Raw genomic sequence first — 56,833 nt, forward strand, 5'->3', positions numbered from 1 at the left:
GATCCGGGTCGGCGTTGTAGCGTGCCGGTGTATCCGCCTCCACATCGCGCACGCGGGTGACATAATCCTGATCGTGCCCGTGACGCCCATCGTGGCGCACATCGGCGTCGGTCACCCGTTCGTCATCAAGTTTACTTAAGATTTGCTCCGGCGTACTGCCAAGCTCAATGCCTAAGTGGTTAACCAACTGGAGTCTGCCGGTTTCGTCAATTCGCGCATACAGCGACATTTCGGTGTATGCCGGGCCGCGCTGCACCAGCGCGCCGCCGGAGTTATTGCAAATCCCGCCGATCACCGATGCCCCGATACAGGATGAACCGATGACGGAATGCGGCTCGCGGCCAAGCGGTTTTAGCGCTTTTTCCAGCGAATAAAGGGTTGTACCCGGATAAGCCAGTACCTGCTCACCGTTATCGATAAGATGCAGTTTATCGAGTCGCAAGGTGCTGATGATAATAATGTCGCGGTCGTAGTCATTACCGTTTGGCGTTGAGCCTTCGGTCAGGCCGGTATTTGCCGCCTGCATCAGGATGATCTTATCGGCGCTCACACAGGCGCTGAGCACACGCCATAATTCAAGCAGTGTGCCGGGAAAGACGACGGCGAGCGCATCACCCTGCCCGGAACGAAACCCCTTACGGTAGCGTGCAGTTTTGGCCGGGTCGGTCAGGACATGTGAAGCTCCAGTGAGGCGTTCGAGTTCACGGATAAAAGCGATATGGTGTTGGGAAGTTGTAGAAGACATTTTCCTCTCCCTGGTGGTGGAACAGCGTTCTCGCTTTAAAGCATAGTGTCTGAAAGTGAGGAATTCTCAGAAAAATCAGAGAATAACTCTGCAAGCCGGACTACGATTATGGCACACTGCGTTTTTTTCATGGTCAGGCCCGTGAGTGGCTGTATAAACGAGAGAGTGAACGACATGAAATGGCTATGTTCGGTAGGTGTCGCCGTAAGCCTTGCGCTGCAACCGGTGATGGCAGAAGAGATGTTTGGTAACCATCCTCTGACGCCGCAAGCAAGGGATGCGTTTGTCACTGAATTACTAAAAAAAATGACGGTGGATGAAAAAATTGGGCAACTGCGACTGATTAGCGTCGGGCCGGACAATCCGAAAGAAGCCATCCGTGACATGATTGCCAAAAACCAGGTCGGCGCCATCTTTAATACCGTGACCCGCCCGGATATCCGCGCGATGCAGGATCAGGTCATGCAGCTTAGCCGCCTGAAAATTCCTCTGTTTTTTGCCTACGATGTGGTCCACGGTCAACGGACCGTGTTCCCGATTAGCCTGGGTCTGGCCTCCAGCTTCAATCTTGATGCGGTGAAAACCGTCGGGCGCGTTTCCGCTTATGAAGCGGCGGATGATGGGCTGAACATGACCTGGGCGCCAATGGTGGATGTATCCCGCGATCCGCGCTGGGGCCGTGGCTCTGAAGGCTTTGGTGAAGATACCTACCTGACCACGGAAATGGGCCGCGCGATGGTGAAATCCATGCAGGGCAAAAGCCCGGCGGATCGCTATTCGGTTATGACCAGCGTCAAGCACTTCGCCGCCTATGGCGCGGTTGAAGGGGGCAAGGAATACAATACCGTTGATATGAGCCCACAGCGTCTGTTCAACGACTATTTGCCGCCGTACAAAGCTGGGCTCGAGGCAGGCAGCGGTGCGGTCATGGTGGCGCTGAACTCTCTCAACGGCACGCCGGCAACTTCCGATTCCTGGCTGCTTAAAGATGTCCTGCGCGATGAGTGGGGCTTTAAAGGCATCACCGTTTCGGACCATGGCGCAATCAAAGAATTGATCAAACACGGCGTGGCCGCCGACCCGGAAGATGCGGTACGCGTGGCGCTCAAAGCCGGTATTAACATGAGCATGAGCGACGAGTACTACAGCAAGTACCTGCCGGGGCTTATCAAATCCGGTAAGGTCACCATGGCGGAACTCGACGATGCGACCCGCCACGTGCTGAACGTGAAATATGACATGGGCCTGTTCAACGACCCGTACAGTCACCTGGGGCCGAAAGATTCGGACCCGAAGGACACCAATGCGGAAAGTCGTCTGCATCGTAAAGAAGCACGAGAAGTGGCGCGCGAAAGTCTGGTCCTGCTGAAAAACCGTCTTGACACACTGCCGCTGAAAAAAGACGCGACCATCGCGGTGGTCGGTGCGCTGGCGGACAGCAAGCGTGACATGATGGGAAGCTGGTCGGCAGCCGGCGTGGCGGGGCAATCCGTAACCGTGCTGACAGGTATCCGCAACGCAGTGGGGCCTAAAGGCACTATCCTCTACGCTCGCGGTTCGAATATCACTGACGATAAAGGCATTGTCGATTTCCTCAATCTGTATGAGCCAGCCGTAGTGCAGGACAAACGCAGCCCGCAGGAGATGATTGATGAAGCCGTGACCGTGGCGAAGAAATCGGATGTCGTCGTAGCGGTCGTCGGTGAGGCCCAGGGGATGGCACACGAAGCGTCAAGCCGTACGGATCTGACCATCCCGCAAAGCCAGCGTGATTTGATTGCCGCGCTAAAAGCAACCGGTAAACCGCTGGTGCTGGTGCTGATGAACGGTCGTCCGCTGGCGCTGGTGAAAGAAAATCAGCAGGCCGATGCGATCCTGGAAACCTGGTTTGCCGGTACCGAAGGCGGTAATGCCATCGCTGATGTGCTGTTTGGTGATTACAACCCGTCCGGCAAGCTGCCGATGTCTTTCCCGCGCTCCGTCGGGCAGATCCCGGTCTATTACAGTCACCTGAACACCGGGCGTCCGTATAATGCCGATAAACCGAACAAGTACACGTCACGCTACTTCGACGAGGCCAATGGTCCGCTTTATCCGTTCGGTTACGGCCTGAGTTACACCACGTTTAACGTCTCCGATGTGAAAATGTCGGCGCCGACCATGACCCGTGACGGCAAAGTGACGGCCAGCGTCGATGTTACCAATACCGGTAAACGCGACGGCGCGACGGTTGTCCAGATGTACCTGCAGGATGTGACGGCGTCCATGAGTCGTCCGGTAGAACAACTGCGTGGTTTCGAAAAAGTGGATCTCAAAGCCGGGGAAACCAAAACCGTCAGCTTCCCGATTGATATCGAGGCGCTTAAGTTCTGGAATCAACGCATGAAATACGACGCAGAACCCGGCAAATTCAATGTCTTTATCGGCCTGGATTCAGCCCGTGTTAAACAGGGTGAATTTACCCTCCAGTAACCCCGCAAAGGCCGCTTTTTAGCGGCCTTTCATCTTTAAACCCCTTGCGTTATAACCGCTTCGTCTAATCAGAAACATCAAAATCTGAACGACTGATTTATTCCAGGTCGATTCTCTACTACGCTTTTTGCACAGCCGGAAATCCAGGCACCACAAAAAAAGAGGTAAGAGCATGAAATCATTTTCGCAATGGAGCGCTGCAGGGTTATTGATGCTGGCCGCAGGCGCACAGGCGGCTGAGCCGGTTAAAGTGGGTTCCAAGATTGATACCGAAGGCGCGCTGCTGGGCAATATCATTTTGCAGGTCCTGGAAAGCCATGGCGTAAAAACCGTCAATAAAGTCCAGTTGGGTACCACCCCGGTGGTGCGCGGGGCAATCACCTCGGGTGAACTGGATATCTACCCGGAATATACCGGCAATGGCGCGTTTTTCTTTAAGGAGGAGAACGATCCGGCGTGGAAAAATGCGCAGCAAGGCTATGACAAAGTCAAAAAGCTGGATGCGGAGAAAAACAAACTGGTCTGGCTGACGCCAGCGCCTGCCAATAATACCTGGACTATCGCGGTACGCCAGGATGTTGCGCAGAAAAACAAGCTGGTCTCCCTTGACGATCTCAGTCGCTATCTGAAAGAGGGCGGTACCTTTAAACTTGCTGCTTCCGCCGAGTTTATCGAGCGTACCGATGCCTTACCGGCCTTCGAAAAAGCCTATAACTTCAAGCTCAACCAGCAGCAGTTGCTGTCGCTGGCGGGGGGCGATACGGCAGTGACCATCAAAGCCGCCGCACAGCAAACATCAGGCGTGAATGCGGCGATGGCCTACGGCACAGATGGGCCGGTTGCGGCGCTGGGGCTGCAAACCCTGACCGACCCGAAAGGCGTTCAGCCCATTTATGCGCCTGCCCCGGTTGTGCGCGAAGCGGTGCTGAAAGCTTACCCGCAACTGGATGAGTGGCTGAAACCGGTATTTGCCAGCCTGGATGAAAAAACGCTGCAGAAACTGAATGCCAGTATTGCAGTGGAAGGTCTCGACGCCAAAAAAGTGGCCGCCGATTACCTGAAAGGAAAGGGACTGATTAAATAAACGTGGAGCGACGTTGTCATAACCGCGTGTTGTTGCTGCTGGTGTTACTGGCGCTGGCGGCAATAACACTGCCCTTCGTGAGTTACGCCCCTAACCGCCTGGTCTCCGGGGAAAGTCGTGCAATCTGGCAGGTCTGGCCGGCATTTGCCGCCTGGGGACTGCTTGTACCGGCAGGGCTACTGCTTTTGAGCTTTCTCCCGCATCGCATTGCCAGTCTGGCAACGTTACTGCTTACCGAAGCGTCATTTTGCGCCTTAGTCTGGTGCGCGGGCAGGGCGGCCACCGATCTGGCTCAGTCTGGCAGCGCACTTGCCCGCACCTCCCCCGGCAGCGGCTTATGGCTGTGGCTGGCGCTGTCGTTACTGGCCAGTAGTGATGCAATCCGACGGCTAACGGTCAACCCGGTCTGGCGCTGGCTGCTGCATGCGCAAATCTGGATCCTGCCCCTGTGGCTGCTGCTCAGTGGGCAACTGGATTCGCTCTCTTTGCTTAAGGAGTACGCGAATCGGCAGGACGTCTTTAACGATGCGCTGGCGCAACATCTCAAACTGCTGTTTGGTACGCTGCTACCGGCGCTGGCGCTGGGGGTAGGTATCGGCCTGTGGTGTTATCGCCATCCGTCGCGTCAACAACCGGTGTTTGCCGTATTGAATGTGATTCAGACCGTGCCGTCCGTTGCGCTATTTGGTCTGCTGATCGCACCACTGGCAGGGCTGGTGGCGCAGTTCCCCTGGCTGGGTTCGCTCGGCGTGGCGGGGACCGGTATCACACCAGCGCTGATTGCGCTGGTTCTCTACGCGTTGTTACCGCTGGTTCGCGGTGTGGTGGCGGGCTTAAACCAGGTGCCGGTAGATGTACTGGAAAGCGCCAAAGGGATGGGCATGAGCGCCCGTCAGCGGTTTTTGCATATACGTCTGCCGCTGGCGTTACCCATTTTGCTGCGTAGCCTGCGGGTGGTCACGGTACAGACGGTGGGCATGGCGGTGATTGCGGCGCTGATTGGCGCAGGTGGCTTTGGCGCACTGGTGTTTCAGGGGCTTTTAAGTAGCGCACTGGATCTTGTGTTATTGGGTGTGATCCCGGTTATTGCTCTGGCAGTGGTCGTGGACGCACTGTTTGCGCTGGGTATCGCGCTGTTGGAGGTAAAACAGCCATGATTGAATTCAGGCATGTCAGCAAATCTTTCGCCGGACAACAGGCGGTGAGCGATCTGAATCTTGAATGTAAAACCGGCGCGTTTTCTGTGTTGATTGGTACATCAGGATCCGGGAAGTCCACCACCCTGAAAATGATCAACCGCCTGGTGGAACATGATGAAGGCACCATTTTGTTTGCTGGTGAAGAGATCCGCAGCCTGCCGGTACTGGAACTGCGTCGGCGGATGGGTTACGCCATTCAGTCGATAGGCCTGTTTCCGCACTGGACGGTGGCCCACAACATCGCCACCGTGTTGCAATTGCAAAAATGGTCGCGAGGGAAAATCGCCGCGCGAGTAGATGAACTGATGGCTTTACTGGGGCTGGATGAGAGCCTGCGCGACCGTTTTCCCCATCAACTTTCCGGCGGTCAGCAGCAGCGTGTCGGCGTGGCCCGCGCGCTGGCGGCAGACCCGGAGGTGTTGCTGATGGATGAGCCCTTCGGTGCGCTGGATCCGGTCACGCGCGGTGCGCTCCAGCAGGAGATGATTCGTATCCACCGTCTGCTGGGCCGCACCATTGTGCTGGTCACCCATGATATTGATGAAGCGCTACAGTTAGCGGATCACCTGGTCTTAATGGACAGTGGGGCGATTGTGCAGCAGGGGACACCGCTGGAGATGTTAACCCGCCCGGCAACCCCGTTTGTCCGCGACTTTTTTGGTCGCAGCGAGTTGGGGGTTCGTCTGCTTTCATTGCGCCATGTCAGCGCCTGGATGCGGCCGGGCGAAACGGTGGCGGGGGAACCACTGCGAGAGGATATGACCTTGCGCGAAGCCTTATCGCTGTTTGTCGCTCGCCAGTGTGATGTGCTCCCCGTCGCTGATGCGCAAGGCGTGCCCTGCGGTACGCTGCATTTTCGCGACCTGCTCAGAACGGAGGCGCTCAGTGAGACTTCTGCGTGACCCGCTACTCTGGCTTATCGCCGTGTTTGTCGCACTGCTGGTGGCGATGCCCTACAGCGGCACACTCTTTGGCACGCTATTTCCCCAGTTGCCGCGACCGGTTTATCAGCAGGAAAGTTTTGTCTCCCTGACGCTTGCCCATTTCTGGCTGGTGGGAGTGTCGAGTCTGCTGGCGATTGTCATTGGGCTGGGGGCGGGAATTGCAGTGACGCGCCCGTGGGGCCGCGAATTTCGCCCGCTGGTGGAGACCATTGCCGCAGTAGGACAGACCTTTCCACCGGTGGCGGTACTGGCTATTGCGGTACCGGTTATGGGATTTGGCCGCGAGCCTGCCATTATTGCGCTGATCCTCTATGGGGTCTTGCCGATATTACAGGGCACGCTGGCGGGGATTGCCGCCGTGCCGGAGAGCGTACACAGCGTGGCAAAAGGGATGGGGATGAGTAGTATGCAGCAACTTTTCAGGGTTGAACTGCCGCTGGCGGCGCCGGTCATTATCGCCGGGATCCGCACGTCCGTGATTATTAACATCGGTACGGCGACCATTGCGTCTACGGTCGGCGCCAGCACACTGGGAACGCCGATCATTATCGGTCTGAGCGGGTTTAATACGGCTTACGTCGTGCAAGGGGCCGTTCTGGTTGCTCTGGCCGCTATCATTGTTGATAGAGGATTTGAGCGACTTGCCCGCTTATTCAGCCTGCACCGCCGCGAACAATAAAAGAGTAGCCAGCGAGCATCACGCCACCGATGCCGCCGATCGCCATCAGCAGAAAAATCGCAATGACGGTAAGTTTGGACAGGTTCATTTTTCGCTCCTTTGTTAAGAAAAGTATTATACGAGGAAGCGGGGCTGTTAATGAACCATTAAATGCCCAGCGGAAAAATGGCATGTCCGTTTTGCTGCCAGTCATGCATCTGTTTTTGCTGTGACGAGGAGGGGGCCTCGCCGCACCACACCAGTAATGTCTGGCCTTCAAACATCTCCGGGCGCAGATAACTCAACGAGTGCGCCAGCACGTCGACCCGCCAGCCTTGCTGGCTTGCCATCCAGCCCTCCAGCCAGATTCGGGTGGTATCCTGCACATTCCAGCCGACAACCAGCGCGTCACGCCCGTTTTTCTTGCGCGCGGTATTCAGGCAACCGCAAATATAGTTAATCAACACCCCGTCGAGCAGACTGAGCATCACCGTGAGGGCAGGCTGCTGGGATTGCAGACGGCGACGAAGAGGGATAAACAGGTGGGTTATCAGCGTTTCTGCCGGGTAGTCGTGGCTGCGCTCTTTGATCCACAGACGCAGTCGTTGCAGGTTGCCGCTTTGCAGAATTTGCAATACTGCTTCCTGCTGGGCGCGCCAGCCATTGCGTTCATTTTCGGGTTCATTATTGAGCAGGGTCTGTACCTTACTGACCTGGACCCCGGTATCGATCCAGCGTTTTATTTCACGAATTCGGTCGATGTCGGCATCGGTAAACAACCGATGACCGCCTTCCGTGCGCTGTGGTTTGAACAATCCGTAGCGTCGCTGCCATGCCCGCAAAGTCACGGGATTGATATCGCATAACATCGCCACTTCACCAATCGTGTAAAGCGCCATGGTTTCACCTTTGCAAGAAATCCCCCACTTTAACTTTAGCCGTTCTTACTTAAACCAGGTTGAATTGTTTGTTTAATGTTCGATATGTATCCATTTCGTATCATTATGCTTTCAGGATTGTGATAATGAGCACGAATTAACATTTTTTTGGAAACCCTCAAAGAATCTCTGCGCGACTCCATGTAAGGTACGCGCTTTCAGTCAACGCGGTGCTGCGGGTATGTACGAATTTAATCTGGTGTTGCTGCTGCTCCAGCAAATGTGTGTGTTTTTGGTTATCGCCTGGCTGATGAGCAAAACACGTCTTTTTATTCCGCTGATGCAAGTCACGGTACGTCTGCCGCATAAACTGCTCTGTTATGTCACCTTTTCAATTTTCTGCATTCTGGGTACCTATTTCGGTTTGCATATTGAAGATTCTATTGCCAATACACGGGCGATTGGTGCGGTGATGGGTGGGTTGCTCGGCGGCCCACTGGTGGGCGGGCTGGTGGGGTTAACGGGTGGATTACACCGTTACTCAATGGGCGGCATGACCGCGCTGAGCTGTATGATTTCCACCATTGTGGAAGGGCTGCTCGGTGGGCTGGTACACAGTATTTTGATCAAGCGTGGCCGCACCGACAGGGTCTTTAATCCGCTCACCGCCGGGGCCATTACCTGCGTAGCGGAGCTGACACAGATGCTGATCATCCTGCTTATCGCCCGACCGTATGAGAGCGCGCTGCATCTGGTGCAAAGTATCGTTGCCCCAATGATGGTGACCAATACCGTGGGCGCGGCGCTGTTTATGCGCATCCTGCTCGACAAGCGCGCCATGTTTGAAAAATACACCTCGGCGTTTTCTGCCACAGCCCTCAAAGTCGCCGCATCGACCGAAGGGATCTTGCGTCAGGGCTTCAACGAAGAAAACAGCATGAAAGTCGCCCAGGTCCTCTATAAAGAGCTGGATATCGGCGCGGTGGCGATTACCGATCGCGAGAAGCTGCTGGCGTTTACCGGCACGGGGGACGACCATCATCTTCCCGGCAGGCCTATCTCGTCCGTCTGGACGCAAAAAGCCATCGAAAGTGGCGAAGTGGTGTATGCCGATGGCAATGAGGTACCGTACCGCTGCTCGCTGCATCCACAGTGCAAACTGGGTTCAACGCTGGTCATTCCATTGCGCGGTGAAAACCAGCGCGTTGTGGGCACCATCAAACTGTATGAAGCAAAAAACCGGCTCTTTAGCTCCATCAACCGCACCCTGGGAGAGGGGATTGCGCAGTTGCTGTCGGCGCAAATCCTCGCCGGACAGTATGAGCGGCAAAAAGCGTTGCTGACCCAGTCGGAAATCAAATTACTGCATGCGCAGGTCAATCCCCATTTTCTGTTCAATGCCCTGAATACGCTGATGGCGGTGATCCGCCGCGACAGCGATCAGGCCGGTCTGCTGGTGCAATATCTGTCGACATTCTTTCGCAAAAACCTTAAGCGACCATCGGAAATCGTCACCCTGGCCGATGAGCTTGAACACGTTAATGCGTATCTGCAAATTGAAAAGGCACGCTTTCAGGCCCGCCTACAGGTACAACTGCACGTACCGGACGCGCTTTCTCATCTCCATCTGCCCGCTTTTACCCTGCAACCGATTGTGGAAAATGCCATTAAACATGGCACCTCACAACTGCTTGGCGTAGGGGAAATCACCATTAATGCCAGCCAGGACGGTGACCATCTGGTGTTGGATATTGAAGATAATGCCGGGCTGTATCAGCCCAAAACAGATGCCAGTGGTTTAGGGATGAGTCTGGTGGATAAGCGCCTGCGGGCGCGCTTTGGTGATGGATGCGGCATTTCGGTTGCCTGCGAGCCTGATATCTTTACCCGAATTACCCTACGACTCCCGCTGGAGGAAAGCGCATGTTAAAAGTGCTGATTGTTGATGATGAACCGTTGGCGCGTGAAAATCTGCGTATTTTACTGCAGGAAGAGAGCGATATTGAGATTGTGGGCGAATGCGCCAACGCGGTTGAGGGCATCGGCGCGGTGCATAAATTGCGCCCGGACGTGCTGTTTCTTGATATCCAGATGCCGCGCATTAGCGGGCTGGAAATGGTGGGGATGCTCGACCCGGAACACCGACCCTATGTGGTTTTTCTCACCGCTTTTGATGAATACGCGGTGAAGGCGTTTGAGGAACATGCCTTTGACTATCTGCTAAAACCGATAGAGGCGCGCCGCCTGGAGAAGACCCTCACCCGGCTGCGCCAGGAGCGCAATGTCCAGGACGTATCGGTGCTGCCGGAAAATCAGGTCTCGCTGAAATTTATTCCCTGTACCGGGCATAGCCGCATTTATCTGTTGCAGATGGATGAGGTTGCGTTTGTGAGTAGCCGCATGAGCGGCGTCTATGTCACCAGTCACGACGGCAAAGAGGGCTTCACCGAACTGACCCTGCGCACGCTGGAGAGCCGTACGCCGCTGCTGCGTTGTCATCGGCAGTATCTGGTGAATATGGCACATCTGAAAGAGATCCGTCTGGAAGATAACGGCCAGGCGGAGTTGCTGCTGCGCGACGGACAGACTGTGCCGGTTAGCCGTCGCTATCTTAAGAACTTAAAAGAAGCGCTGGGGTTGTAGCCGCTAATAAAACGCGAACTTTTTCGCAAGAAAGGATCGCTGCTATTGTGAATAAGTCTGGTATATAATTTTATACGCATCCACACACAGTAAGGATGCGCAGTAATGTATGCAAAGGATATCAACTGGCGAGGCTCTACACTCGACGATCTCATCACTTTCCCGCAGGCGATAAGGCGCATCGCAGGTTTCGAACTCCACAAAGTTCAGCATGGCAGGGAACCGACAGACTGGAAGCCGATTAATGAGTGGGGGATGGGCGTCATTGAGATTCGGCTGCATGGTGAAGACGGTGAGTATCGTGCGGTGTATGTCGCCAGGTTTTCTGATGTCGTTTGTGTCCTGCATTGTTTTCAAAAGAAAACACAAAAAACGAGCCAGCGGGATATCGCCATCATCAAAGCACGATATAAAGCAGCACGAGACGAATGGAGAGAGAAAAAATGACGCATAAAGTGGATACAAAGGTTCGTCATATCACAAAAGCCAGTGGCAACATTTTTTCTGACCTTGGGTTTGCCCCGCAGGAGGCATCGCAACTGCTGGCTGCGTCCAGAGAAGAGATGGCAAGAGCCGATGAATTAAAGAAGCAACTGATGATGGAAATCACCGACTGGATGAAACACAACGGTCTTAAACAGGTCGATGCCGCCAAAGTTCTCCATGTCTCTCGCCCCCGCGTGTCCGATGTCGTTAACCAGAAAACAGAAAAATTCACCATTGATACATTGGTCGGTATGGCAATACTGATTGGAAAACGTGTGCAACTGGTTATTGATAAGGTTTAACCGGCGGCAATCTAAAAGAAGCGCTGGGGTTGTCGCTTTTGATGGTAGACTGCGCGCTTACGATGATTTTTTCGAAGGCTTTATGCTCAATAACGATATCTTACGTAGCTTACGCTACGCACTGAAAATGAATAATGGCGACCTCAAGCGCGTATTTGCGCTGGCAGACGCCCCGGTGAGCGACGAGCAGCTTGTCGGCTGGTTGCACAAAGAAGATGAAGAGGGTTTTCAGCGCTGTCCGGACATTATGATGTCTGTCTTCCTCAACGGCCTGATTTATGAACGCCGTGGTAAAGATGAGTCTCAGCCTGCGCTGGTGACCGAGCGTAAGATGACAAACAACATCATCCTTAAAAAATTACGCATCGCCTTTTCACTGAAAACGGACGATATTCTGGCGATCCTCACCGAGCAGAAATTCCGCGTCTCCATGCCGGAGATTACCGCCATGATGCGGGCGACCGAGCATAAAAATTTCCGTGAATGCGGCGATCAGTTCTTACGTTATTTCCTGCGTGGACTGGCGGTGCGTGAGCACGCGAAGCCTGCTGCTCAGTAAAGGCAATGCCAGCGCGTGACAAGCGCGCTGGCACGTTGATTATTTCACTTCTTTAAAACCATGTGATTCCAGAAGCTGCTGTGATTTCGTCATGCTGACGCCATCTTTCACATCACCGGTGAACGCCGCACCCTGTATCTGCTGCAATGCGTTACGATCGGCTTTGGTATAGTCGACAGTCAATGTTTCTGTCGCGTAAGTATCCTGATAATCGATACTTTCCGTCACGCCCTGAATCGATTTATATTTCTCACTGATCGGCCCCAGGCGTTGCATAGCTGCCTCTTTATTGGCGGCCCCGACGCTTGCGTACTGAATCTTATTCTTTGCCGTCTGACGTAATACCACATCGTCTTTATAGTAATAGGTCAGAGAAATCTCTGTTTTGCCATCCGTCCAGTTAAATGTCTTACTCTGTTCTTTGTCACCACAGCCGCTGACGGCAAATAAGACCAGAGTAGTCAGTGCGATGGCGATCATTTTTTTAAACATATTCATAAAGCCCCTTTTGTTAGAAAAATCCTGTCCATTGAAGAATAGTGCAATAAAAAAAAGGCGCTGTTTTCACAGCGCCTTTCAGCGATTTATTTTACCTGTTGGCCAGGTTTTGCACCCTCATCAGGGCTTAACAGGAAGATATCTTTCCCGCCAGGGCCTGCGGCCATCACCATACCTTCTGAAATACCGAAGCGCATTTTGCGCGGCGCCAGGTTAGCGACCATCACCGTCAGGCGACCAATCAGCACCTGCGGGTCCGGGTAGGCGGAACGAATGCCGGAGAAGACATTGCGTTTCTGACCGCCCAGATCCAGCGTCAGGCGCAGCAGTTTGTCAGAACCCTCGACAAACTCCGCGTTTTCAATCAGCGCCACGCGCAGGTCGACTTTAGCGAAATCGTCAAAACTGATGGTTTCGGCAATCGGGTCATCTGCCAGCGGACCGGTGACCGGTGCGGCAGCGGCTTTCACTTCCTCTTTTGACGCCTCAACCAGCGCTTCGACCTGTTTCATCTCAATGCGGTTATACAATGCCTTAAAGGTATTCACTTTGTGGCCAAGCAGCGGCTGTTCGATAGCATCCCAAACCAGTGTGGTGTTCAGGAACGCCTCGACACGTTCGCTCAGGGTCGGCAGAACCGGTTTCAGCCAGGTCATCAGCACGCGGAACAGGTTGATACCCATGGAGCAAATCGCCTGCAGATCAGCATCGCGACCTTCCTGTTTCGCGACAACCCACGGTGCCTGCTCGTCAACATAACGGTTAGCCACGTCAGCCAGCGCCATGATTTCACGAATCGCTTTGCCGAATTCACGGCTCTCCCACGCATCAGCAATGGTGGCCGACGCGTCGGTAAAGGTTTTATACAGTGCCGGATCCGCCAGCTCAGCCGCCAGTACGCCATCGAAACGTTTGGCGATAAAGCCTGCACAACGGGACGCCAGATTCACCACTTTGTTGACGATATCAGCGTTAACGCGCTGAACGAAATCTTCCAGATTCAGGTCGATGTCATCGATGCGGGAAGAGAGCTTCGCCGCGTAGTAGTAACGCAGGCTGTCCGCATCAAAGTGGTTCAGCCAGGTGCTGGCCTTAATAAAGGTGCCGCGAGATTTGGACATCTTCGCACCGTTCACGGTCACGTAACCGTGCACGAACAGATTAGTCGGCTTGCGGAAATTGCTGCCTTCCAGCATCGCAGGCCAGAACAGGCTGTGGAAATAGACGATGTCTTTACCGATAAAGTGATACAGCTCGGCATCAGACTCTTTTTTCCACCAGTCGTCAAAGTTCAGGTCGCTGCGTTTATCGCACAGGTTCTTGAAGGAGCCCATGTAGCCGATAGGCGCATCCAGCCAGACGTAAAAATATTTGCCGGGCGCGTTGGGGATTTCGAAACCGAAATAGGGCGCGTCACGGGAGATATCCCACTGCTGCAGGCCGGCGTCGAACCACTCCTGCATTTTGTTGGCCACCTGCTCCTGCAGCGCACCGCTACGGGTCCACGCCTGCAGCATTTCACTGAACGAAGGCAGGTCGAAGAAGAAGTGTTCGGAATCACGCATTTCAGGCGTTGCACCGGACACCACGGATTTCGGGTCGATAAGTTCGGTCGGGCTGTAGGTCGCGCCGCACACTTCACAGTTATCGCCGTACTGATCCGGAGACTTACATTTCGGGCAGGTGCCTTTCACAAAACGATCCGGCAGGAACATCCCTTTTTCCGGGTCGTAAAGCTGAGAGATAGTGCGGTTTTTAATAAAACCGTTCTCTTTCAGGCGAGTGTAGATCAGCTCCGACAGCTCGCGGTTCTCTTCGCTGTGCGTAGAGTGATAGTTGTCGTAGCTGATATTAAAGCCAGCGAAATCCGTCTGGTGTTCCTGACTCATGTCTCCAATCATCTGCTCCGGGGTGATGCCCATTTGTTGCGCTTTGAGCATAATCGGCGTGCCGTGAGCATCGTCCGCGCAGATGAAGTTGACATTGTGGCCGCGCATTCGCTGGTAACGGACCCAGACATCAGCCTGGATGTGCTCCAGCATATGGCCGAGGTGGATTGAGCCGTTGGCGTACGGCAATGCGCACGTTACCAGAATTTTCTTCGCGACTTGAGTCATAGTGGGTATTACTTCTTCTTTAGTAAAAAGGGGTTTTGATGTTACCTGAAAGGGAAAAGTTGTGCCATAAAAGCCCGCCCTGGATTGGGCACTATTGAGAAATGAAAAATGGGTGACAGTGGAGTAAACTTGAACCTTAACAATGTCTTTTTAGAACAACATAACAAGGAGTCGGGATGAACTCTCAATCCCAGGCCAAATCCCCTGAAGCCTTGCGTGCGCTCGTCGCCGGAACGCTGGCCAATTTTCAGCACCCAACCCTCAAGCATAATCTTACCGCGCTTAAGGCGGTTCATCATGTTGCCTGGCTGGATGACACCGTCCATATTGAGCTGCTGATGCCCTTTGTCTGGCGCAGTGCGTTTGAAGAGTTGAAAGAGCAATGCAGTGCCGAACTACTGCGACTTACGGGCGCGCGAGCGATTGACTGGAAGCTCTCCCACAATGTCGCCACCTTAAAGCGGGTGAAAAATCAGCCTGGCGTGAACGGTGTAAAGAACATCATTGCCGTCAGCTCCGGTAAAGGCGGGGTAGGAAAATCCTCAACCGCCGTCAATCTGGCGTTAGCGCTGGCGGCGGAAGGGGCAAAAGTCGGTATTCTGGATGCGGATATCTACGGCCCGTCAATCCCGATGATGCTGGGCGCGGAAGGTGAACGTCCGACCTCGCCGGATGGCACTCATATGGCGCCGATTATGGCGCACGGACTGGCGACCAATTCCATTGGCTATCTGGTGACTGACGATAATGCCATGGTGTGGCGCGGCCCAATGGCCAGCAAGGCGCTCCTGCAACTGTTGCAAGAATCTATGTGGCCCGATCTCGATTATCTGGTACTCGACATGCCGCCGGGCACTGGCGATATCCAGCTTACTCTGGCGCAGAATATTCCGGTTACCGGGGCGGTGGTGGTGACCACGCCGCAGGATATCGCGCTGATTGATGCCAAAAAAGGCATTGTGATGTTCGAGAAAGTGGAAGTACCGGTGCTGGGTATCGTGGAAAACATGAGCATGCACATTTGCAGCAACTGTGGTCATCACGAGCCGATTTTCGGTACCGGCGGGGCAGAGAAACTGGCCGGGCAGTACCACACGCAACTGCTGGGGCAACTGCCACTGCACATTAGCCTGCGTGAAGATCTCGACCGGGGGCAGCCGACGGTTGTCAGCCGTCCGGATAGCGAGTTCACCGGTTTGTATCGCAAGCTGGCGGGGCGCGTTGCGGCGCAACTCTACTGGCAGGGTGAAGTGATTCCCGGTGATATCGCGTTTCGCGCGGTATAAATGGATAAGGCTGCCCGTCAGGGCAGCCGATAATGCATGAGCAGATAGTTCCCGTCCGGCGATGTGCCTTCCGCTTCAACGTGCCAGCCATGGTGCTGATAAAACGCCAGCGCGTGGTGGTTTTGCACCAGACATTTCAGTGAACCTGTACTGGTAAATTCAGACTGCACTTTTTTCAGCAGCGCGCTACCGACCCCTTTGCCTTGTGCATTCGGGTCAACAAACAGGCTATGCAGAAAATTGTCGTTCACATACACGGCGGCAAAGCCAAGCCGATGCCCATCTTCTTCCGCTACCCAGATGGTTTCATCACGGGTAACGGCGTCAAAGTCTTCCAGTTGCCAGTCGTTACCGTCCAGCCATGTCCAGTTTGCTCTGCGGGAGTGCAGGAACAATGTACGCAGAAAAGGGCGGTCGTTTTCTTGCCAGGGGCGAATAATCAATAGGATTTCCTGAAATTAACGGTGGTAAAAGATGTCGCCATTGTAGGCTTTCAAAATTTTACCGTCGGCGTCCGTGATAAGCACGTAATTTCCACCCATATAGGTCCAGTGGCTACCCGGATCAGGCGCAGGTAAATTGCGCAGATTCCACTGCTTAATGTTGTACTCTTCGCTACGGTACATTTCGGGGACCGTATCGCCGATGGTGAATTTAGTAAAATCGGCAACAAAATCCTTCACTTCATAAGACTGGGTTCCGCCCGTCGCGGCAGGGGGTTGCGGTGCAGCAAAAGTCGCACTGGCCGTTGCCAATAATGTTCCCAGAAGCAACATTTTTGTTTTACCCATAATCTCTCCAGGTGTCGTGGGTTTTCATTTCGCGGGGCTTATCATCGACTACCGTCTGGCGACGTCGCAACCGCGAAAATGTTATGAAAATAATGCTTTGGTAAAAAGTGTAAGCAAAAGAAGAGAACAGCAGGAGAGGCGGAACGCTTTTTTCGCTATCCGCCTGAGTATAAAAGTGTTTTTAAGAGAAATCCTGGCTATATTTCAATGCGTTAGTGCGCAGAAAATCCTTCCAGCACGATTTTGCCTACCGCACGGTGCGTTTCAAGCAACTGGTGCGCTTTACGCAGATTTTGTGCGTTGATGGCGCCGAAGTGTTCTCCCAGCGTGGTTTTGATAACCCCATCATCGATAAGTGCGGCGACACGCGCCAGTAAACGGTGTTGCTCCGTGATATCGGCGGTCCCGAACATGGAGCGGGTAAACATAAATTCCCAGTGCAGAGAAATGCTTTTCACTTTTAAGGGCACAGCGTCAAGTGATTGCGGATCGTCAATCAGGGCCAGTTTGCCTTGTGGTTGCAGAGCGTTGATCAACTGCTGATAGTGCTGCTCCGTGTTGTTGAGGCTGGCAACGTGGCTGACCTGCTTAATGCCAATACGCGCCAGCTCCTCGGTTAACGGCTTGCTGTGATCGATAACATGGTGCGCACCCAACTCGCTAACCCACTGCTGGCTTTGCGGGCGGGATGCCGTGCCAATCACCGTCAGGCGAGTCAACTTACGCGCCAGCTGCGTCAGAATGGAGCCTACGCCACCTGCGGCACCGACAATCAGCAGTACGTCGCCTTCGTTGCCATTTTCACGTACGCCTAAACGATCAAACAACATTTCCCAGGCGGTAATGGCGGTCAGCGGGAGGGCCGCGGCAGAGGCGAAATCCAGCGAGGCGGGTTTGTGGGCGGCAATGCGCTCATCCACCAGTTGAAATTCGCTGTTACTGCCAGGACGGGTCAATGCCCCGGCATACCAGACTTCGTCACCGGGCTTAAATAACGTGACCTTGTCGCCAACGGCGGTAACCACACCGGTCGCATCCCAGCCCAGCACGCGGGGTTTATCGGCGTTAAACCCGGCGCGAACTTTGGTATCCACCGGGTTAACAGAGATGGCTTTCACTTCGACCAGCACATCATGACCTTCGGCTTTCGGTGTTGGTAATTCAATGTCGGTTAAAAAATCAATGTTGCTGCCGTTCTGTGCGGCCTGAGTAATAGCAATAGCTTTCATAAACACTCCGTGATTTCAGCATTCGTCAGTGGATGTGTTAATGCTAGTTCGCCCGGGGGCAGGTGAAAAACCCAGGCGGGAGAGGAGCACTTATCCTCCAGAAGTGAAAATAGCGTGCGATGCCTCAACGCTGAAAGTTTCTTGCGGTGAGCAGTGACAGAGCGCTGCCAGGTATGGCAGAGTGCTGTGCACGGTATTTTGGGCTGAGCAGCAGAGCACAACGGGTTCAATGATTTCAGTTGCGACCTCCTGATATGGCAGCCAGTGGTGCTGTTACTATTTATTTTTAAACTCAATATTGCCTTTTCTATCGACTGAATTGATTAATTTCTTTCAACTTTTTGCCGATGGTACTGTTAATTACCCGGCGAAGGAGGTTGCTTTGAAACGGATTCTTACTGTGATGTTGGGCGTGGGCATATGCGCTGGCGCTCTTGCTGATTCGGGATCCCCGCAACTGAAACTGGAAAGCCAGAGGCTGATTCGCGAGTCTGGACATGAATGCAACAAGGTGGAAGGCGTTTATCCTTCCGCGTTCGGCGGTTCTCTGATTGTGATTTGTGATGATTCGCACAGGTACACGATCAAGAATAAAGATGGCCGCTATGTCGTTGGTGTGGCTGAGTAAGGCATCCAGGCATGGCAATGAACGCATGCCTGGAATGTGTTGAATGCCTGGTCTCAAAAATATTTTCGTCCTGATTGTTGGGTAAACAGACCGTATCATTTTCTTCAAACCGTTTTCTCTATCGACTTACTGACGCTTTAGTAAGGAAAGTGGGTTTGCCGTTTACAAGACTTCTCCGTGGCTTTATCCTGATCCTGGATTAACGAACGTTAATCGCAACTAATTGATTTTATTTGACTCGGGGTGCCCCTTTTCACAAAGGGCTGAGAAATACCCGTACCACCTGATCTGGATAATGCCAGCGTAGTCCTGGCGATTATCCAAGATAAGAATCAAAGACTTATCTGCGATTTTCGAACCGTTTTGTTTAGCCGATCACATTGAGGCTCACGAAATGGGACACCATACCATACGCCACACCATTAAACGTAACGGGGTTTATTACGTTCGTTTTCGCCTGCCTGATAATAAGTTTTTCCGTAAGTCGTTAGAGACTGACAGCCACACCCAGGCGCAGTTGCTCATGTCTTTTGCTTCTCCTGTAATTCCTCTGGTTCAACGTGGAACTATCCAACCGGATCACTTCAGTAAGCGTCTTTCTGAGTATGGCAATATTCTGAAGCAGCAGAATGAACAATGGCTGGCGCACCAATTTCTGAATGATGTGCGGCGCAATATTCCGCCGATGGTTGCACAGGAATACCGCGAGGTTGGTACTCCTTCCGGAGAAGAGGAAGAACAAACGGAAGCACAACCAAAAGAAGTGCTAACGCTGGCTGGCGCGTGGAATATATACAAAAAGGAGAAGGCTCAGAACTGGACGAAGGCAATTTCACAGGCTAATGAGCGCTTTATGGAAGTCATGTTCATTGTCCTCGGTGCATCAATAGACGTAACGACGATAACCAAGCAGGACATCAAGCAGGTGATGGAAGTTGTTGAAAACTTGCCAAAGCGTGTTGTGCAACCTTATCGGTCAATGACGGTTCAGCAACTGATCGAGTGTGATGATGTTCCGCCAGAAGATTTGGTTGGCGCTGAGTCTATCCACAAGCATTTGAAGATTTACAAATCGCTGTTCAAAACCTTCCTGACTGACAATAAAGATATTCTGGAGAAGTCTCCGACTGATGGAGTGGTCGCCTCACCATCTAAAGCAAGGTTTGGTGCATATAGCGCAGCAGAAATGAGAAAGTTTGTGGGGTGGGCGCTCAAGCAGCCTGACGGGTGGCAGAAGTGGATCACTTTGCTATTGGCGTACACGGGAGCCAGAAGAGGCGAGATCGCCAAGCTGGAGAAATCACAGATCAAATTTGATGAAGATAGACAGCGGCACTATCTCCTGATCGCAGAAGGGGGGCAAGGCAAAACTGAGAACGCTACAAGGCAGGTAGTGATTCATCCCAAACTGATCGAGTGGGGTTTTCTTGATTTCGTTAATCGGCAGTGGAAAGAGAAAATCTTCTCCCCTGTATCTGGCAAAAACATGCCGAAGATCGGCAAGGTCTTAGCAGATGTTCGAGATCAGCTTGGCATTCCTTATCTTGATGATTATGGGCAGCGGCGATTGGTGCATAGCTTTCGGCATACGATGATTTCTGGCTGTTTAGCTGGTTGGGTTGGCAACCTGGCACACCTGCAACAGGTAGTTGGTCATGAGAAGAGTGGCTCAGGTATTACTAGACGCTATTTGCACACCTTCCCGCTTTCCACGGTTTGTTATGTGATTGATGGCTTGGAATGGGGATGATTTAAAATTTGGAGAAGTAAAGCCTTGCTTACAGTCTTATCACCTGCGGGCTTACAATGTACTATCAATAAAATGTGTAAAAAGGGTAAGGGATCGCAAGAGATGGATATTGCAAGGGCAAAAGCTATTGAAAACAGCATGATGTGTTTAACCATATTCTCACGATCTATTCACACTTTTTTCGCTCTGGCTGATGCTTTAGAACACTTGGATCGTGGTACTGGTGATTTATTCCCTTTCAGGGGCGTTTGTAATGCCTTAATTGGTGATGCGGCGATACATTGGTGCAAAGTTTTTGGATCTGATGCTGAGGGGACTCACTGGAAGTGTGTAGTGGATGATCACGACAGATTTCGAAAGGTCTTATTCGATGAACTGCGAACGACGCCAACCGAATTTCATGCTTACTGGAAGAAAATGACGGAGTTCAGAAGCAATGTAATCGCGCATTTCAACGCTGAACATTTTTCGAACGGTTCTACACCTGAGTTCAACACCGCGATTGCAGCAGCGGCAACGGCTTATAAATACATGTACCAAACCTTCCCCTCAAATGTGCATCACCTTGGGCCGAGGGATTTAATCAGTTATGGTAAAATTGCTTCAGAAGCTGTAATGAATCGAATTTTGGTTTAAGGAAAAAATATGTCTGGAGTGTTAGCGAGTACAGCAGCGGCTGTAGGGATTATTGATAAAGCTGTTGGCATTGCAAAGAAACTTGCGGATGATAGCGGTGAACTTGATAAAGCGACGCTTAAACTTGAGCTTGCAAACCTCATGACAGAGCTTGCTAGCGTTAAGATGGAGGTTATCACCACCCAGGCGCTACTTTTTGATGCAGAACAGAAGAACAAGCAATTAGAGGAACAATTAAAGGATAAGCAAACCTTCATTTTCCAAAACGGTGTTTGGTGGAAAGAGGGTGATGAAATAGCATTTTGCCCTAAATGCTATGAAAGTGAGAACATTAAATTCCACATGGAAGCAAGGGAGAAGGTCATCGGTATGATGGGATCATACGACTATAAGCATTGGCATTGCCGCCGCTGTAATTCTGATTTTGACAGAATTTAACCTTACTTGTCCTCTGTAGAGAACGTTTTCACATTTGGACAATGCTTGCTTTTCGTTTTGTACATAAAATCGTAGATTGAATTGGAATAGCGACACAGCGTCCCGTTGGCAGTCTGGGTCTGTTCTGTCAGTTGCATGGTGATTTTGCCTGCCATTGCATAAAAAGTCACCAGAGTACCGCAAATCAATAGAATTCCTCTCATATCTCCCCCTAGAATGATCTGCCCTCTACAATGCCAAATGGCAATCCGAGTAAACATTCTTGGAAGATTATAGTAACTAAATTGATCAATTTTAACGATCGATTTTGTAATTTCGATCGATTAAAGTAATTGATGGCGTTGAGACACTTGCCGATGGTGTACTTAATCTATTCAGCTATGGAGGCTGTTTTGAAAAAAATTCTTGCATTACCTCTTGTGTTCTTTTCCTTCTCATCTTTCGCTGATGGTGTTCCCCCTGCGGAAGTACAGCCTTACCCTGAGTACCTGGCGACCTATGTCAAAACGCTGATTAATGTCAGTTGTGAGCAGACGCTGAAAGGCGGTTCTGAAGATGTATTGATAAAGCAGGCAACGCAGGGTATGAAGAAAGATACGCCTAGCTATTACGCTATCTACAATTCTGTCGTTGAGGGCGCTGGTGCTGGTGCTGCGCTTAAAGCTAAAGGGAGGTTGATAACGAAAGATAAGATCGCCCTTGATAGCTGCGATGGGGTCGCTGCCTATATCTCGATGCAAAAAGATTTTATGAAAATGGTGGTTGACGAGATGACAACATCAGCACAATCGCAATCTGGCACCGTAAAACAAAAGGCTGCATATTCTGACGAAAGCATGTATCGGACCACAGCGAAAGATCTAGCTGAACTTTATAAAGCTAACGAGGTTGCAGCCGATGACAAAATTGGTGGTCGTAAGGTGGAAGTAACCGGAACTGTTCAGGATATAACAAAAAATTTCACGGATGATGTAGTTCTTAAACTTGAAAGCGGTAATCGCTTCATGCCAGTCAGTCTGAGTATGTTTGATTCAGAAAAGGCGAAGGCGTCGAAATTGAAAAAGGGCCAGAAGATCACCGTGACTTGCGAAAAGATGCAGTTTTTCATCGGTGCACCGTCTGGCGGAAACTGCACCTTTAACTAATCTGTCATACGGTCTGCCGGGTAAAATTCCCGGCAACTCATCCACCCCACCTCATGGATGTCCCTGCTATTTGACGATCCAGCTTACATGCTCTTGCTGAAAATATCCTACGGCTCTCTGGGCCATGTGCCTGACGTGACAGACGATCCCTCAATAATTTCTTATCTTCTTGCTGAAATATCGCAGAGCCGACAGGCCCAGTAACGTACGTTACCACTTCATCCCGTAGAACATCACAACAGGGAAAACTTGCCACAATAGGGCATTCTGCTGTTCATTTTCCGGTCTATTTAACATAATGGTTCTTATAAGTACTTGACTGGAATAGTCAGGTATTGCTTTTCGGAACGTTGACGCGAAGCTGGATACACAACAGCGATTTAACCAACAGAAGGAAAGCATTCGGGAGGATTCGAGGTGAGTTCTCTTGTTCAAGGATTTTGGATGAGTTTGTCTGGTCACCACACAATTTCAGGTTTCAGGCCTTTGAGGCTGCCAGTGTGTCAAACGCCATAAAAGCACATTTTTCTATTAACCAGCAGACACAAAGCTACTACAGAGACGTTACCACAACGGGGTGAAGGTCTGCGATCACCTGGCGATATTCACCGAGCCAGGCCGCCACTGTTTCGTACCATTTCCTACAACAATGTAAACAGCCAACCCACCAATCCATCCTGCGCTTCACCAGAAGCCTGTAGCGGCGTTATCTCCACACAACTGTAAACGACGCACCCATAGCACAGCGCCCCGCTGAGAGACTCTCACAGGCCCAGAAATGGACGATTTTCGTTGATTTTGCACGAGAAATTATTATTTCGGTTTGAAATCAGGAGGGATCGGTGATTGTGTTTAGCTCCAGTCTGACTGGTAAATCTGCCGAGGCCGCGCCATTGCTGGCTTCGTTATGTTCATTACAAGAGGACGTTGAGTGGATCAGGATCTTCGATCTACCCGTAGGAACATTAAGTCAGCATTAATAACTGCGATTAATAGGTATTTTAGGGGGTATTTAAATTTGATTGATTGCTTAGTGAGCAATAGGTGAGATCATCCACCAAATTTTGACAGAAAACCAGTATTGGGTTGCCAATTTTCGGCTTGTAAGGAGAATGGCGGGGTAGGGAGGGGTTCTATATGAAGTGGTGGTGGGTTCTGCATGAGCTGAGGGTGGGTCCACAGAGAACCCAGGGGGGGCCTGTATGACCTGCAATAAGAACAACATAAAACCAAAAATAAAAACACCCATAAGATCTTAAAGACTTTAAGGTCAAAGGCCGGGTGAACTGGTGTTCACTAGTGTGTTTAAAGAGTGATGCTCATGTATCGCTCCGCTCTGCAATGGCTTCGCCACTTCAGATATCTGTTGGTAAGAAGTTCATCTTAGATGGCGTGAACAGACTCGCCATCTCGTGACCTTCTAACCCTCCATAGCCCATCACAACAACCTCCGGTTGCTGTTCTGTGTGTCGGGTAACCCTACAGGCTACGCCAGAGAGCTACCGCTCTCACTGTGTGGGGACAAGCCGCAAGGCGCGGCAGTTCAATGTGAATGGAGCCGATTGGCGACAGGGGCAAACTTGTTTACCCGATCTACTCCGGGGCGGCGTGGGTTGGCTAACTGACGCCCTCACTGCCTCTCTACGGCGTTTAAATGGTGTGGGTAATACGATGACTGCTATAAAGGCAAGTCCCCGCATAATGCGTTACAGAGCGATTTAGCCCTATTGACAAATATTTCTATGGCTGATAATGTAATGGTGAGGTATTGTAAAATTTAATAAAATAAAGCTTTCTATTTTAAGCGAATACTGATATACTATATCTTAGTAGGGTAATGATTTTCCTACGAATCCTCGAATAATTCTGCCGTCATCACGACATCCTTTGTCAATCTCACGGCAATACAAAATGGGTACAAAAAGACCTCCGCGAATAATTCTTTTAACAGAAACGGAGAACCCAACATGAACAAACCAAAATCCCAACGTCTCGACCTGACCACTATGACAGGCGAGCAGATCGCTGATCTCATCCTGAACGGCAAATACACCAAATCAGCCTTGTGGGCCTTCATCAGTAGGAATGGTGGCGCGGATGCTGTACATGCTCGATTCCCACAGATTGCCGTCTGCCTGCATATCCTGAAGCAGGAGCGCAAAAAGGCAAAGCAGGCGCGAGCGTTTAAAACCATCCTTAAGCCGCTGAGTAATCAACGCGCTGCCGGAATGCAGTTGACCGAGATACTTCGCCCAATCCTGGAAGGTCATCGCCAGCTTTATCTGAACAAATTCAATCTTGCACTGACTCATGAGCAGATCATTATGCTGCTTGTGGCTGTCAGTGGTGCAGAAGAACTTGAAGCCTACGGTTATCCACTGGCTGGCGAATTCCCGACAGCAAACGCAGCCTAACAACACTGAACAAAACCTGATCCGGTTCGCCTTCTTGGTGACCACTGGAGAGGTTTCTTTTGTACCCAATTGAGGAGGATTTTTGATATGAAGCTGAGCCTGGATGACGAAACATACGCAATCCTACGTGAAGAGTCTGATCGGCTGGGGATGCCAGTTCCGAGGATGATCCGGAACATGTGCCAGAACCTGGCGAAACACATTCAGAAACGCAATGAACAACCACTGACGAACCCACAGGGAGATAAAAATGACCGAGACAACAGAAACTAAGCTCTACAAATCACTACCGCAGCCGAACGAAGACAAACCGATCACAGTTGATATATTTTCCCCCTGTATCGTTCTGCTTTCTCGAATTCGTGATTTTAATGGGGTCAAAATCGACCTCAATATTATTGCAGTATACGGCTACCTTCTGGGGTGGAAGAAAACCACTGGACGAGTAACGGTATCAATCCCCCGGATCAGTGATGATTGCGCGGGGATCTCAGAATCTACGGTGAAACGTGCTCGTAAAGCACTTAAAGAAATGGGGTGGTTAGATTGGAAAACAATCTCTGACGAGGGCAAAAGCAACACTTCTCACTGTATCTATACGGTCAAAGATCCCGAGGACATACTAGCTGAACTCAACGCTGGATTGTCACAGCAGGGTGATGCAGTAGTTACCATCGCAAAAAAACAAAAAGTTAAAGCCGGTACGGAGAGTGGTAATAATGAACAAAAACCTGTTGTGGAATCTTCCGTGGTGGAACCTGCCGCGCCTGTTGCTGGAAAACCAGACGGCGTACCTTCTATGGTTGCTGGCGGCAATGCTGATTTATCCGGTGGTGATGATGCGGTGAATGGTGGAAATGTTATCCAATTCCTAACAGTCAAAAGACCAGACCAGCCCCAGATGGCTGATATCGATACCCTCAACAACTGGGTAGAAGGTTACGACGAAGAAGGATTTATGGCCTATGGTGCGCTATGGTGGATAACAAAACCCGGTGAGATAATGGATCTGATAAAGAGCCATATCAAAAAAATCCAGAGCGATGGATACAAAGGATCGAGGTCTGCCGCTAACGATACTTCATCCGGTGCTGATGCTTATTACAAACAGCAGCAAGCACAGAGAGCAGCCGCAGCTAAACAGGCTACTAATGCCCCGCAGCAGCAAGAGGATAACTGGTACGAATATGACGAAACGATCCCATTTTAACAATTGGAGGACTGCTTGTGTGAGAACGTAACTGGCAACAGCCACTCTCTGGCTGACCAGAAAAAACCAGATTTAGAGCGTCTTTTTAAAAAGCGCCGCCGTGATGAGGATATTGTTAAAACCGCTAAGACACTCCTTGTGCATGGCATGACCCCCGGCAAAGTTGCCTTACTATTACGTCTTGATCCTGAGTTTGTAGCTGAACTGGCTAAGACATGGAATCCCAAGTTTCGAAAGGTGAAATACACCAGTCAGTACGCAACTAAGCGAACTGTACGCCAGTATTTTGACTCAGGTGCAATGCTCGAAAAAATCTGTGCTGACCTCCAGTTACCTCTATTTTCTGTGATCACGATTCTTCAACGTGACGGAGTGAGCGATCAGGAAATGGCATCCCGAATGCCTGTTAGTGACGATCCGTTGTTCATTGAGTACCGGAAGACTATTTCACGCAAGCAGGCAGCGCCCCAACGCCGATCACCACGCCTGCATTATTAATACCCCAGCCGGGGAAACTTGACCCTATTTGAATATTTATCCTTACTGCGGATCTGCGTAGCCGTACTTCTATGGCTTCGTGACGGCCTGGACCTCTACAGGAAACATAATAATGAAAAACATCGAAGAAATTCGAGCCAGTATTCTGGAAGCGATGATCGCAGGAACAGACGAACCGGAAGACCTGAGCAAAAGTGCTGATCAGGTGCTGGCAGATGCAATTACTACTTATCTTGCTTCACCTACATCTAACAGCCAGCCGACCCAGACGAAGGGCGGTAAGGCGATCAAAATCAAAGGTATAGCTATGACTTGTGCAGCTCAAGGGTACAGCGCAAATCTCCGTCCGGTCAGTCTGCTGATGAAGAGCAAGATCGAAGATCTGACTAATGAACAGTGGTTAGCGCTAAAGTATTTAGGCTACCAGATCAACAGATTAGCTTAATATGAGATTCACGGACTCGAGCTAAATACGGCGGAGTAAACCGCCGGTTGTCGCATATAGGATTATTTGACAAGACTTAGATGAGGTGGTCGTTTGTGTTTGATCGACGACGAAAGGCCGTCCCCAGCTATGGCCTCCATGAAGAAGCGATTGTTAAATGTGAGCGCTCCTATTTCATCAGCGGGGAAGCGCAGCTGTTTAAGTATTTCGACACGCTTTACTCCCTGAGAGTGCAACGATGTAAAGACTTTTTCCAAAATCAACGACTTCTCTCGTTCTGGCATGCCCTGGGGTTCCCCAGTACGGTAACCACGGCGGTTGAGTTCTATCGCCAGTTGTCTGTAATGCCATTCAGAAGACAAACCGACATCAAATGTACGTCGAACTAAAGCCGCTAGGGACACTTTCCAATTTTTCTTCAATAAAACAAGCTGGTCTAGGCTAGGCATCCTTGGTACTGAGGCTAAGATACTACGCTCAGGCATCAATAACGCCGAAGCAAAGCGATCTGCATCCTGTTCAGCTTGGCGACCATTGTTGCTGGAGTGTTTGTGCAGAACCAAATGACCAAGCTCATGAGCAGCGTCAAAGCGGCTGCGTTCTGGAGTTTTCATTGTATTCAGCAGAACAAAGGGTTTTTCGTCCATCCAAAATGAAAAAGCATCTACTTCAACGCAATTTTCAGCAAGTGAGAATACCCTGACGCCATTAGCTTCAAGCAAATGAATTATGTTCGAAATTGATAGTTCACCAATACCCCAGGCTTCTCTAACTGCTCTAGCAGCACGCTCCGGCTCAGAATATCCGTCGAAACTACAATCAGGGATGTTGGGCTTCGGTAACTTGAATTGCCCATCAATCCATGCCGATAATTCTTGTGCTAGTTTGCCAGCGCCGAGTGCCGAATCACGTTTTTGGGCGCTTAACTTTGTCATTGCACGAAAACTGACGGCTTCGGGCGTCAATGAAGGAACATCCCGATCGAGGAAAAATTCGATAGGATATTCCAAAACAGAAGCGATTCTTTCCATACTATCGCTGGCAATTGGCTCGAAGATACCTGCTTTTTCATAGTTAGAAATGGTCTTGCTGGTTAATCCAGCAGCTTCAGCTAGCGCTCTTTGAGTCAGGCCTCTCCGTTCTCTTGCTATACGTAAACGCTCTGAATTAAACATGGTGCATCTTTAGCCTGTTTTCAAAATATCAAGATCAATATCTGGTGTAAACTGAGGAGTCTCACCACCCTGAACCATTGGATCTGGCTGATGGGCATCAAGAATCAAACGAGTAGAAAAACTGTTAACAACATTTTTGTCATTGTAGGAAACAGGCCGGGACAGCTCCGCGCGAATACCTACACGGTTGAATTCATCCAGTTCATCAAAATCGTAAAGTAAGAACCATAAGTCCCGTCCGATTTTGTTCGGGAGTAATGGGACAACCTCACCTTCTGGCAGGTCTAAATCTAATTTGAGCTGGTTATCATCCAGCATTAGTTTCCCCTGACCAGGGTGGTTATTATGGATTAACCCCATGAGTTCACGAGTAAAGTCTCCTTTCTTCATACGTGACTCAGGATAGCCATGAACCAAACCCGTTTGATCGCAGCCACGGCAGAGATAAATCGCCACCGTTTCACTAATAGTCAATTCAACGTTTCGTAGAGACAATCGCTTGAATCCCTTCGGAGCAAGGATATCTCTGGCAGCGCTTACCCCTTCACCGTAAAAGTACTGTCCGCGAGACGTTACAGGGTGATTTTGTGTAGTGGAATAGCGACCAGACAAACCACGCTCAAGAATGCGTATAAGGTCGTTTTGACTGAGATTCAGAGGTTGCAAGTAAGATTCGATATCATTCGGATCAGCCAATACTACGGTTTTTTCGAGATTATGAGAGTACATCGGTATAGGCCTCATGATTATTTTCTGTTTTTTATACCTCAATTGAGGGAGGAAAAACAAGAAAATAACTGGATGAATAGACAGATGTGACTTCTTTACTCCACTTAAATTTGCTAACTCTTCTGATGCTGTTGGAAGTGGATACTGGTATAGCTTCATAGAACTTTATAGCTCTTACACCTAGTAATGATGTAACCTTTTGATTGTAAAAATAATAAGTAAATGATAAAATAGTTTATATTGGTTATTATTATCATTGAATCCTTTCCTGCGGTGATTGCTCTCTAGAGATTATCGGCCTGAAAAGGCTATGCCATGGCGGCAACCCAATAAAAGATTAAGATTCGCCTTTAGCACCCGTGGACGGGTTTAAAACTTTGTTTTAAATCGCGTTGCGATGTCATAGGGCGTACAAAGTCTAGGCCTCTGGTCTGGATTTGCCATTAAATCCGGCTCTCCTCCGGTCATCAGCCATGATGCAAACTGGCTCAGGTGTTCAGCGTTTGAGGCTCCTTACCTCTTGGATGGCGCTGATCACCTCCTCATTCCTACCAGTGAAATTCACACCGGGCCTCTCTCCGTCCGGTTTTCTTTTTCATCGGAACAATTCGAAAGGCTGGCCCTGTCGCCGTTTACGGCTCAAGCAGGCGCTGGCCTTTTGTTTACATAGCTATGTGAAATTTAACGGGAGTTAATTATATGAAAATGGGAACAACTGAACGTTCTTACAATGACGTGATCGCGTATGCAGTCGATCCGAATTTTGACCGCAAGACTATTACTGTCGATCTGGCTGTAGAAGTCCAGCCGGGTAGTTGCATTACCAGCGCTGGGGCTGCTTATGTCTCTGGTGATGACTGCCTGCTGGTCCTGAGCCACCACAGGGCAGAAGATGCTGCTCATATCATCGTTGCTGATCGCGGGATTTACATCAAACAAGACACCATCGTCGCTGTTATGGGCGCTACCGCTGCCGCCAATGCTATTGCAGCACTCACCAAAATGGGCGCAATCCGTACCAGCGCACCGGACGCAGAATAATAAGGAGAAGACAACATGGGACTATCAACCAATTTCAGCTACGCGGATTACACCAATACTTTTGTGAACATGGATGCAAAGAACACTTTGCTGTCCACGCTTAATGTTTTCAGTGATCGTCAGACTTCTGCAAGTCCGAAGGTGAGTCTCGATATCATTGATGAAGTCGCTCAGAAGGTGGCAAGCTCTGTTAATCGTTACGGCTCTGAGTGGTCTAGCATTCCTAAGCGTAGCGCTAGCAATCACCTGATTGAAGCTCCGCTTTATGCTTTTCAGGACCGTATTACAGCGTCAGACGTGCAACCATATCGCAAACCAGGCTCCGACCTGCAAATGTCTGTAATGGATGCGGTCACTTCTTCTGCTGTAGCAATGCACGATAAGTACATGCGTACCCGTGAGCGGATTTTTGCTGATGCGCTTTTTCGTAATACCGTCGAAGCGACCTACACCCAGCAGCCGATCATTTCCTGGGAAGATGAATTTGGATATCAACAGGCAACTGGGACAATCAAAACCAACGTTAGCTCTGGTGACCCACTTCGCAGCCTCGATGATGCTGTAACCGCCGCTAAAGTGCGTATGGGGGGGCTTGCTGGTCAGCTTGATGGATTTATCCTGTTTGCAGGTAGTAATGTTTTTCGCGGCATCAAGTATCACCCAGACGTGCGCCAGAATGTTCAGTTCGGTATGCTTGATCGTGATGTACTGTTTAACAAAGAAGTGCTTCCGGCGTTCTCAACTTTCATTATTGAAAATGTCCGAGTGGTGGAAGTAACGGACCAAAATCTTTATGGAATTGGTCCGGATGAATCCTTCTTGGTTCCGCGCTTTAGCAAACCACTATCCTCTGATATTGCTCTGCCTTTCGGTTATGTAGCAACGGCTACCAGCCGCAATCTTGATCTTGCATTTGCTGATCCGGTTGATTTCCGTATCTGGAGCATACAGGACAAGTTTAAGAACGTGGAGCTATTCGCGGAAAGCTCAATCTTGCCTGTGGTGTACCGTCCAGACTTTGTGACCAAACTGGCGAACGACGCAGCTTAACGATCAGTGAGCAGTTATTGGGGACGCATTGTCCCCGCTGCTGGCGAGGCAAAGAAGAGGAGATACACAGATACCCGTTATCGGGTTTGCCTGTGGCAAATCTCGAAAGGAGATACATATGAAATTAGCTTTGATCGGTACTGGCAACATGCCGCTGATGCAGTGGATTCTGGACGGTAAAGGCGATGATTCGATCATCAACATGTCTGCATTAGCACGCAGGCTTGAGAGTAGTCGTTCCAGCTTACTTGACCGCATCCATACGCATGGATTCGACAGCGCTATTAGGTACTACTTGAGCGAACAGCGACAATGGAAACTGAAAACATGAGAGCCGGGTTAATCCCGGCTTTTTTTTAGCGCTTTTTATTCGATTGAGAAACAACCGAACCAGCTAAGGTTTTAGTAACCTCGCTTGAACGTGGGTTTTTCAAAGCTGCTGATGCTTTGGCTTCCATGTTCGCGCCAGTCTGATTTTTTGTTCCTGCTTGTGATAGCACCGAACCCGCTAAACTTTTCTGAATCGCAGAGGCGTTTGGGTTGTTTAGAGTCTCTGCCGCCAGATGAGCTACATCTTTCGAGGATTGCTTATCATTGTTCGCCATTTCAACACCTATTCACGGGATGGATTTTTGGATATATTGTATTTGTTATATCAATAAACACAATATGTAGTAGTTATGATAGAAGCGAAGCGGCAAGCTTAACAAGCTCGGAAAAAAGTTTTTACTGGTTTTATGACCAGTGTCAATTGTTTGATAACTGACCGTTTACGAATTGGTAGAGAAGTCATATAGGTAGTGTGCAGGCATAAGCTTGTAATACTCAGGACAAACCAAATGGCAGATAACTTACAGCGTCGGCAGCCAGAAGATAAACGTTTCATCAGCTTGAGTGAATCTTGGGAAGTAGCATATTGGACCCAAGCGTTGGGTGTTACTGAATCTCAGCTTAGGGCTGCTGTTAGAGCTGTTGGTAATGGCACCGCTAAGGTAAGAGCACATCTAGGTAAATAGATTTGTGAAGGCACCTATAATTGTGCTGTTGAGGCTGGGGAAACCCGGCCTTTTTTGTGTTCGGTGTTTGGTACTGTGAGCCACAACTTGAGACCCAAGCTGGGACACAGAGCATTTTTTAGGGTTGAGTCTTTGGCTTTCCGCTGGCATTATCCAGAACAGGGATTAACGGGACGTTAATCGCAAGCTTTTGATTTTGTTTTATTTGACTCGGGGTGCCCTTCTTTGTGAAGGCTGAGAAATACCCGTATTACCTGATCTGGATAATGCCAGCGTAGGTTGCCAAGATTCCGGTTAATGATCATGGGATTACATTTCTTTTTGTCCATTTATGAAAAATCTAAGGTACAAAAAGAGCGTAATCATGAGGTACAAAACCCTTCCATACACGTTTCAAAGAAACGGTAACTACTATCTACAGAGCCGGCTTTCAAATGGCAGGATGTACAAAAAATCGCTTCTCACTGATAGCTATCGCGAAGCCTCTGCTTTGATGATTGGCATCATACCACAAGTCCCTTTTGTTAAATCATTAGCCATCACAATCCCGATGTTTGATGCCTTTGTTTCAAACCTGATTATGTCAAAACTTAGGGCTGTAAAAGTTCCGCTGCTATCGCATCAGTCGATAATTGCTCCTGCTAAATTCGAGGAACCAGCGGCACAAGCCGAAACGCAAAACGTGCTAACTCTTTCTGATGTGTGGGCTATGTACAAAGCGGAGAAGGGTAAAACATGGACAAAATCGATCTCAAGGGCGAATGAGCGTTACATGGAAGTCTTGATGGTTGTCTTGGGAGAGACAACTGACGTAGCGGCGATTACTAAGCAGGACATCAAGCAGGTGATGGAAGTTGTTGAGAATTTGCCTAAGCGTGTTGTCCAACCGTATCGTTCAATGAACATCCAGCAACTGATTGAATGTGATGATGTATCACCAAATGAGTTAGTAGGAGCAGAAGCCATTCATAAGCATCTCAAAATCTACAAATCGCTATTCAAGACCTTTCTCACAGAAAACAAAGATATTTTGATGAAATCCCCAACTGATGGTGTAGTGGCTGCACCATCTAAAGCAAGGTTCGGTGCATACAGTTCGGCGGAGATGAAGAAGTTTGTAGAGTGGGCACTTAAGCAGCCGGATGGCTGGCAGAAATGGATAACATTGTTGTTGGCATACACAGGAGCCAGAAGGGGAGAAATTGCCAAACTGGAAAAATCACAAATCAAATATGATGAGGATAGCCAGCGATATTACTTCCTGCTTGCAGAAGGAGGGCAGGGGAAAACAGAAAATGCCACCCGACAAGTAGTGATTCACCCCAAGCTCATCGAATGGGGATTTATGTATTATGTAGATCGCCAATGGAAAGAGCGGATTTTCTCAGAAGTTGCGGGTACGAACATGACTAATATAGGTAAAGAATTTGCTAACGTGCGTGACCAGCTTGGCATTCCGTACTTAGATGACTTTGGACAGCGGAGGCTGCTGCATAGCATTCGTCACTCCGTTTGCTCTGCTGCGATGTCTGGATGGGTAACTAACATCTTGCATTTGCAACAAACGGTAGGTCATGAAAAAAGCGGTGGAATCACAAAACGCTATCTGCATACCTTCCCTCTATCGTCAATTTGTTATGTAGTTGATGGGATTTGTTGGATTTAACGTTATGTTTAATCAATGGATTATATGAGGATTTTATCCATGATTAGGTTTTGATGGTTTCGAGAGTATTGGTCTACAAATTACAATACTTGGGTAAATTGCCCTTTGATTTATTTAGAGTTGAGAGTAATAGCTAAGAGATTTTGATAACACCATTGATGTGATCTAAGTCACATTTTTATGAGCTAACCTGATTGTCTAAGAAGTTTGAATTCTGCTATGCTTGCGAGAACTAACAGCATGAAAAAAATACAAATAAGGTAAGGGATTCTAATGGCGTTGAAAGTTTTTATTAGCTACTCGCACAAAGATGAAACGTATAAAGAAACTTTAGATGAACATTTATCTTTGCTCAAACGTAACGAAATAATTGATACATGGAATGATAGAAGGTTAATTGCTGGACAAAAATGGGAGAATGAGATATCTGAAAATCTTTTAGATTCAGATATTATCATTTTCCTTGTAAGCTCAAGCTTTATTTCCTCTGACTATTGTTATGGAATTGAGATGAAAAAGGCATTAGAGCTACATAACAGCGGTAATAGTATCGTTGTACCATTAATTATTCGCCCTTGTGATTGGACATCGGCGGAATTTGGAAGTATTCAAGGTTTGCCAAAAGATGCTATCCCTGTTTCAAAATGGGATCATGAAGATGATGCGTGGTTAAACGCAGTTAACGGTATTAAGAGGTTAATTAGTAACATCAGTGAAAAAAAAAACTAACCCCTTCATCATCTTCACAGGTTTTAGTAAGCAAAGATACGTTAAAATGGTTGGATGACACAGAAGTTGTTCTAACACATAGAGCCGTAACGAAGGTCAGGCTACGTGATATCTATGTGTCTTGTGATATGAAAAATGCCACAGCAGTTGATGTAGTTAAAAGTAATGAAGTTGAATACATAAATTCTGATGTGATTATTGGCGAACCAAAATATTATTTGATTACTGGAGAGGAACAGCAGGGGAAAACATCTCTACTTAAGAGTACTTTTAGAAAATTAGCTGAAAGTGGTTCTCCAGTAATTTATGTTGATGCAAAAAACATTAAAACATCCGACATTAATACCGTTATTGGAAGTGAACTTAAGAAACAATATGATGATTTCTCTCTTGACAGTTTCTTGCAATCAGATGAAAAAGTTATTCTAATTGATGGAATAGACTTCATTGGTTTGAATAGTAAATATCGCGATCTTTTTCTCTCAAATTTGAAGAGTCAATTTCAACACATAATAATTACTTGTAATACTTCTTATTCTTATATCTATCCAGAAGTGTACGAATTGAATGACTTTACTATCTATGATCTATTAGGGCTTGGCCATGTTAAGCGTACCGAATTAATAGAGAAATGGATTTCATTAGGTAAAGAGGAGTCTATTGACGAATCGACATTATATGAACAATGTGATGAGTTCAAACTTAAGTTAGATACTATTATTCGGAAAAACATTGTTCCGCCAAAACCAATTTATGTTTTGATTTTGTTACAGATGTTTGAAGCATATTCCCAGCAAAATCTCGAAATGACTTCATATGGACACTGCTATCAGCAATTGGTTTATCAGTGCTTTGATCACGCAAAAATTCCCAAAAAAGATGTTGAAAAATATCTTAATGTTTTGACGGAATTAGCTTGGAAAATGCATACAAATAATGGTCAGATTCTTGAGTCTGAGTTGCCATTGTTTTTCAAAGAATATGGGAGTGTTTATCTAACAGTAAATGGCGAAGAGATTATTAAGACACTTAGAAATAACTCCATACTTTTTTCTGATGGTTTTAATATAAAGTTTAAGTACCCTTACCTATTTTATTTCTTCGCTGCAAAGAAAATCGCGGAACAGTATGTACAAGACGAACAGGTTCGCAATGATTTCCGTAATCTTTTGTCATCTTTGCACAGAGAAGATTATGCAAATATTTTGGTTTTTGTAACCCATCATACAAAAGATTCTTGGGTATTGACTGAAATTAAAAATACTCTTTCTGAGCTTTTTCACGAACAGCAACCTGCGACCCTTGAGAAAGATCAGCTTATCTTTATGAGTGAGTTTATTGCACAAATTCCTGACCTTATTTTAGAACAAAGGGAAATCAAAACTGAACGTGAAAAGCATGATCAGCAGCTCGATAAAATTGAAAAGGCACATTCTGAATTAAATGATTCAGATGATGATTACGAGCAACCAGATATATTAGCAAAAATCAACAAAACTTTCAAAGGGATGGAGGTTTCAGGCCAAATTATTCGTAATAGATATGCAACTCTAACAAGGCAAGATTTATATGAGTTAGCATCTAATGGTGCTGAAACTGGCTTGAGGTTTTTAGATTATTTCATCCAGCTTTCGAATACTGCGAAAAGTGAAATTGTATCACTTATTGAGAATACTCTCAAAGAACATCCAAATTTAACTGATGAGCAAATAAATAAGCAAGCAAGGCATGTGTTTTTGCAAATGACATATGGCGTAATTAATGGAGTTATCCGTAAGATAGCCTCGTCAATAGGTTCCAGAGAGGCCTCAGAAATTTATTCATCACTTAAATATAAGAACTCCGAATCTCCAGCTATTATTCTGCTTAATCAAGCCATTGAACTGCAATTTATGCGAACAATTAATATTCCAAAGCTTTCTGATACCACGCAAAAGTTAAAGGGTAACCCAGTCTGCATTAGAATACTTAAGGAAATGGTCATTCAACATACCTATATGTTCCCGGTAGGATACAAAGAAAAACAACAAATAGCTGAGTTGCTCGATTTAAGTGTCAAGCAACAACGTATAATGGATTCGAAAAAAATAGGGAAAGCTTAATTTACAATAATGACTTATTTAATCTATTGGTACATAGTTTTCCAATAGTTCTACTCTCATCTTATGTAGCGATTAAGCATCCTTAATCGCTACATACTATGCATGTCGCTAAGCATGATTTAATGTAGCGATATGCCTTGATTTTTTGTCGCTACACTATATAATAAATCGCAACATACAAATCGATACGATTCGGATTTTTTGATATGGCACATGTAGCGTACATTCGCGTTTCTTGTCTCCAGCAAAACAGTGATCGACAATTAGCTGATACAGGGATTTCATTTCACAAAGTATTCACTGAGAAAGTAAGTGCTAAAGACACTAATCGCGATGAATTTCTAAAAATGATGGAATATTTACGCGAAGGAGATACTTTACATGTGCATGAGATCAGCCGCCTCGCTCGTAATACTGCTGACCTTCTTTCTACAGTTGATACTCTGACCAAGCGAGGCGTAGCAATCCAGTTCCACAAAGAAGGCATAAAGACTGGTGATAACTCTCCCACTGGTAATCTGGTTCTAACGTTACTGGCAGGTATAGCTCAAATGGAACGGGAACAAATGTTACTTCGTCAGCGTGAAGGCTATGAGGCTGCTAAGGCCGCTGGCCGTATTGCTGGACGTGGAAACGCAAGAAATATTCCGAGAGCTGAAATTGTGGCAGCATTAGAATCTGGTGGAAGTGTTCGCTCTGTAGCCGCAGAATTCTGTGTGAGTACCAATACCATTAGCCGAATCAAGAAAGAAATGAATAACACGAATCTTTCGTTAAAGATGCAATGACAAAAAAGGCTTTTAATATCATTCAGCAAAGCTGAATGTAAATGGCATGAATTAATGCATAGATATTTTTGTAATGAACCTGATTAATTTATATTTGGGGTTCTGCTACGCGAATGGAGCAATGATAATATTTACGCATTACTAATAGTGGATTTCCACCAGCAATAGATCTGTCCATCCCTTAAAAAAGGTAGCTTACGCTACCTTTCTCTATTTAATCGCCTAAATTCGTACTATTTCTTAGCCTATTGAGGTCAATCGCTTTATCCTTTATAACGTTCATTTTGGATTCAGCAGAGATTAATGTCCATATAGTACCTTCCTCTTTTTTATAGAACTCTTCAATTCCTTTATAGTACGTATTTCTGTACTTTATCCATTCACGCTGAGAGTCCCGTAAAGCAACACGTGCATTATCGGGAAGATCTTTCATTAGTAGCTTATACTGTGTGCCAAGTTCTTTATCCCACGCAGTAGTAGCTATTGCATAACACTGAACTGTGTCGATTGAGCTAACTGCATTCATTTTGCATTTTTGTAAGGTACTATCAATACTACTTCCTATCTCATCTGCCAAAGCACTCTGAGTCATAAAGGCAAGGAAAAACAATAAGTTGATTGCAATTTTCATCTTGATTCCTTTATTTTGCCAGAAGCAAATATGTCCCATTCTTGGAGTAAAAGCGATATTCATTCTGCCCTAAAGTAGCCTGGCCGTCTCCATTCTTCGATAGATCCTCTAAAAATGGTTGGATATCATGTGGATTAGTTGTTTTTTGAAGTACCATCATTATTTTCATGTTTGAAATGATAAATGTTGATAAATTACCGCCTTCATGAGAATTAAACATCATACCCAAGTAATTTATTTTATTTGTTTGTACATTTACTAGCACTACCATGTTGATTTTACCTGGTAACTGATATGTATATGCTTTTTTCTTGCTTGTATAATCAACCTTTATTCCTGACACTTTGAAAAGATATTGAATTTGATTATTGAAATTATCGAAATCAATTTCCATATCTGTATCTGAGTACTGGAGGTATGGGGTAAAAAAGCTATCTATACCTGATTTAAATTCTTGGTTTAAAATTTTTTCATTGTTATCATTAAATTGGTTTACACTGATACGCTCAGAAGTATTCTGTTTCAGTTCTGATTTTGGGATAACTATTGCAGCCAGAATCATTAAAACTGAAAAGCATAGGAATGCCATAATACTTGGGATTATCCAGGTTTTAAAAACACCACTTCGCGACTGACTATATTTTCTTTTAAGTTTTATAAAGGTAAGAGAGCTAATACCAATAATTAATACAAATACTATTAATGCTAACATTATATCCCCTTAGTTTTATAACATTTCCGATTATCAATCGATTGCGTGCAGTAAAATCACGTATTGAATAGGTAATAAAATAACCTGGCTATTTTAGATATCTCTCTGGCCAAATTTCTCTAACTGGTTTCCCTATATATTCAGCAATGATTTTTTCACCTTTAGGCCAGTGCCTTTCGAGGGCATTATATAAGGTACGTTCATGTAGCCCATTTTCACGTGAAAGTTGGGCTAAAGTACCTCCTTTCTTTTTTATAGCAGCCAAAATATCGGCACGATGCCAATTCACGGTACTGGAATTTTGCTCCATATTTTGCGATCCTAACTGATTATGATTACTCATAATGACCACTCATTACTAGATTCAGGAACATCATTGATCAACAAAAGGAATATGTCAATTCAATAAAAAGTATTTATTCCTTTTAATGGTCATTTAAAGGTACTTTAATGGAAGATCTAAAGAGAAGTAGCATCGAGCAGTTTAGCCTCAGGTTGAAATCACTAGTTCAACCTGGTACAGGCCGTGCTTTCGCAAAGAAAGCAGGTATCGGTTATAGTACCTTGCATAATTACCTTTCTGCCGCTTCAAGCCCAACCCTAGACAATCTTGTACTACTTGCTAATGCTGCTAATGTCACTATCGAATGGCTGGCAACTGGTAAAGAGAACGATATCGGGCCGGAGAGAGAGGGTATAGTTAGTGTGCCTTTTATAGATCATTCCCAACCGAACCTAAAACTTGATTCGTCATTACTTAATGAGTTAGACCGGGCATCTTTGGTAGCACTGAAAGTTGATACCGATGCTATGTATCCAACCTTTAACGTTGGTTCAATATTAATAATTGATAAAAATGATAAAGAAATACTCGATAACAAAATTATTGTGTTGCCATATAAAAATAGCTATCTCAGTAAGAGAGTGCAAATTGCAATTAACGAAATAATTTTGTTGAGTGATAATCCGGTCAGCCCCCCAGTTTCTGTATCTGAAAGAACTGATTCTAAACTGGAAATAGTTGGAACAGTAAAATTAATTATTAATAGCAATTAGATGATTTACTTGGTAACAGAGGAACAACTACATGCATGATTCAATTGAATCCTTTAGATATCACAACGCTACTTGTTTCTATACTTCACGACTGCTCTTCGAGCATGTCGAAAATTATATAGTTCTCAACTCACTACGTTCATTGAGAACTATATAATTTTACATTTATTAATTGATTAGCTTTAACAGCATTCATTCTTGACGAGATTTCTTGGATACAACCCGATCCCCCCCGCAGGGGGGAAGGAATAAAGGAACGCAATTATATTGCGTTCCTTGACGCTGATGCTTATCAACAATTCATGTCGTAAATTTCGAATAGATCTTTATATTACTGATCTAGAACGAGCGAAAGCGGGTTGCCCTGTTTCTCCCTATCACGGTCCTTATGCAACGGTCGTAGTTCTTCACTACACTACTTATTAGCACTACATGAACAATACTAATAAGTGCCTAAATACTCAATTTTTTGACGGATCTATATTATTAGATTCACCAAAGAAAATCTATTACGAGTAATAGGCTCCCTTATACCCTTCTCCTTTATTGAAAAAATAAAGGTTTGGTCTTATATGTCTATCATGGGAATCTTGCGGGGTATTATTGCTTATTCCTTTATAGTGCCGCATTGCCGTGCCTCCTGCGATTCCGTCTTATTGGTCTGGGAATTTCGCTCGGGATATTTGCACGGGTCTCTTTTGCACTTCGTTCTGCTGGTCAACTCAACTGCCATCTACATTTTCGATAGGATCAGGTTTTAATTTATCTAAGTCATGAGACTTAGCCAGTCAGTATTGTATTTTTGTACTATAAGTATAGGACATAACTATTTATTGTTTCATGTTTTTTTATCTATAATAATCATCGAAACTTATTGATATCTTAGATATGCCTCAAATGTTTTAATCTTTTTATATAAGATTTAATTAGTGCCTGTAGTTACAAGCTTTGTTAAGTAACCTGCCTTTAGAGAACAGGATTTTTTTCATATGGTTATGTTTGTGATTGATTGAAAATTTAAAGGGATTACTTCCTTAAATTAAAAATACTTTGGTTTTAATGTGTTTTATTTTTTATATTTATAGTATAAAAACTACATCTACTTTTTTATGTATGAAAATAGATGCATACATGTTACCTTAGTTTTTATCGCTTATTGTTGAGTTTCTTTTTTTACCCATTCCATTGCCTTGTTATGCATATCAGGTGGGAAGTTGTTAAAGTACATCATTGATTCATATTCAGCTTCTAGTTCTTTTAATTGAGATAACATTATTTCTTCATCATATTCATCCATTTTAATTACCTTTTATTTTTTAAAGTGGCATTCATTGCCTCATTTATAGTATAAGACATAATCTCGATTCGTTTCAAAAATAATCACACTCTTATTACATGTTTATGATTTTCTTTCTAAATGCGGAAAAATTACAGACTTTTTTAATTAATAAAAATTAAATATCTGTTGGTGATTTTTATAATAGTATTAAATAGTGCGTGAATTTATATTAGTATTACGCTGTTTTTACCTATTTTTTATAATCGAAACAAATTAAGTAATATGTGGTTATTAGCGTTCAAATAATTGATGTTGGTTTAAGTAATATAAAGCTTCTTATCACCATTGGGGTACAAATTGAGGTACAAGGTGAGGTACAGTCTGAACAATAGCTGGCGGCAAGTACTGGCTTGCGTCAACGAGTAACTTCCTCTAATCTATTAATTGATAAAGAAATGTAGTCAACATGACTCGGGGTGCCCCTTTTTACAAAGGGCTGAGAAATACCCGTACCACCTGATCTGGATAATGCCAGCGTAGGGAAGTCAGATGCCTGCCCGGCATCCCTTCTTCACGCCGGGCAGGAGCGAATCGATGCAACCTGACCTGCTTCACCGTGCGCAAATCGCGCAAATTCTTCAGCAATTCCGTCAATGTAAGCCGCTTGTCCACTGCATGACGAACGATGTGGTGCAGACCTTTACGGCCAATGTCCTGCTGGCGTTGGGGGCGTCCCCGGCGATGGTGATTGACCGCGACGAAGCGCAGCAATTTGCCGCCATGGCTGACGCGCTGCTGATTAATGTCGGCACACTGACCCGGGAGCGCGCCGATGCGATGCACGCGGCCATCCTGAGCGCTAATGCCGCCCGTAAACCCTGGACGCTGGATCCGGTTGCCGTCGGGGCATTAACCTTCCGCAGCGATTTTTGTCGCGAGCTTTTGTCTTTGCAGCCTGCCGCCATACGCGGTAACGCTTCGGAAATTATGGCGCTTGCCGGGATGAGTGCCGGAGGGCGCGGTGTTGACACTACCGATACCGCCATTGCCGCGCTGCCTGCGGCCCAGGCGCTGGCCCGCCAGGCGGGGACCATTGTTGCGGTAACCGGTGAGGTGGATTACATCACCGATGGCCTTCGCACCCTGCGCGTTACGGGGGGCGACCTGCTGATGACCCGGGTGGTGGGAACAGGCTGTGCGCTGTCTGCGGTGGTAGCCGCCTGCTGTGCATTACCCGGCGATCGCCTGTATAACGTGGCGGCGGCCTGCGCCTTTATGGCACAGGCAGGCAGCCTGGCCGTGGCGACCACGCGCGGGCCTGGCAGCTTTATCCCGGCGTTTCTCGATGCCCTCTATACGCTTCACGGGGAGGTACTGGTATGAAACGGATCAACGCACTGACCATTGCCGGAACGGATCCCAGCGGCGGAGCGGGTATTCAGGCGGATTTGAAAACTTTTTCGGCGCTGGGCGCCTACGGCTGTTCGGTCATTACCGCGCTGGTGGCGCAAAATACCCGCGGCGTACAGTCGGTTTATCGCATTGAACCTGATTTTGTTGCCGCGCAACTGGATTCGGTGTTCAGCGATGTGCGCATTGATACGACCAAAATCGGCATGCTGGCGGAAACCGATATTGTTGAAGCAGTGGCGGAGCGTTTGCGCCGCTATCAGGTGCAAAATGTGGTGCTCGATACCGTCATGCTGGCAAAAAGCGGTGACCCGCTGCTTTCCCCCTCGGCGGTAACGGCGCTGCGACAACATCTGTTGCCACTGGTATCACTGATTACTCCCAATCTGCCCGAGGCCGCCGCGCTGCTGGATGCCCCTCACGCCCGCAGCGAACGTGAGATGCATGAGCAGGGGCAGGCGTTGCTGGCGCTGGGATGCGAAGCGGTGTTAATCAAAGGCGGGCATCTGGATAACGATGAAAGCCCGGACTGGCTCTTTACCCGTAATGGCACTGAACGTTTTACCGCCCCCAGGATAAAAACCAAAAATACCCACGGCACGGGCTGTACGCTGTCGGCCGCCCTGGCGGCACTGCGTCCACGTCACGCGGACTGGGCTTCAACGGTCAATGAGGCCAAGCGCTGGCTGTCAGCGGCACTGGCCCAGGCCGACACGCTGGAGGTGGGACATGGCATCGGCCCGGTACACCATTTTCATGCATGGTGGTGAGGGGGGCGGGGTGGACAATATTGAGCTTCGCACAGCGGTAAACCACTAGCCGAAACGTGCCACCAGAAAATGCTGAAAAACGGCGATATGGTGGCAAGCCTCGACAAACGGTACCAGGCTTATTCTGCCCATTCATCGGGTCAGGACAAACCACATCCGCCTTTGTGCGGAGCTTACGGGAGTATAGCGATGACTGATATTGTGCAGTTACTAGGCAACGATGCCGACACCCTTTTACAACACCGTTGCACGACCATTGCGGCCGACCAACTCTACCTGCCGGGAGAGGATTACGTCACCCGTGTGATGATGGATAACAACCGTCCGCCAGCGGTACTGCGTAACATGCAGACGTTGTATAACACGGGCCGACTTGCCAAAACGGGTTATCTGTCGATTTTGCCGGTTGATCAGGGTATCGAACATTCCGCCGGGGCCTCGTTTGCTGCTAACCCGCTCTATTTCGATCCCAAAAACATCGTTGAGCTGGCGATTGAAGCGGGGTGTAACTGTGTGGCGTCCACCTATGGGGTGCTGGCTTCTGTGGCGCGCCGCTACGCGCACCGTATTCCGTTCCTGGTCAAGCTTAACCACAACGAAACCCTAAGCTATCCCACCGAATATGACCAGACGCTCTATGCAAGCGTAGAGCAGGCGTTCAACATGGGGGCTGTCGCCGTTGGCGCGACCATCTATTTTGGCTCTGAGGAGTCACGTCGGCAGATTGAAGAAATTTCTGCCGCATTTGAACGTGCTCATGAGTTGGGGATGGTCACGGTGCTGTGGGCGTACCTGCGTAATCCGGCATTCAAAAAAGATGGCGTGGATTACCATGTTTCCGCCGACCTGACCGGCCAGGCTAACCATATTGCGGCAACCATCGGTGCGGACATCGTCAAACAGAAAATGGCGGAAAACAACGGCGGTTATAAAGCGGTAAACTTCGGCTATACCGATGAACGCGTCTACAGCAAGTTGACCAGTGACAACCCTATCGATCTGGTGCGCTATCAACTGGCAAACTGTTACATGGGGCGCGCCGGCTTAATTAACTCTGGCGGCGCGGCCGGTGGTGAAACCGATTTAAGCGATGCAGTGCGCACGGCGGTTATTAATAAGCGTGCAGGCGGCATGGGCCTGATTCTTGGCCGTAAGGCGTTTAAAAAGTCGATGGCCGACGGTGTGAAATTAATTAATGCCGTTCAGGATGTTTATCTCGATAAGAAAGTGACTATCGCTTAAATACCAGCATGAATTATGATTCCCTTTTCGCCAGACGGAGAGGGAATCTCTTTTCAAATATCTTTCTTCTTTTACATTAATCCTCCCTCATTCGCCTACCAACATCCCGTTTAATCATATTTAAGAGAATAAATATTGTACAGTGGCTTTGTCCCTTTTTGTTTCTTTATTGCATTTATTATCAATGGATTATGTTTGTCATTTGCGATCTTAAATCTTATTTAAGGTTGCGAGTGATCTGTGCTCAGATAATAAACCTTTTAATTGTACGGATTAATCTTAAACTGCCGGAAATCGTCAGGTTATTTCGACGATTCATTTCCGGTACTTAGGAATTCACAACATAAAGGAAATATAAAAATGACTTTCCACTCTCGCAAAAATATTGCCTCCATGACGGGCATCGCAGCACTGATTATAAGCCAGACGGTGATGGCAGATTCAGCCAATACCATTTCTTTCAAAGGCGAAGTTAGCGAACAAACCTGTGAAGTGACTATTAATGGCGTGACGGCGCGGCCGGTAGTGTTGCTACCAACGGTATCAAAAAGTCTGCTGGCAACGGCAGATTCTTCCGCTGGCCTGACAAGTTTCACCCTTGGCGTTACCGGCTGTGCCGTGACGTCGGGGGCGCTGGATATCAAGACGGTCTTTATCGGTAATAACGTCAGCGCCACCGGTAATCTGGAAAACACCGGTACGGCGACCAATGTTGAGCTGCAACTGCTGACTGATGCAGGCGGAGCAACGCCCATCGATCTGCGCAGCGCAACGCCAGTGGCTGGTGTGACCGTCGCGGCGGGGCAGACCGAAGGTGAACATGATTTTGCGGTGCAATATTACAGCCCAGGCGGTAGCGCCACGGCAGGTACTGTTCTGGGATCTGTTCAGTACGCCATCACCTATCTCTGACAAAAGGTACGGCAATGAAAAGGACGTTTTGTGGAATAGCAGGGATGCTGTTGTGCTTCGCAGCGCAGTCCAGTGTCGTCATGACGGGAAGCCGGGTGGTTTATCCGGCAGGCACCAAAGAGGTGAGCGTTCAGCTTACCAACAATGACGCCTGGCCCGCTGCGGTGCAGGTGTGGCTCGACGATGGTGATGTAAATTCGACGCCGCAAACGGCAAAGGCCCCCTTTTTTACCACACCACCGCTATTTCGTCTGGCACCGAAAGCGGGTCAGACGGTCCGCCTGCGTTTTACCGGGCAGGCGACACCCACGGACAGGGAGTCTCTGTGGTGGCTGAATTTCATGCAGATCCCGCCAGTACAGGAAAGTGAAAAGCAAGCAAACCAGCTACTGGTGATGATGCGTAATCGGGTGAAAGTCTTCTACCGCCCGGTCGGGCTGACCGGTTCGCCGCAGGAGATGGCCAAAACCACCCGCATTGGGCTGCGTAAAGGGCAACTGTGGTTACGTAATGACAGCGGCTACTACCTGTCGCTCTCACGACTTGTGGTCAGCGGTGGCGGTAAAACGCAGGAAATTGTCGGCAAAACGATTGCCCCCTGGTCAACGCAAGCATGGCCTGCAACGGTCAGCGTATTGAATCACGCCACCATGAGCTGGCTTAACGATCAGGGTGCCTCCCTGAACGGCACGCCAGAGCGGGAATGATCCGCGTGAAAGCGGCGAGCGCACTACTGTGCGGGCTTTGCGCGCTGCCGCTGTACGCCGCTGAATATACCTTCGATGAGACGTTACTGCTGGGGAGTGGCTACGGGGAAGGGATTGCCCGTCTGAACGAAGATAATCAGCCGGTTGCGGGGCAGTACAGTGCTGATGTGTGGCTTAACGGTACATTTGTCAGCCAGCGCGATGTCCTGTTTGTCGCGGATAAATCTGGTGGTGTCCAGCCCTGCCTGCCGGAGGGGTTCTGGCAGGAGCAGGGCGTAACAACCAACGTTTCAACGCAGGCGGACTGTTACATCCCTGCTGAACGGGTTTCAGGCGGCGACTGGCATTTTGACCAGGCGACGCTGCGTTTGGATGTGAGCGTGCCGCAGGCTCTGCTCAAACAGACGCCGCGCGACTATGTTGCCCCGACGTTGTGGGACAGCGGTGAAAGCCTGCTGTTTATGAATTACAACGCTCACTACTATCGCAACGATAATGGCGGGCGAAAAAGTGATTATGCCTGGCTCGGCCTGACTGCCGGGCTTAACGTCGGCGCCTGGCAACTACGCCGGCAATCTTCTGCTACCTGGCGACGCTATCAGGGGGAGAGCCGCCAGCAGTGGGACAATCTGCAAAGCTGGCTACAACGCCCGATTGCCCGTCTGGAAAGCATGCTCACCGCTGGTGAGAGTTACACCTCCGGCAATTTGCTCGGTAGCGTTGCGTTTACCGGTGTCCGGCTGGAAACCGATCAGCGCATGTGGCCGCAATCCCGACGTGGTTATGCCCCGGATGTTCGCGGTACAGCGCGCAGCCCGTCGCGTGTGGTGATTAAACAAAATGGCCGCACGTTGTATGAAACGAGTGTACCGGAAGGCCCCTTTGTCATAAATGACCTGCCGGACTCCTCATGGAACGGGGATTTGCAGGTGGAAATTACCGGGGCGGACGGTCAGGTCAGCGGCTTTACCGTTCCCTGGGCCAGTGTGCCGCTGGCGCTACGTCCCGGCGTCTGGCGCTACAGCGCGGTCGTCGGGCGCGCCAGGGATTATCCGGCGACGCGCAATACCTTTGCCGATCTCACCCTCGAACGCGGTATCGCCAATATGCTGACCGCGAACGGTGGCGTGCGCATTGGCGATGATTACCAGGCGCTGGTGGGCGGTGGGGTGCTGGCAACACGGGCGGGGGCGTTTGGGATGGATGCCACCTACTCGCAAAGCCACATTGCTGATGAAAAACTCCGCGGCTGGCGTATACAGACTCAATGGAGCAAAACCTTTTTGCCGACCAACACCCACGTGACGCTGGCGGGTTATCGCTACTCCACCGAAGGGTATCGTGATTTTGGCGATGTCCTGGGACAGCGCAGCGCGCAAAAACGGGGCAATACCTGGCGTTCGGATACGCTCAATCAGCGTAATCAGTTCACGCTGACGGTAAACCAGACGCTGGGGGAATACGGCAATCTGTGGTTATCGGGATCGGTGATGGACTATTACAGTCATCGCGGACGTAATACCCAGCTACAAATGGGATATGGCACCACTCTTGCCGGCGTTAGCTTCAATATCGCGCTAAGTCGCCAGGATGCCTGGTGGCGTTATCGCAATAACGAAGAGGGCGGTTCGTCGCGCCAGGGGCAGAAAGAGAATATCGCCACCCTGACGCTATCAGTCCCGGTGACGCTGGGTCAGCATGAGCACTATGCATCGTTTTCAGCAAGCCAGGCCAAACGCAGTGGTCGAAGCTCGCAGGTTTCGCTGGCAGGGGCGCTCAACGAAGCGCAAACCCTCAATTATGCGCTCTCCAGCGGCTGGCAACAGGGCCGCGATGGCAGTAGCGCACAAACGGACTGGAGCGGGTCGCTACAGCAAATGACGTCGTCTGGCAGCCTTAATACAAGCTATGCGCGCTCGCGTGATTATCAACAATGGACGGCGGGCGGGCGCGGTGCGCTGGTGGTGCATCGTGAAGGCGTCGTCACCGGGCCGTGGCTCGGTGAAACTTTCGCGCTGGTCAAGGCGCCAGGTGCAGAAGGGGCGAAAGTCAGTGGAAGCCAGGGGGCGACAGTGAACAGTCGCGGGTTTGCGCTGGTGCCTTCACTCACCCCTTACCGTTATAACACCATTTCGCTGGATGGCACCGGTATGGATAGTCAGGCCGAGTTACAGGAAAGTCAGCGCCGTATCGCCCCGATGGCGGGAGCGGCGGTAAAACTCACCTTCGCTACGCTGCGCGGGCATGCGTTACTCATCAGCGTAAGCGGCAAAGCCACGCTTATCCCAGGTGAGCAGGTCCGCGATGCGCAAGGCAAAGTGATTGGCATGGTCGGGCAGGGGAATCAGGTTTATGCGCGCGTAGCAGAAAGTGAAGGCGCATTACACATAGCGGAGGGCTGCACCCTGCGCTGGAAACTGAGTGCTGCACAGCGCAAAGAGCCGCTGATTGCGCTGAAACTGCCTTGCGAACAAGGATGATACCAGGATGAAAAAAATAGTCTTACTGACCACGTTGCTGGTACCCGGTATGGCATCGGCGGCCTGTGAATACATTATTTACCCCTATAAATCCGGGACGAGCGGCGCACAGGGTACGCATCGCCTGAGCGGAGAAAATGACGGTATTGGCAACAACTGGCGTAGCGGCGGTGGCAATGACGGCTGGAATGGACTCTTACCTGGGCTGAGCAAATCGGTGGATTTGACCAGCAATGACAGTTTTCAGCCCACAGGCACGGTGCTGACTTCGGCGGGTGGCATTCCGTTTACTACCTACGCACATAAGGGGGGAGGTTACGATCCGGAGCAGGTATTTTTTCGTTGTACTCCGGATACCGCCGGGCAACTTTTTGAAGCGTGGTCAACGAACGGCGATGATATCCACGCAGGCTGGTATGAGAGTAGCGATGTGCCGGGTGCCTATTTAACCAAAATCAAAAATGTGGCGTTGCGGATCACTCATGAAGCCAGTGGCCGCTATTTCACGGACACCTGGCAGCAGCGCCCGCTGGAAAATCTGGACACGGACAATAATGGTAACTTCCTGGTTAAGGCCAAAAATTTTTCATCAATTAGCGTGGAGTTGATCAAAACCGCCGACACCCGCTATTACGCAGTGACTGCACCCTATAACTATAACGCCTTTGTGAACCCAAACGCTTATGTGGTCTTTCGCGGGCCGGGGACCACCTCCTGGGGGATTAACATTGGTCAGGCGCATCGTAACGGCAACTGGGCCGGGTGGGCGAGCGACTGGCCTTCAGTGATCAGTCTGTACAGCAATAATATCACCGTGAAGCGTTCAGCTATGTGTCAGGTTACCCACTTTACGCCGAGTGTGGTTCTACCGCCCGTTACCGCAGCAGCGCTCAATCGCGGTGAGTATGCTTCTGCGCCATTTCAACTGGCGTTTGCCTGTGAATCGACGGTGGTATCAGGCGTGACGGCCAATAAAGGTCAGGTTGCGCTGGGGTTTTTGCCTCCGAACAGCAGTATCGCAACGGCGCAAGGCTTCGGTTTGACCAGTGGCAGCGCCGTGACATGGCTACTCGACGAACATTATGGCGCGGTCGGGCGAGCGCAGGGGGTAGGCGTTCGAATTTATCGTGCCGGACAGCCACTGAATTTTCTCACCAGCAGCGTTGCGGGGACGGGTACTGCAGGGGGATGGACACCTGTACTGGCGGGAAGTCAGCAATTGACGGAAACAAAGGACGGTATCAACTATTATGATGAATCATTTGAAGCGCGGCTGGCGCGCTTTGGCAGCGATACGGCAACCGCAGGCAGTTATCAGTCACGTGCGCAAATATTACTGCGTATTCAGTAGTCTGCTTTTACTGGCAGGCCCGACGCTGGCGGCGGTGAATGTGAGTACCACCCGCGTGGTGTTTGAAAGCGGCGTGCAGCAAAAAACCGTAAAGCTGGTAAATGACGGCGACTATCCGGTACTGGTGCAGAGCTGGATTGATGACGGCAATCCGTTATCTACTCCCGACAATGCCGCTCATGCTTTTATGGTACTGCCACCCGTCCTGAAACTTTTACCCGGTGAGCAGCGGGAATTGCGTCTGATGGGGACAGGAGACGGTTTGCCTGCTGACCGCGAATCGCTGTTCTGGCTTAATGTGTATCAAATTCCCCCGGAAACGAAAACGGCGCACACGGGCGAGAAAGTTCGTCTTTCATTAAGGACACAACTTAAAGTGCTATGGCGGCCGAAGGGAGTAGGCAACCCTGATGAAAAATCGATTAATCTTCTGTCTTTTTTCTATGAGAGTGGCGTAATTTACGTAAAAAATAATTCTAAATGGAATATGACACTAACAGATTTGGTTATGGAAGATTATTCCTTGGGTGGAATAGTTGTTTCGCCCAGGGGGCGTCAGGCTATTTTTAGAATAAACACTCCAGCATTGCGAAATAATAAGATAAACTTCGCGACCCTGAATGATGAAGGTAATAAATGGGGGGCTAGTGCCACGATTGAATAACGAGGATTTACTTTCCGTTACGTTATTTTACATTGGATGATAAATAAAGGGTAAGGATGACGAATATCTATTTACTGCATGGCTCCGTTGCTTTCTGGCCGGATAAGAATTTGCTAATTTCAACCATCGATGAAAGCCGATGTTTATCACTGAGTAATCCCGCAACACGTTGTTTACTTATATTAATTCAGCATCAAGGCAACGTCGTTGAGCGCGATTATTTTTTTCAGCACGTCTGGGAAAATAATGGCGCACAGGTGACCAACAATGCATTTTATCAAAATATCTCTTTGTTACGTCGTGCCTTTAAAGAATTTGGCCTTAATGAAGAGTCGATAGTGACCGTGCCGAAGGTGGGCATCAAACTGGAGAACACCCTCAAAATTGAGGTGCGGCAACAGCGTGAAGAGAAAAGCATGCCAGAGCCTCAGTTACGCGCGCCCGCCAGAAGTCGGGCAGTACGAAGAGTAGGGATGACGCTGGCCATTTTTTTCGCGTGCCTGTCGGTGGGCCTCATAACCTGGCGCAGTGAGTTTGAGCCACGGTTCACAACCTATATCTTAGTAAACGCAAAAACAGGTTGCCATTATTACGCGAATCCGGATGTATTGAATTTTGATAAACACCAGCAGATTATTCAAAAACAAGCATTTGATTGCCAGAACTACCCGTGGACATATATCACTCTGTATGCCAATTTTTCGCGTATTTCTGTTATTGCCTGCCGCGAACAGTACGGTTTCTGGCGGGAAAATGCCTGCACTGCACGTTACATTTTTATAGAGGATCGGCATGTCTCTTCATAAAAACCGCATCTTTTTGTTGCTGCTTTTTTTCGCTATTGTTTCAACGGTGTTGATAATTAAAAGTGTGCAGATATGGCAGCGTAGTCATTTCGATTGTACAGGAGATTTATCAGTGGAATATCCCTCGCTAAGCGGGAATATCTCCGTGCGTTATATATTTAATGGCGATAAGGGGGTCGCAATTTTGCGCGGGGAAATAACCCCTGTGCAGGGTAGAGCGATTGCGGTGAATCACAACGTTTGGTTCTCGTTTACGCGAAATGCCCAGGATTATTTTCTGCAATCAGAGAGGATATCCGTCAGTACCGGCGACACAACCATCTATCCAGAGCTGATCCAGACGCTGCCGGATTTCTACCTGCATACGGGCGTACCGTTTTATCTGAATATCATCCGCACTGACGGCAACCACTGGCTCTTTTTTACCAGTCGATCGCCGTCAATCTACTGTAAGGCTTAACGAAGTAGCGGGCAGTCAGGCGGCAGGCGGCATTTCAGCGCGCCGGGCAGAATGTTAATACTGAAATGCTGTCCGGTTAGTGGCTCGCCGTCCAGGTTAAAGGTGATATCGTGCGGCGCGCTCACCTCAAACCAGGCGGATTTACCGTCAATGATATGTGGATTATCTTCCGGCTGGGTCAGGGTGGTGAACAGGGCGGGCAGGATCTCATCACCGGTAAAAATACGCAGTTGCAACAGGCCGTCGTTAATGAGCGCTCCAGGGCATAGCTGTTGCCCGCCACCTGCCTGGCGTCCGTTACCGATGCCGATGACCAGCGCGTCGCCCTGCCAGTGGAACTCTTCACCCTTGATTTCGCAGCGGTCCGGCTTAAGCGTATCCATACGCATCAGGCCATGAATGATGTAGGAGACACCGCCCAGCGCGGCTTTTAGTTTCTCGGGCGTTTCGGTGGTAATACGGGTACCAAACCCGCCGGTGGCCATATTGATAAAGCAGGTTTTGCCGTTCACTTCGGCAATGTCGATGGGCACCGCTTTACCCACGATAGCAAGCTGTAGTGCTTTATCCAGTGCCTCCGGGATATCGGCGCTGGTGGCAAAATCATTTGCGGTGCCTAAAGGCAAAATCCCCAACACAGGTGGGTTGTCGCTATCACTGTGCACCAGCGCGCTGGCAACCTCATTAATGGTGCCATCGCCACCGCCTGCAATCACGGTTTCGACACCGAGCTTGATGGCTTCTGCCACATAGCGCTCTGCATCGCCTTTTTCCCAGGTGACGCGCACCTGAATGTCCATCCCTTCGTTGCGCAGGAGGGTAATGGCCTCGCGCAACATGTCGTCGCCCGCACTTTTACCGTTGAGGATCAATAAACTGCCTGGAAAATTGCTCATCCTTTTCGCTCTTCGAAAATACCATGAGCAAAGTGTATCTCACGACCGGAAAGCGCGCCTGGAAGGAAGGTAAAAGGGGAGATAAAAAAATCAGCCTGCGTAAGGGAGATTACGCAGGCTAAGGAGGTGGTTCCTGGTACAGCTAGCATTTATGGGTTATGTTTTTCAGCGATGAGGATAATACCCATAATGACCGCAACGGTATGTGATCCGATTCTAAGATTCTTGTCGAGTGAAAAAATAACCCCGGTTAATTACTTAGCGTGCGGATTACGCGTGGTCTGTCCAGTAAAATTACGCATCAACAGGGCATACTCCAGCATCACATCCTGGGGAACCGGCATCCAGACGGTATAACCGTCTCCCGGTGCAACCTCCATTGCCTCACCTTTGGCGTTTTCCATATGTTCCAGCGTGAAGTTAACGTTGCCCTGCGGCGTCATCAGCTCAAGGCTGTCGCCGACGATAAATTTGTTTTTTACCGCCACGGCCGCCAGCTCGCCTTTACGCTCACCGGTAAACTCGCCGACAAACTGCTGACGCTCAGAGACGGAGTAGCCATACTCGTAGTTCTGGTAATCGTCATGAGTGTGGCGACGCAGGAAGCCTTCGGTATAGCCGCGGTGTGCCAGCCCTTCAAGGGTTTCTAACAGACTGGTGTCAAACGGTTTGCCTGCGGCGGCATCGTCAATGGCCTTACGGTAGACCTGCGCTGTGCGGGCACAATAGTAGAAGGATTTGGTGCGGCCTTCGATTTTCAGCGAGTGCACGCCCATTTGTGTCAGACGCTCAACGTGGGCGATCGCGCGCAAGTCTTTGGAGTTCATGATGTAGGTGCCGTGCTCATCTTCGAACGCGGTCATGTACTCGCCCGGACGCTGGGCCTCTTCAATCATAAATACCTTATCCGTTGGCGCGCCGATACCCAGCGTTGGCTCAACGTTTTGCACGGCAATCGGCTCGTATTTGTGCACGATATTGCCGACGTCATCTTCTTTACCTTCCTGGACGTTATATTCCCAGCGACAGGCGTTGGTGCAGGTTCCCTGGTTCGGGTCGCGCTTGTTGATATAGCCAGAGAGCAGGCAGCGGCCGGAATAGGCCATACACAGCGCGCCGTGGACGAAAATTTCAATTTCCATGTCCGGCACCTGGGCACGGATTTCCGCGATTTCATCAAGCGACAGTTCGCGAGAGAGGATCACGCGGGTCAGCCCCATCTGTTTCCAGAACTTCACCGTCGCCCAGTTTACAGCGTTAGCCTGTACGGACAGGTGAATATCCATCTCCGGGAAGTTTTCGCGCACCAGCATAATCAAACCCGGATCGGACATAATCAGCGCATCCGGCCCCATATCCACCACGGGTTTTAAATCGCGAATAAACGTTTTCAGCTTGGCGTTGTGCGGCGCGATATTCACCACGACGTAGAATTTTTTGCCGAGGTCATGGGCCTCGTTAATGCCTTTTTGCAAATTCTCGTGGTTGAATTCGTTATTGCGCACGCGCAGTGAATAACGTGGCTGGCCCGCATAAACGGCGTCCGCGCCATAAGCGAAAGCGTAACGCATATTTTTCAGCGTTCCCGCCGGGGAAAGGAGTTCCGGTTTAAACATGATGTTCTCGTTCTGATGACAGGTCAGATTCGCCTCACCAGGTGAGGCGGCTGGGGAGATCCCATAAATTTAGGGCGGGAATTGTAGCGCTGGCGGGAAAGGGAGTAAACCCACACAGTATGTAAGCGGGGCATTATACCAGGTAGTGTTGTAGCGAGCGGCGTATTTCGGGCGCCTGCGTCAGCAAACAGGTCAGGATTTCCTGCTGACCAGACGTGGGGTTTATCCCCGCCTGATTGTATTTCCCTTTCCAGCTCGCCAGTTCTTCTGCCTGCTGTGACGGCGACAGTAAAGGGAAATGGCGTAGCAGCACGATGAGCCAGTCCCATTTGTTTATCTGGTGTACCAACCTCCAGTACAACAGGGTGTGCTTCTCCGAGGGCGTATGCGTCAGCAGTGCCTCAAGCTCGCTTCGTGAAAAGGAAAGCGGGTGGTGCGCCAGTGATTTCATTGCCGCCATAGCAAAAGACAGGCTCGGGTCGGCTAAGGCGGCCAGGATGCGGGGTTTCGCCTCTTCACCTTCAAGCGTCAACAAGATATGCAGCGCCGCCTGGCGGATACCGTTTTCAGGCTGCGAATAGCCCCACAGCGCCAGTGAATGCAATGCGGGATCGCGTGCCTCTTTCAGACCATAAAGCGCGGAACGGCGCTGAGTTATCGAACAGGCCGGCGAGGTGACCACGTCGCGCCAATACGCGGTAGCATCAACGGTTTCAGATAGCATGTGACGGGCACGCTGGCGGATCAGGCCGTTCTTATCCAGCAATAACTCCCTGTGCAATGGTTCAGGCAGCGCTTGCCCATGCTCATCAAGATAAAAGAGGGTGTCGCGACGGATACGCGGCCAGGGATCGCGCAGCAGGCGTGTCATCAGTGACTCAGACAGTTTCGGCGCGCGTGCCAGCCAGTAGGTAACCGCAATGCCCCGCAAATAGGTATCACCGGTATCCAGTACAAAGGCCAGCGCGGCTTCATCGTGCAACTGCTCCTGCTCGATAAGCGTATGCAACACGGCATGGCGCAGTTCACGATCAGGGGAATAGAGCGCCTGCCTTAAGTCGGCTATATGGTCCTGCGAGGCCAGAAAGTGGCTAATCAACTCCACTAAAGGCGCGTGGTTGTAGCGTCTGCAGGTCAGCAACTGTCTGACCTGCGCAAGATGGGCAATAAAGGCGGGTGCATTTTCCGCCGTCATCAGCGCCATCACTTCCTGAGTCGCGAGGCGGTGAATCGGCTTAACCCAGTCATTAGCGCAAATCAGAAGTTCCCGCAGGGCGGCGATGTCGCCTTTTAAAGAGAGCGCCATTACGGCTTTTTCACGCAAGAAACCGTTGTGGTGATGGGTGAGCTGGCAAAGACTCTCGACACTGCGGATATCGCCATTTTTTAGCAAATAGTTGCCATTACGCGGCTCGTTGAGCAGCATTCTAATTTCTTGATAAATTTGTGTTTCTTCATCAAGAGGTGGTTCAGTGAATGAGGAGAACCAGCGCTTTAGAAAAGATTTATCGCTCATGATCGTCAGCATGCTTCCTGCATGAAAGAGTCGGTTGCAGATATGCGCCACCGATGCCGGGATGTGATACACAATCCACGGCGTCGATGAATGAAATGCCATCAGGGAGCGGATGAAGATCATGCCAGTCGGCAGGCATCAGCTTCCCAACGATAACCCACGCCATAGACGGCGCGGATGAAGGATTGTTCTTCATCCAGCGACTCCAGTTTACGGCGCAGGTTCTTGATATGGCTGTCAATCGTGCGGTCAGTCACTACGCGGTAATCGTCATAGAGGTTATTGAGCAACTGTTCGCGCGAGAATACCTTCCCCGGTTCGCTGGAGAGGGTTTTCAGCAGACGAAATTCCGCTGGCGTTAAATCCAGCAGCTTGCTGCGCCAACTTGCCTGGAAACGGCCTTCATCAACGATAAGCGGGCTTTCTGCGTCCAGCGCCTGTATTTCACGCTGCGGCTTACAGCGACGGAGGATCGTTTTCACTCTCGCCACCACTTCGCGCGGGCTGTAGGGTTTACAAATATAGTCGTCAGCACCGATCTCCAGTCCCAGCAGGCGGTCAATCTCTTCGATTTTTGCCGTCACCATAATGATGGGAATATTGGAGAAACGACGGATTTCACGGCACAGTGTCAGCCCGTCGGTGCCGGGGAGCATCAGATCAAGCAGGATCAGGTCCGGCGGCGTCTGGCGCACATACGACAGTACCTGATCGCCATGGTTAATCAGCGATGGCGCGTAACTGGCCGCACGCAGATAATCAATCAGCAACTGACCCAGCTTTGGCTCGTCTTCCACGATCAAAATGCGTGGGGTGTTTTCATCAATAGGTAACTCAGTCATACGTTTCTCGCTATGTCCCGTTCCAGGGGGAATTCAACTTTAATGCTAACCCCACCAAAAGGCGAATGCGCGGCGCGGACCTTGCCGCCGTGGGCTTCGACAATATTCAGGCAGATTGCCAGACCTAAGCCG

The 56,833-nt window shown here is 49.1% G+C and carries 59 protein-coding genes and 3 riboswitches (2 of these 62 only partly in view); of the genes, 39 read left to right on the forward strand and 20 right to left on the reverse strand.

The annotated features are described in order from the left end of the window. Positions 1–745, reverse strand: partial view of a D-lactate dehydrogenase gene (gene dld, locus ABU190_RS02260; protein ID WP_354690256.1) — the 5' end (the start) only. Its footprint begins 962 nt before the window's first position; the window shows 745 of its 1,707 coding nt (coding positions 1–745); its start codon is at positions 743–745; its stop codon lies beyond the left edge, outside the window. Positions 746–919: 174 nt separating this feature from the next. Between dld and bglX the strand changes: the two genes are divergently transcribed. From bglX to ABU190_RS02285, 5 genes are all read left to right on the forward strand, one after another. After that, a complete protein-coding gene (gene bglX, locus ABU190_RS02265) occupies positions 920–3,217 on the forward strand; it encodes a beta-glucosidase BglX (protein ID WP_354690257.1) in 2,298 nt (765 codons plus the stop codon). Positions 3,218–3,389: 172 nt separating this feature from the next. Beyond that, on the forward strand, positions 3,390–4,301 hold the full coding sequence (locus ABU190_RS02270) for an ABC transporter substrate-binding protein (protein WP_041852012.1): 912 nt from the start codon (positions 3,390–3,392) through the stop codon (positions 4,299–4,301). 2 nt (positions 4,302–4,303) lie between these two features. Then, positions 4,304–5,458, forward strand: a complete 1,155-nt coding sequence (locus tag ABU190_RS02275) for an ABC transporter permease (RefSeq protein ID WP_354690258.1) — start codon at positions 4,304–4,306, stop codon at positions 5,456–5,458. Next, complete coding sequence (locus ABU190_RS02280; protein ID WP_041852010.1) at positions 5,455–6,402, forward strand: ABC transporter ATP-binding protein; 948 nt, start codon at positions 5,455–5,457, stop codon at positions 6,400–6,402. The genes ABU190_RS02275 and ABU190_RS02280 overlap by 4 nt, the downstream gene beginning before the upstream one ends. After that, a complete protein-coding gene (locus tag ABU190_RS02285; protein WP_354690259.1) occupies positions 6,386–7,123 on the forward strand; it encodes an ABC transporter permease in 738 nt (245 codons plus the stop codon). Before ABU190_RS02280 ends, ABU190_RS02285 begins: the two co-directional genes overlap by 17 nt. Here the strand turns inward: ABU190_RS02285 and ABU190_RS02290 are convergent. Beyond that, positions 7,098–7,211: a protein YohO gene (locus ABU190_RS02290; RefSeq protein WP_075203650.1), complete on the reverse strand. Its 114-nt coding sequence runs from the start codon at positions 7,209–7,211 to the stop codon at positions 7,098–7,100. The genes ABU190_RS02285 and ABU190_RS02290 overlap by 26 nt on opposite strands. Before the next feature lie 58 nt (positions 7,212–7,269). Then, positions 7,270–8,001 carry an HTH-type transcriptional regulator MlrA gene (mlrA, locus tag ABU190_RS02295; protein ID WP_193793908.1) on the reverse strand — a complete coding sequence of 244 codons (732 nt, stop codon included), beginning with the start codon at positions 7,999–8,001 and terminating at the stop codon, positions 7,270–7,272. A gap of 220 nt (positions 8,002–8,221) precedes the next feature. Here mlrA and ABU190_RS02300 point away from each other — a divergent pair, with 220 nt between their 5' ends. The 5 genes from ABU190_RS02300 (at position 8,222) to ABU190_RS02320 (ending at position 11,970) form a co-directional block, all read left to right on the forward strand. Next, positions 8,222–9,910: a sensor histidine kinase gene (locus tag ABU190_RS02300; RefSeq protein WP_354690260.1), complete on the forward strand. Its 1,689-nt coding sequence runs from the start codon at positions 8,222–8,224 to the stop codon at positions 9,908–9,910. Then, positions 9,904–10,623 carry a two-component system response regulator BtsR gene (btsR, locus tag ABU190_RS02305; RefSeq protein ID WP_354690261.1) on the forward strand — a complete coding sequence of 240 codons (720 nt, stop codon included), beginning with the start codon at positions 9,904–9,906 and terminating at the stop codon, positions 10,621–10,623. The genes ABU190_RS02300 and btsR overlap by 7 nt, the downstream gene beginning before the upstream one ends. Positions 10,624–10,728: 105 nt before the next feature. Further along, positions 10,729–11,070, forward strand: coding sequence for a type II toxin-antitoxin system RelE/ParE family toxin (locus tag ABU190_RS02310; RefSeq protein WP_354690262.1), 342 nt, complete (start codon positions 10,729–10,731; stop codon positions 11,068–11,070). Beyond that, a complete protein-coding gene (locus ABU190_RS02315) occupies positions 11,067–11,411 on the forward strand; it encodes an XRE family transcriptional regulator (RefSeq protein ID WP_354690263.1) in 345 nt (114 codons plus the stop codon). The genes ABU190_RS02310 and ABU190_RS02315 overlap by 4 nt, the downstream gene beginning before the upstream one ends. 82 nt (positions 11,412–11,493) lie before the next feature. Continuing rightward, the gene (locus tag ABU190_RS02320; RefSeq protein ID WP_071195708.1) at positions 11,494–11,970 is read left to right on the forward strand and encodes a DUF1456 family protein; all 477 of its coding nucleotides are present in this window, start codon (positions 11,494–11,496) and stop codon (positions 11,968–11,970) included. A gap of 39 nt (positions 11,971–12,009) precedes the next feature. Here the strand turns inward: ABU190_RS02320 and ABU190_RS02325 are convergent, their stop codons facing one another. Further along, the gene (locus ABU190_RS02325) at positions 12,010–12,468 is read right to left on the reverse strand and encodes a YehR family lipoprotein (RefSeq protein ID WP_041852002.1); all 459 of its coding nucleotides are present in this window, start codon (positions 12,466–12,468) and stop codon (positions 12,010–12,012) included. Between the two features lie 86 nt (positions 12,469–12,554). Beyond that, positions 12,555–14,585: a methionine--tRNA ligase gene (gene metG / locus ABU190_RS02330; RefSeq protein ID WP_071195709.1), complete on the reverse strand. Its 2,031-nt coding sequence runs from the start codon at positions 14,583–14,585 to the stop codon at positions 12,555–12,557. A gap of 176 nt (positions 14,586–14,761) precedes the next feature. Between metG and apbC the strand changes: the two genes are divergently transcribed. Next, positions 14,762–15,871 (forward strand): iron-sulfur cluster carrier protein ApbC, encoded by a 1,110-nt coding sequence (gene apbC / locus ABU190_RS02335; protein WP_071195710.1) that lies wholly within the window; start codon positions 14,762–14,764, stop codon positions 15,869–15,871. Between the two features lie 17 nt (positions 15,872–15,888). Here apbC and ABU190_RS02340 read toward each other — a convergent pair whose 3' ends face one another. The 3 genes from ABU190_RS02340 to ABU190_RS02350 all read right to left on the reverse strand — a co-directional run bounded on the left by ABU190_RS02340 (position 15,889) and on the right by ABU190_RS02350 (position 17,891). Next, entirely contained in the window at positions 15,889–16,314 is a 426-nt protein-coding gene (locus ABU190_RS02340; protein ID WP_354690264.1) for a GNAT family N-acetyltransferase, read from the reverse strand. Between the two features lie 15 nt (positions 16,315–16,329). After that, positions 16,330–16,662 (reverse strand): RcnB family protein, encoded by a 333-nt coding sequence (locus ABU190_RS02345; RefSeq protein ID WP_271850730.1) that lies wholly within the window; start codon positions 16,660–16,662, stop codon positions 16,330–16,332. A gap of 212 nt (positions 16,663–16,874) precedes the next feature. Continuing rightward, on the reverse strand, positions 16,875–17,891 hold the full coding sequence (locus ABU190_RS02350) for a zinc-binding alcohol dehydrogenase family protein (RefSeq protein ID WP_354690265.1): 1,017 nt from the start codon (positions 17,889–17,891) through the stop codon (positions 16,875–16,877). A gap of 382 nt (positions 17,892–18,273) precedes the next feature. On the opposite strand from ABU190_RS02350, the gene ABU190_RS02355 reads away from it, so the two are divergent. The 9 genes from ABU190_RS02355 to ABU190_RS02395 all read left to right on the forward strand — a co-directional run bounded on the left by ABU190_RS02355 (position 18,274) and on the right by ABU190_RS02395 (position 27,055). Then, positions 18,274–18,519, forward strand: coding sequence for a hypothetical protein (locus tag ABU190_RS02355; RefSeq protein WP_296429986.1), 246 nt, complete (start codon positions 18,274–18,276; stop codon positions 18,517–18,519). Positions 18,520–18,748: 229 nt separating this feature from the next. Then, positions 18,749–18,846: riboswitch (TPP riboswitch) on the forward strand. A 67-nt stretch (positions 18,847–18,913) separates the two neighbouring features. Next, complete coding sequence (locus ABU190_RS02360) at positions 18,914–20,269, forward strand: integrase (protein WP_354690266.1); 1,356 nt, start codon at positions 18,914–18,916, stop codon at positions 20,267–20,269. Between the two features lie 102 nt (positions 20,270–20,371). Beyond that, the gene (locus ABU190_RS02365) at positions 20,372–20,905 is read left to right on the forward strand and encodes a hypothetical protein (RefSeq protein ID WP_187509879.1); all 534 of its coding nucleotides are present in this window, start codon (positions 20,372–20,374) and stop codon (positions 20,903–20,905) included. Between the two features lie 9 nt (positions 20,906–20,914). Beyond that, entirely contained in the window at positions 20,915–21,343 is a 429-nt protein-coding gene (locus tag ABU190_RS02370; RefSeq protein ID WP_187509880.1) for a hypothetical protein, read from the forward strand. Between the two features lie 392 nt (positions 21,344–21,735). Then, entirely contained in the window at positions 21,736–22,488 is a 753-nt protein-coding gene (locus ABU190_RS02375; protein ID WP_223579675.1) for an OB-fold putative lipoprotein, read from the forward strand. A 1,967-nt stretch (positions 22,489–24,455) separates the two neighbouring features. Beyond that, a complete protein-coding gene (locus ABU190_RS02380) occupies positions 24,456–24,902 on the forward strand; it encodes a hypothetical protein (protein WP_354690267.1) in 447 nt (148 codons plus the stop codon). 250 nt (positions 24,903–25,152) lie between these two features. Continuing rightward, the gene (locus ABU190_RS02385; protein ID WP_354690268.1) at positions 25,153–26,112 is read left to right on the forward strand and encodes a hypothetical protein; all 960 of its coding nucleotides are present in this window, start codon (positions 25,153–25,155) and stop codon (positions 26,110–26,112) included. Positions 26,113–26,127: 15 nt separating this feature from the next. Beyond that, a complete protein-coding gene (locus ABU190_RS02390; protein WP_354690269.1) occupies positions 26,128–26,610 on the forward strand; it encodes a hypothetical protein in 483 nt (160 codons plus the stop codon). Between the two features lie 112 nt (positions 26,611–26,722). Next, the gene (locus ABU190_RS02395) at positions 26,723–27,055 is read left to right on the forward strand and encodes a hypothetical protein (RefSeq protein WP_195995140.1); all 333 of its coding nucleotides are present in this window, start codon (positions 26,723–26,725) and stop codon (positions 27,053–27,055) included. A gap of 62 nt (positions 27,056–27,117) precedes the next feature. On the opposite strand, the gene ABU190_RS02400 is transcribed toward ABU190_RS02395, so the two are convergent. Next, positions 27,118–28,230, reverse strand: coding sequence for an XRE family transcriptional regulator (locus ABU190_RS02400; protein WP_209417914.1), 1,113 nt, complete (start codon positions 28,228–28,230; stop codon positions 27,118–27,120). A gap of 9 nt (positions 28,231–28,239) precedes the next feature. Beyond that, entirely contained in the window at positions 28,240–29,118 is an 879-nt protein-coding gene (locus ABU190_RS02405; RefSeq protein ID WP_354690270.1) for a hypothetical protein, read from the reverse strand. A 540-nt stretch (positions 29,119–29,658) separates the two neighbouring features. On the opposite strand from ABU190_RS02405, the gene ABU190_RS02410 reads away from it, so the two are divergent. From ABU190_RS02410 to ABU190_RS02420, 3 genes are all read left to right on the forward strand, one after another. Continuing rightward, the gene (locus ABU190_RS02410; RefSeq protein WP_182400938.1) at positions 29,659–30,000 is read left to right on the forward strand and encodes a hypothetical protein; all 342 of its coding nucleotides are present in this window, start codon (positions 29,659–29,661) and stop codon (positions 29,998–30,000) included. Positions 30,001–30,015: 15 nt separating this feature from the next. Continuing rightward, the gene (locus ABU190_RS02415; protein ID WP_354690271.1) at positions 30,016–31,050 is read left to right on the forward strand and encodes a major capsid protein; all 1,035 of its coding nucleotides are present in this window, start codon (positions 30,016–30,018) and stop codon (positions 31,048–31,050) included. A 118-nt stretch (positions 31,051–31,168) separates the two neighbouring features. Then, positions 31,169–31,381, forward strand: a complete 213-nt coding sequence (locus ABU190_RS02420; RefSeq protein WP_354690272.1) for a hypothetical protein — start codon at positions 31,169–31,171, stop codon at positions 31,379–31,381. A gap of 25 nt (positions 31,382–31,406) precedes the next feature. Here ABU190_RS02420 and ABU190_RS02425 read toward each other — a convergent pair whose 3' ends face one another. Beyond that, positions 31,407–31,655 carry a hypothetical protein gene (locus ABU190_RS02425; protein ID WP_000002667.1) on the reverse strand — a complete coding sequence of 83 codons (249 nt, stop codon included), beginning with the start codon at positions 31,653–31,655 and terminating at the stop codon, positions 31,407–31,409. Between the two features lie 234 nt (positions 31,656–31,889). Between ABU190_RS02425 and ABU190_RS02430 the strand changes: the two genes are divergently transcribed. The 5 genes from ABU190_RS02430 to ABU190_RS02450 all read left to right on the forward strand — a co-directional run bounded on the left by ABU190_RS02430 (position 31,890) and on the right by ABU190_RS02450 (position 37,351). Beyond that, entirely contained in the window at positions 31,890–32,066 is a 177-nt protein-coding gene (locus ABU190_RS02430; protein WP_071579603.1) for a DUF3606 domain-containing protein, read from the forward strand. A 201-nt stretch (positions 32,067–32,267) separates the two neighbouring features. Then, positions 32,268–32,363: riboswitch (TPP riboswitch) on the forward strand. Positions 32,364–32,430: 67 nt separating this feature from the next. Next, on the forward strand, positions 32,431–33,732 hold the full coding sequence (locus tag ABU190_RS02435) for a tyrosine-type recombinase/integrase (RefSeq protein ID WP_354690273.1): 1,302 nt from the start codon (positions 32,431–32,433) through the stop codon (positions 33,730–33,732). A 273-nt stretch (positions 33,733–34,005) separates the two neighbouring features. Further along, positions 34,006–34,461 (forward strand): toll/interleukin-1 receptor domain-containing protein, encoded by a 456-nt coding sequence (locus tag ABU190_RS02440; RefSeq protein WP_354690274.1) that lies wholly within the window; start codon positions 34,006–34,008, stop codon positions 34,459–34,461. 128 nt (positions 34,462–34,589) lie between these two features. Further along, the gene (locus ABU190_RS02445) at positions 34,590–36,563 is read left to right on the forward strand and encodes a toll-Interleukin receptor (protein WP_354690275.1); all 1,974 of its coding nucleotides are present in this window, start codon (positions 34,590–34,592) and stop codon (positions 36,561–36,563) included. Between the two features lie 206 nt (positions 36,564–36,769). Further along, positions 36,770–37,351, forward strand: coding sequence for a recombinase family protein (locus ABU190_RS02450; protein ID WP_354690276.1), 582 nt, complete (start codon positions 36,770–36,772; stop codon positions 37,349–37,351). Between the two features lie 214 nt (positions 37,352–37,565). Here ABU190_RS02450 and ABU190_RS02455 read toward each other — a convergent pair whose 3' ends face one another. The 3 genes from ABU190_RS02455 to ABU190_RS02465 form a co-directional block, all read right to left on the reverse strand. Further along, entirely contained in the window at positions 37,566–37,982 is a 417-nt protein-coding gene (locus tag ABU190_RS02455; protein ID WP_354690277.1) for a lysozyme inhibitor LprI family protein, read from the reverse strand. 10 nt (positions 37,983–37,992) lie between these two features. Beyond that, on the reverse strand, positions 37,993–38,694 hold the full coding sequence (locus tag ABU190_RS02460) for a hypothetical protein (protein ID WP_354690278.1): 702 nt from the start codon (positions 38,692–38,694) through the stop codon (positions 37,993–37,995). Positions 38,695–38,782: 88 nt separating this feature from the next. Continuing rightward, positions 38,783–39,037 (reverse strand): helix-turn-helix transcriptional regulator, encoded by a 255-nt coding sequence (locus ABU190_RS02465; RefSeq protein WP_354690279.1) that lies wholly within the window; start codon positions 39,035–39,037, stop codon positions 38,783–38,785. Between the two features lie 107 nt (positions 39,038–39,144). On the opposite strand from ABU190_RS02465, the gene ABU190_RS02470 reads away from it, so the two are divergent. After that, positions 39,145–39,750, forward strand: coding sequence for a S24 family peptidase (locus ABU190_RS02470; RefSeq protein WP_354690280.1), 606 nt, complete (start codon positions 39,145–39,147; stop codon positions 39,748–39,750). A 1,153-nt stretch (positions 39,751–40,903) separates the two neighbouring features. On the opposite strand, the gene ABU190_RS02475 is transcribed toward ABU190_RS02470, so the two are convergent. Beyond that, positions 40,904–41,047, reverse strand: coding sequence for a hypothetical protein (locus ABU190_RS02475; protein ID WP_354690281.1), 144 nt, complete (start codon positions 41,045–41,047; stop codon positions 40,904–40,906). A gap of 444 nt (positions 41,048–41,491) precedes the next feature. After that, positions 41,492–41,589, forward strand: a riboswitch (TPP riboswitch). Between the two features lie 34 nt (positions 41,590–41,623). Here ABU190_RS02475 and thiM point away from each other — a divergent pair. The 10 genes from thiM to ABU190_RS02525 all read left to right on the forward strand — a co-directional run bounded on the left by thiM (position 41,624) and on the right by ABU190_RS02525 (position 51,831). Next, entirely contained in the window at positions 41,624–42,412 is a 789-nt protein-coding gene (gene thiM, locus ABU190_RS02480; RefSeq protein WP_354690282.1) for a hydroxyethylthiazole kinase, read from the forward strand. After that, positions 42,409–43,209, forward strand: coding sequence for a bifunctional hydroxymethylpyrimidine kinase/phosphomethylpyrimidine kinase (thiD, locus tag ABU190_RS02485; protein WP_354690283.1), 801 nt, complete (start codon positions 42,409–42,411; stop codon positions 43,207–43,209). The genes thiM and thiD overlap by 4 nt, the downstream gene beginning before the upstream one ends. Before the next feature lie 189 nt (positions 43,210–43,398). Then, on the forward strand, positions 43,399–44,451 hold the full coding sequence (gene fbaB, locus ABU190_RS02490; RefSeq protein ID WP_041851992.1) for a class I fructose-bisphosphate aldolase: 1,053 nt from the start codon (positions 43,399–43,401) through the stop codon (positions 44,449–44,451). A 393-nt stretch (positions 44,452–44,844) separates the two neighbouring features. Continuing rightward, on the forward strand, positions 44,845–45,363 hold the full coding sequence (locus tag ABU190_RS02495; protein ID WP_296431289.1) for a fimbrial protein: 519 nt from the start codon (positions 44,845–44,847) through the stop codon (positions 45,361–45,363). A gap of 14 nt (positions 45,364–45,377) precedes the next feature. Beyond that, complete coding sequence (locus tag ABU190_RS02500) at positions 45,378–46,070, forward strand: molecular chaperone (RefSeq protein ID WP_354690284.1); 693 nt, start codon at positions 45,378–45,380, stop codon at positions 46,068–46,070. Next, positions 46,067–48,550 carry a fimbria/pilus outer membrane usher protein gene (locus tag ABU190_RS02505; RefSeq protein WP_354690285.1) on the forward strand — a complete coding sequence of 828 codons (2,484 nt, stop codon included), beginning with the start codon at positions 46,067–46,069 and terminating at the stop codon, positions 48,548–48,550. The genes ABU190_RS02500 and ABU190_RS02505 overlap by 4 nt, the downstream gene beginning before the upstream one ends. 7 nt (positions 48,551–48,557) lie before the next feature. Continuing rightward, positions 48,558–49,901 carry a fimbrial protein gene (locus tag ABU190_RS02510; RefSeq protein WP_354690286.1) on the forward strand — a complete coding sequence of 448 codons (1,344 nt, stop codon included), beginning with the start codon at positions 48,558–48,560 and terminating at the stop codon, positions 49,899–49,901. Beyond that, complete coding sequence (locus tag ABU190_RS02515) at positions 49,873–50,565, forward strand: fimbria/pilus periplasmic chaperone (RefSeq protein ID WP_354690287.1); 693 nt, start codon at positions 49,873–49,875, stop codon at positions 50,563–50,565. Before ABU190_RS02510 ends, ABU190_RS02515 begins: the two co-directional genes overlap by 29 nt. A 56-nt stretch (positions 50,566–50,621) precedes the next feature. Next, positions 50,622–51,371, forward strand: a complete 750-nt coding sequence (locus ABU190_RS02520) for a winged helix-turn-helix domain-containing protein (protein ID WP_354690288.1) — start codon at positions 50,622–50,624, stop codon at positions 51,369–51,371. After that, on the forward strand, positions 51,358–51,831 hold the full coding sequence (locus ABU190_RS02525) for a hypothetical protein (protein WP_354690289.1): 474 nt from the start codon (positions 51,358–51,360) through the stop codon (positions 51,829–51,831). The genes ABU190_RS02520 and ABU190_RS02525 overlap by 14 nt, the downstream gene beginning before the upstream one ends. Here ABU190_RS02525 and yegS read toward each other — a convergent pair. The 5 genes from yegS to baeS all read right to left on the reverse strand — a co-directional run. Then, positions 51,828–52,727, reverse strand: coding sequence for a lipid kinase YegS (gene yegS / locus ABU190_RS02530; RefSeq protein ID WP_354690290.1), 900 nt, complete (start codon positions 52,725–52,727; stop codon positions 51,828–51,830). The two genes, ABU190_RS02525 and yegS, sit on opposite strands and share 4 nt — an antisense overlap. Before the next feature lie 254 nt (positions 52,728–52,981). Then, complete coding sequence (yegQ, locus tag ABU190_RS02535; RefSeq protein ID WP_079496308.1) at positions 52,982–54,343, reverse strand: tRNA 5-hydroxyuridine modification protein YegQ; 1,362 nt, start codon at positions 54,341–54,343, stop codon at positions 52,982–52,984. 133 nt (positions 54,344–54,476) lie between these two features. Beyond that, complete coding sequence (locus tag ABU190_RS02540; RefSeq protein WP_354690291.1) at positions 54,477–55,982, reverse strand: HEAT repeat domain-containing protein; 1,506 nt, start codon at positions 55,980–55,982, stop codon at positions 54,477–54,479. Beyond that, positions 55,979–56,701: a two-component system response regulator BaeR gene (gene baeR, locus ABU190_RS02545; protein ID WP_071195733.1), complete on the reverse strand. Its 723-nt coding sequence runs from the start codon at positions 56,699–56,701 to the stop codon at positions 55,979–55,981. Before baeR ends, ABU190_RS02540 begins: the two co-directional genes overlap by 4 nt. After that, positions 56,698–56,833: the end of a two-component system sensor histidine kinase BaeS gene (baeS, locus tag ABU190_RS02550; RefSeq protein ID WP_354690292.1), read on the reverse strand. Its footprint extends 1,340 nt past the window's final position; only the last 136 of its 1,476 coding nucleotides appear in the window; the start codon falls outside the window, past its right edge; its stop codon occupies positions 56,698–56,700. The genes baeR and baeS overlap by 4 nt, the downstream gene beginning before the upstream one ends.

Source organism: Phytobacter sp. RSE-02 (assembly GCF_040578655.1).
Lineage (GTDB): Bacteria > Pseudomonadota > Gammaproteobacteria > Enterobacterales > Enterobacteriaceae > Phytobacter > Phytobacter diazotrophicus.

What these genes read in the sequence shown, in the direction of transcription:
- bglX (WP_354690257.1), top strand. Translation starts at nt 920, where the DNA reads ATGAAATGGCTATGTTCGGTAGGTGTCGCCGTAAGCCTTGCGCTGCAA.
- ABU190_RS02270 (WP_041852012.1), top strand. Translation starts at nt 3,390, where the DNA reads ATGAAATCATTTTCGCAATGGAGCGCTGCAGGGTTATTGATGCTGGCC.
- ABU190_RS02280 (WP_041852010.1), top strand. Translation starts at nt 5,455, where the DNA reads ATGATTGAATTCAGGCATGTCAGCAAATCTTTCGCCGGACAACAGGCG.
- ABU190_RS02290 (WP_075203650.1), bottom strand. Translation starts at nt 7,211, where the DNA reads ATGAACCTGTCCAAACTTACCGTCATTGCGATTTTTCTGCTGATGGCG.
- mlrA (WP_193793908.1), bottom strand. Translation starts at nt 8,001, where the DNA reads ATGGCGCTTTACACGATTGGTGAAGTGGCGATGTTATGCGATATCAAT.
- ABU190_RS02300 (WP_354690260.1), top strand. Translation starts at nt 8,222, where the DNA reads ATGTACGAATTTAATCTGGTGTTGCTGCTGCTCCAGCAAATGTGTGTG.
- btsR (WP_354690261.1), top strand. Translation starts at nt 9,904, where the DNA reads ATGTTAAAAGTGCTGATTGTTGATGATGAACCGTTGGCGCGTGAAAAT.
- ABU190_RS02310 (WP_354690262.1), top strand. Translation starts at nt 10,729, where the DNA reads ATGTATGCAAAGGATATCAACTGGCGAGGCTCTACACTCGACGATCTC.
- ABU190_RS02315 (WP_354690263.1), top strand. Translation starts at nt 11,067, where the DNA reads ATGACGCATAAAGTGGATACAAAGGTTCGTCATATCACAAAAGCCAGT.
- ABU190_RS02320 (WP_071195708.1), top strand. Translation starts at nt 11,494, where the DNA reads ATGCTCAATAACGATATCTTACGTAGCTTACGCTACGCACTGAAAATG.
- ABU190_RS02325 (WP_041852002.1), bottom strand. Translation starts at nt 12,468, where the DNA reads ATGAATATGTTTAAAAAAATGATCGCCATCGCACTGACTACTCTGGTC.
- metG (WP_071195709.1), bottom strand. Translation starts at nt 14,585, where the DNA reads ATGACTCAAGTCGCGAAGAAAATTCTGGTAACGTGCGCATTGCCGTAC.
- apbC (WP_071195710.1), top strand. Translation starts at nt 14,762, where the DNA reads ATGAACTCTCAATCCCAGGCCAAATCCCCTGAAGCCTTGCGTGCGCTC.
- ABU190_RS02345 (WP_271850730.1), bottom strand. Translation starts at nt 16,662, where the DNA reads ATGGGTAAAACAAAAATGTTGCTTCTGGGAACATTATTGGCAACGGCC.
- ABU190_RS02350 (WP_354690265.1), bottom strand. Translation starts at nt 17,891, where the DNA reads ATGAAAGCTATTGCTATTACTCAGGCCGCACAGAACGGCAGCAACATT.
- ABU190_RS02360 (WP_354690266.1), top strand. Translation starts at nt 18,914, where the DNA reads ATGGGACACCATACCATACGCCACACCATTAAACGTAACGGGGTTTAT.
- ABU190_RS02365 (WP_187509879.1), top strand. Translation starts at nt 20,372, where the DNA reads ATGGATATTGCAAGGGCAAAAGCTATTGAAAACAGCATGATGTGTTTA.
- ABU190_RS02370 (WP_187509880.1), top strand. Translation starts at nt 20,915, where the DNA reads ATGTCTGGAGTGTTAGCGAGTACAGCAGCGGCTGTAGGGATTATTGAT.
- ABU190_RS02380 (WP_354690267.1), top strand. Translation starts at nt 24,456, where the DNA reads ATGAACAAACCAAAATCCCAACGTCTCGACCTGACCACTATGACAGGC.
- ABU190_RS02385 (WP_354690268.1), top strand. Translation starts at nt 25,153, where the DNA reads ATGACCGAGACAACAGAAACTAAGCTCTACAAATCACTACCGCAGCCG.
- ABU190_RS02395 (WP_195995140.1), top strand. Translation starts at nt 26,723, where the DNA reads ATGAAAAACATCGAAGAAATTCGAGCCAGTATTCTGGAAGCGATGATC.
- ABU190_RS02400 (WP_209417914.1), bottom strand. Translation starts at nt 28,230, where the DNA reads ATGTTTAATTCAGAGCGTTTACGTATAGCAAGAGAACGGAGAGGCCTG.
- ABU190_RS02405 (WP_354690270.1), bottom strand. Translation starts at nt 29,118, where the DNA reads ATGAAGCTATACCAGTATCCACTTCCAACAGCATCAGAAGAGTTAGCA.
- ABU190_RS02410 (WP_182400938.1), top strand. Translation starts at nt 29,659, where the DNA reads ATGAAAATGGGAACAACTGAACGTTCTTACAATGACGTGATCGCGTAT.
- ABU190_RS02415 (WP_354690271.1), top strand. Translation starts at nt 30,016, where the DNA reads ATGGGACTATCAACCAATTTCAGCTACGCGGATTACACCAATACTTTT.
- ABU190_RS02420 (WP_354690272.1), top strand. Translation starts at nt 31,169, where the DNA reads ATGAAATTAGCTTTGATCGGTACTGGCAACATGCCGCTGATGCAGTGG.
- ABU190_RS02425 (WP_000002667.1), bottom strand. Translation starts at nt 31,655, where the DNA reads ATGGCGAACAATGATAAGCAATCCTCGAAAGATGTAGCTCATCTGGCG.
- ABU190_RS02430 (WP_071579603.1), top strand. Translation starts at nt 31,890, where the DNA reads ATGGCAGATAACTTACAGCGTCGGCAGCCAGAAGATAAACGTTTCATC.
- ABU190_RS02435 (WP_354690273.1), top strand. Translation starts at nt 32,431, where the DNA reads ATGAGGTACAAAACCCTTCCATACACGTTTCAAAGAAACGGTAACTAC.
- ABU190_RS02440 (WP_354690274.1), top strand. Translation starts at nt 34,006, where the DNA reads ATGGCGTTGAAAGTTTTTATTAGCTACTCGCACAAAGATGAAACGTAT.
- ABU190_RS02445 (WP_354690275.1), top strand. Translation starts at nt 34,590, where the DNA reads ATGAAAAATGCCACAGCAGTTGATGTAGTTAAAAGTAATGAAGTTGAA.
- ABU190_RS02450 (WP_354690276.1), top strand. Translation starts at nt 36,770, where the DNA reads ATGGCACATGTAGCGTACATTCGCGTTTCTTGTCTCCAGCAAAACAGT.
- ABU190_RS02455 (WP_354690277.1), bottom strand. Translation starts at nt 37,982, where the DNA reads ATGAAAATTGCAATCAACTTATTGTTTTTCCTTGCCTTTATGACTCAG.
- ABU190_RS02460 (WP_354690278.1), bottom strand. Translation starts at nt 38,694, where the DNA reads ATGTTAGCATTAATAGTATTTGTATTAATTATTGGTATTAGCTCTCTT.
- ABU190_RS02465 (WP_354690279.1), bottom strand. Translation starts at nt 39,037, where the DNA reads ATGAGTAATCATAATCAGTTAGGATCGCAAAATATGGAGCAAAATTCC.
- ABU190_RS02470 (WP_354690280.1), top strand. Translation starts at nt 39,145, where the DNA reads ATGGAAGATCTAAAGAGAAGTAGCATCGAGCAGTTTAGCCTCAGGTTG.
- ABU190_RS02475 (WP_354690281.1), bottom strand. Translation starts at nt 41,047, where the DNA reads ATGGATGAATATGATGAAGAAATAATGTTATCTCAATTAAAAGAACTA.
- thiM (WP_354690282.1), top strand. Translation starts at nt 41,624, where the DNA reads ATGCAACCTGACCTGCTTCACCGTGCGCAAATCGCGCAAATTCTTCAG.
- thiD (WP_354690283.1), top strand. Translation starts at nt 42,409, where the DNA reads ATGAAACGGATCAACGCACTGACCATTGCCGGAACGGATCCCAGCGGC.
- fbaB (WP_041851992.1), top strand. Translation starts at nt 43,399, where the DNA reads ATGACTGATATTGTGCAGTTACTAGGCAACGATGCCGACACCCTTTTA.
- ABU190_RS02495 (WP_296431289.1), top strand. Translation starts at nt 44,845, where the DNA reads ATGACGGGCATCGCAGCACTGATTATAAGCCAGACGGTGATGGCAGAT.
- ABU190_RS02500 (WP_354690284.1), top strand. Translation starts at nt 45,378, where the DNA reads ATGAAAAGGACGTTTTGTGGAATAGCAGGGATGCTGTTGTGCTTCGCA.
- ABU190_RS02505 (WP_354690285.1), top strand. Translation starts at nt 46,067, where the DNA reads ATGATCCGCGTGAAAGCGGCGAGCGCACTACTGTGCGGGCTTTGCGCG.
- ABU190_RS02510 (WP_354690286.1), top strand. Translation starts at nt 48,558, where the DNA reads ATGAAAAAAATAGTCTTACTGACCACGTTGCTGGTACCCGGTATGGCA.
- ABU190_RS02520 (WP_354690288.1), top strand. Translation starts at nt 50,622, where the DNA reads ATGACGAATATCTATTTACTGCATGGCTCCGTTGCTTTCTGGCCGGAT.
- ABU190_RS02525 (WP_354690289.1), top strand. Translation starts at nt 51,358, where the DNA reads ATGTCTCTTCATAAAAACCGCATCTTTTTGTTGCTGCTTTTTTTCGCT.
- yegS (WP_354690290.1), bottom strand. Translation starts at nt 52,727, where the DNA reads ATGAGCAATTTTCCAGGCAGTTTATTGATCCTCAACGGTAAAAGTGCG.
- yegQ (WP_079496308.1), bottom strand. Translation starts at nt 54,343, where the DNA reads ATGTTTAAACCGGAACTCCTTTCCCCGGCGGGAACGCTGAAAAATATG.
- ABU190_RS02540 (WP_354690291.1), bottom strand. Translation starts at nt 55,982, where the DNA reads ATGATCTTCATCCGCTCCCTGATGGCATTTCATTCATCGACGCCGTGG.
- baeR (WP_071195733.1), bottom strand. Translation starts at nt 56,701, where the DNA reads ATGACTGAGTTACCTATTGATGAAAACACCCCACGCATTTTGATCGTG.